Here is a 56,709-nt window from a genome sequence, read left to right as displayed (position 1 = left end):
ACGAAGGCCCGCACTCGTTCGGCGTCATTATTCGCAAGAACGCAACATGATAGTGCGAGATACTATCTCGGTACGCATCCGCGGCTTGCGTCGACGGCGGATTGAGGCTTCAACAGACTTTGGATCACTGGAGAACTGACGCGCTAGATATGACTAAGCCTGAGCCATGTGTCGGACCTCCACCCCCCTGAAAATTACTGACATATTCGCCTGAACTATTTGGTTGTGTACCCGAAATTCGTAATACGCGCCGTCACCCTTAGCGGTAAAGGACACCACAACATGGTGACGATCCTCCAAATTGGGAAGCAGCCTGTGGATAGTCGCGATATGTCGGCCTCCCTCGGCAACCTCTAGGACCAGATCGATCGCCTCAACCGCCCCACCGTCGAAGAAGAAGTGCGCTTCGTAATTTCCTTCGACCAGAGTGTTGTACGGCCCCCAAACGAGATGGCCTATTTCTTCGAGATCTAATCTTACCTCATACGGTGACAGCCGTTCCTGACGTGCCGAAACAAGAAAGTCCGCGGGCGGATAAGGGCGAACAGCGCCATCATCGAGAACCCAGTGAGGCTGGACGATGCGTTCTACGACGAGCTCGATCTCGTAACAGCCCGATCCGGTTTCGCGCGGCGTGGGGCGATAGTTAAAGCCGGCATCGTTCTCGACCAAATGCCGTATCCGATAGCTGTTCTCGTCGAGCGCCGACTCCATCTCTCCGAGTAACGAGCGCGGCGTGTAGAAACGCTTGTGATCCGGGTTCCATCGTGACGGCATCTGACGCTTGCGCTCGAAGAGATGCTGATGCGGTACAACGATGATCAGAAATCCGCCATTCTTTAGCAAGCGGAACCAGTCCTTCAGTACCGCGCGATAGTCGGGGATATGTTCATAGCAATGGCTGCTGTAGATTGCGTCAAGGCTCTGGTCCGCAAACGGAAAACGCTGGCCGTCATAACCCGGATATCCAATATCAACGCCCACTGCCTGTGGCACGATTGGCACGGTCTGGTGATCGTAGCCGACATAGCCCACCTCCATTACCGCAGGCCCGGAGAGGTACCGGTCGATAAATCCATCGGCGATCTTGGTTGCGTAGCTTTTCCCGGATTCGATGCCGACCTGGCGGGTAGGTTCTGGCGGAGACCATCGATGCTCCCTCGTCAGGTCGAGCTCTACCCCCAAGATGGTGAACTCGCATTTTCCGCGACAGAACAGCCGTACTTCCAGTCCCTCGACACTGTCGCCAAGGTCGACCTCTTGCTCGATCGAGCGCTGCCCGTCGATGCGGACCATGGCGTTGACCAAGCGCGTCGCGCCGAGATCAGCTGTGATCTCCATCATCACATTCCCGGAACCGCCGGCCGCAAGCAAGATGCGCGCGTGGAGTTTGCCGGAGGGCATTGGCAGATATGGGCCATGCAACGCCGCGCCTCTGCGCGCGCTGACGTGAATCATGCTGTGTTGCCTACGTCCCACGGTTGTACGCAAAGCAGAACCCAGGCCGTCGAAACGCCACTTCATACAGGTCGATCCCACACCTTGATTCGCTTGCAACGGACGCGATGATAAAAGCGTAGCAGCAATCTGCGGCTACGCTGTTACGATGCCAGCAGTTTAGAACGTCCGCAATTGGGCGTTACCGGACATTCGTATGCCATCGGTGCCGAACGTCCGGGTTTGGTGGGAAGCGGACGGCCACGCTATGACGTGGAAGAGTCTGCTGGAGGCATAACGAGCGGCATGCGTTTGATTTTCATCTACGGCCCTGTTGCGAGCGGCAAGCTGACGATCGGCCGACTGGTGGCCGAGCAGATCCGGGCACCGCTTTTCCACAATCATCTCATTGTAGATGCGGTCGCGGCGGTGTTCCCGTTCGGTTCACCGGAGTTTGTGCGCCTGCGAGAGCAATTCTGGTTAGAGACGATCTCCGCCGCAGCGTCTTCCGGGCAATCGCTAATCTTTACGTTCGCGCCCGAACCGAGTGTTTCCACGGACTTCCCCGATAGCGTTCTGCGCTTGGTCGCACGAGCAGGAGGACAGGTGACGTTCATAGCTCTTGATCTGGACGAGATCGAGCAGGAGCGGCGGCTTGTGAACCCCTCGCGCGAGCAGTTCGGCAAGCTGCGCTCGTTGGAAATCCTTCGTGAGCTTAGACCTTCGATGACCGCCTGCATGAGACAGATGCCGGAGGCCGCGCTGCGGATCGATACAGGAACTCTTACACCGATCGAAGCTGCCAGTGCGATTGTTCAGCGTATCGCCACAGTTAGCTGAACGTCCGCTATTGGGCGAAGCGTTCAATTACGACGCCGAGCAAATAGCACGCGCTGTGCGGGATTAATCGATTGTTCATCCCAATCAACCTGCCGCTTGGAGGTGGGGAGTTGGCGACGGTCATTGTCATAGAAGAGCGTTCCATGCAGCCCGACCGCTACGCGCTTTAGTATGGGCCGCCCCATAGGCGTGACAGCACACGTGATGCCTCGTCATCGCCTAAGCGAAGCCAGCTGCCGCCAAGTGTTCGAAGAGAAAGTGTCCGGCGTCAGGCTCGATTGCCCCGAGTTAAACCGCCCATTGACCAGATCCGGCTAGGTGACGTCGTAGTGGCCACGCGGTTTGATCGGCTTGCGCGATAGGTAGCTCTGATTGCTTCCTTGTTGGCGCCGTAACAACCGCACTTAGGTGGCCAATGCACGCGCCGTGATCAACGTCCGGTCAGGCAGCCCGTCCGCGTCGCAGCCCGTCAAATCGGTTACAATGTCCTCGACGTCATGTGAGTGCGTCCCTCGCCCGCTATGAGATTTTCCAGCCCCGGGGACGCCGCGGATGTTTCAGTTATACAGCAGCTTTCGGCGTCTCATTGCCCTTGTTCAAGAGTGCGGTTAGCCATTGTCCAGCGCGAACGGGGGACGCTGGTGCGAAGCAACTTGGGATTCGTGCGGGCGGCGTTGACGGCGGGCGTGCTGACGACCGCTGCCATGGGCACTTGTCAGGTTCCGAAAGACGCGTCTTCTGGACCTGCGCCGGGCATTGACCGCAGCGCATCCGAGGTTGTCGTCATCGGTCGGCGCGGTACCGTTCAGACCAGCCTCCAGTCACTAGCGACTTTGGATGAGGCTGCGATCGCCGCAAGCGGCGCAACCTCGATCTCCGAACTGCTGCGTCCGCTGCGCGCCGTGACGCAGTCGGGAGACGGGCAGGAACCGATCTTCCTGCTCAATGCGCAGCGTGTGTCGGGCTATCAGGACATCGGCAACCTGCCGCCCGAGGCGATCGAGCGCGTCGATGTCCTGCCCGAGCCGGTGGCGCTGCAATATGGCTACCCACCGACGCGGCGCGTCGTGAACTTCATCACCAAGCGCCGTTTCCGGCAGCTTGCGTTGAAGGCCGCCGGGGGGACCACGACGCGCGGCGGTGGCGCCACCGAAAACGCGCATCTGGACTTGACCCGGCTCGCGAACGATCGCCGTCTGACGCTGTCGTTCGATGCGCGCCGCACCGACAATCTGTTGCAGTCGCGGCGTAACATCCGGCCGGACCCCGACGTCCTGTTCGACGCACGCGGCAACGTCACCGGGCTTACGGGCGGCGAGATCGATCCTAGCCTGTCCGCGCTGTCCGGTCAGGTCGTGACGATCGCGCCCGTGCCGGTCGGCCTGCCCGATCTGGCCGGGTTCGCCGCTGCGCCGAACCAGCCGCGGCTGTTCGACCTGACGCCGTTCCGGTCGCTGGTGCCGGCGAACGACACGATCCACGGCGAGGCGGTGCTGGCCGACCGGATCGGCCCCAAGCTGTCGGGCTCGGTGACGGTGACCGCCGACCACAGCCGCGACGTCACCTTGTTCGGACCGGCCGGCGCCACGCTGTTCGTGCCGGCGGACAATCCCTTCTCGCCGTTTGGCAGCGACGTGCTGCTCCAGCGTTACCTGGTCGAGGGGGCCCGGCTCCGCCAGCGGGTCGAGACGACGACGTTGCACGCGAGCGGGGTGGTGCGTGGCGCGGTGCGCGGGTGGCAGTGGGATTTGACCGGGACGGTCGATACGCAGCGCCGGGCCGGCGTCATCTTCAAGGGGATCGACGTTGCGGCCGCGAACGCGGCGATCGCGGCGGGTGCCGATCCGTTCCAGCCGTTCGCGCCGGCACTGGTCGCCGATCGGCTGATCGACCGGACGGTGCAGACGACGCAGGGGGCGGGGGCCAAGCTGGTCGCGACCGGTCGTCCGCTGCGCGTGCCCGCCGGGCGGGTGACGGTGACCGGGACGGTCGAGACCGAACAGACGCGGACCGAGGGCGAGACGCGCGGCGCCGATCCTTATGCGGTGGCGTTCGGGCGCGGCCGGATCGAGGGGGCGGTGGCGGTCGACGTGCCGCTGGCGTCGCGGCGCGAGGCGTTCCTGCCATGGGCGGGGGAGCTGTCCGCCAACGCGTCGGGGACGGTGCGCCGGGTCGGACGGTTCGGGACACTGGCGGACGCGACGCTGGGGCTCAACTGGTCGCCGGTCCCGCCGGTTCAGGTCCTGGTCCAGCTGAAGCGGTCGGGCACCGCGCCGACGCTCGACCAGCTTGCGACGCCGCAGTCGAGCGCGCCGCAGGTGTCGCTGTTCGATTTCGCGAACGGCCGGTCGACGCTGGTCACACTGCTGGTCGGCGGCAATCCGGATCTGGTCGCCGAGCGTCGCCGCGTGCAGTCGATCGGCGCGACGATTAAGCCGTTCGCAGGTCGCGAGCTGCGGATCGGCGCGACGTACGAGGCGACCCGCATCGCGAACGGCGTCCAGACGGTCTACGCACTGACGCCCGATACCGAGGCGGGGCTACCCGACCTGTTCGTGCGCGATGCCAATGGTGCGCTGTCGTCGGTGGCGTTTCGGCCGACGAACATCTTTCGCGAGCGGCAGCGGACGCTGAACATGACGTTGAGCGCTACCGGTCAGATCGGTCGCGCCAGGCCACCGGCGACGCCCGGCGGTCCGCCACCCAACCGGCCCAGCTTCTACGGTGGGCTGGGGCCGACGATCCGGTTTTCCGACCGCGTACAGCTGAGGCCGGGGGCCGGTACGCTGGACCTGCTGGCCGGCGATACGCTGTCGGGGCTCATCACGCCGCAGTTGGCGGGCTACGGATATGGCGGGATCAACTATCTGGGCAACGGGGGCACGTTCGATTTCTACTGCACGGGCCGGGCGCGAGTCCGCGGGGCGGTGCCTGCGTCGACGCTGCGCTTCGCGCCGCTGTGCAAGGCGAACGCCGGCTTCACGCTGAGCGTCCACCATTTCCTGCCGAAGCAGGACTGGACGCGGAGTCTCGGCTTGAAACTGGAGATCACGAACGTGACCGATGCGCGTCAGCGGGTTCGCGACACCAGCGGGGCAGTGCCGTATCGCTACCAGCCTGACCTGCTTGATCCGCGCGGCCGTGTCGTGACGGTGTCACTGCGCAAGCTGTTCTAAGGTCGCAAGGGCCAGTCATTATCGACGCGCATTTGACCGATAGGAACTTTCCTACAGCAGTTGTTATCGTCTAATCGTCGGTGAATAAGGCAACCGAAACTGATTCAGCACCCTGATAGACCGCCGTTTTGCAACGGCTGCCACTGCAGTACTTTATCACCTTGTTAACAGCGCAGTACGAGCGAGCGTTCGCAACGCCTCCGGTCGCGACGGGGCAGGATCCTGCTGCGCGGTCCACGTATCGATGGCCGCGATCTCTTCATCCGGCATGCGGACGCCGATCAGCTTCATCGGACCGCCAGTCGAAGGTCGACCCCGGCCGCGCTTTTTTGAGTTATCTGTAATTGACGTAGTCATGATTATTGGATAACGCAAAATGCAGAACGGCGCGAGGCTGGCGCCTTGCGCCGCTCCTGACTCAAACCAGGTTGCCGATTTTTATAACGCGGTGTGGCAGCCGCGGTGACGTCCTCACCGGCCGCCGCGCGCGGCGGGACACGCAGCGTCTGAAGTACCGATGGGTTGCCGAGGCGAAACCGCCGCGCATGCCGACCGTCGAGTATGTTCGCCTGCGCCTGGCGCTAGGGTTCGAAGCCACGTGACCGCGCTCGCCCGCCTGCAGGCGATGCCGGACTGGCCGGCACGTATGACGGCCGAGGTCGCCGCCATGTACATGGGCGTGTCGGTATCCACGTTCCGCACGCGCTACGGCAACCGCGGCGTGAAGGACGGCTGCAACGTCCTGTGGGCATGACGCCAGCTCGACGCCATCGTTGACGCGCAGTTCGGTCTCGGCCCACCCTAGCACGTACACGCGAGCGAAGCCGGGCCGAGAGACAGTTCATGGGACGATGTGTAGTGGACCGCCGTAACGTAAAATAGATCGGCCCCTATCTGTATTTCCGTCGTAAGGTCGACGGCAAGGATCACCACATGCGGCTGCCCGCGATCGACGCCCCCAACTTCGAACAGGAATACCAGCGCCTATCGACACCCACTAGCAGCGCGCCGACCCGTGCGACGCCGGCACCGGGCAGCATCGGAGCTCTGGTCGTGGCGTATCGCAGCGGGTCCGAGTTCGGCGAGGTCCCCAGCGCCACGACCCGCGCGAACTACCGCCGCTATCTGGACCTTATCGAGGCCGACCATGGCGCTCGATCGGTGACGGGCGTTCGGCCAGCTCATATTTACCGCATGCGAGACAAGTTCGCCGAGACACCGGGCAAGGCGAACAACTGGCTAACGGTGTTCCGCGTGCTGATGGCCTACGCAGCGAAGCACGACTGGCGCGGTGATAATCCTGCGAGCGGCATAAAGGCGCTGAGAATCGGTGAGTACGAACCGTGGCCCGCCGACTTGCTTCGCGTCTGTCTGGAGGTTGCCACGCCGATCACGCGGATGCTGCTTGTTGCCGGCCTGTGTTCCGGGCAGCGCAACTCCGATGTGATCCGCATGCAGTACGGCTGGATCGAGGACGGCGTGATGTCGCTCACGCAGGCGAAGACGAACGTTCACGTCTCGGTGCCGATGCACCCGTTCTGGACCGCGGAGCTCGCCGCACAGCCGCGCAAGGCGGTGACGCTGCTCTACGATCGGTTCGGGAAACCGTTCGGCACGACTGGCGCGGTTCAGAGCAGGATCCGCGACCTGATGGAGATGAAGCCGGTCAAGGAAGTGCTGGCCGATCTGACCGCGCGCGAGATGATCGGGGAGGGGGACACGTTTGTGTTCCACGGCCTGCGCAAGAACGCGTGCTGCTACCTGCTGGAGACCGGCAAGAACGACAGTGAAGTCGGCGCGATGCTCGGCATGTCTGCCGCGATGGTGCGCCACTACGGCAAGCGCGCGCTAGCGCTCATGATTGCCAAGACGACGGCCGCCGAACTGGTCGGGGGTAAATTGATTATGCTGCCGGGGGTAAATCTGGTCCAATTCGGACCAGTCGCTTTATAAGAACCAACGTTTTCAACGTGGTGACCCCAACGGGAATCGAACCCGTGTTTTCGCCGTGAAAGGGCGACGTCCTAGACCGCTAGACGATGGGGCCGTGCAGCGCGGACTGCCGATTAGGGGCAAGTGGGGGAGCGGTCAAGCCGGTATCGGTTCAGTCGGCCCATGCGGCGTCTTCGAGATGCAGTTCGGCGGACATGCGACCGTTCCAGTCGTCGATCTTCGCGCGGCCGGCGATCCAGAGGCGGCGGTCCGGGCCGGCTCCGAGAAGTGCCTGGCCGAGCGGCGTGGCGGCGTGGCGGAATGCGACGGTCTTAACCGACCGGCCGTCGGCACCAGCGACCACGGCGCGGACATGACCGTTGCCGACGGTGTCGGCGCGGATGACGCGAACGGGGCCTGCGGCGATGCGCGGGGCGGGCCATCCCATGCCGTACGGACCGGCCTCGTCCAGCGAGGTGACGAGATCGGGTGTGAGGCCGCCGGGGGCGATGACGGCGTCGAACAGGATGGCGCGATCCTGTCTGGATCGTTCCACGACCGCAGCCAGCCGCTCGTGCAGGAACTCGCCCAAAGCCGGGATCCGGTCGGCGTCGATCGAGAGGCCCGCGGCCATGGCGTGGCCACCGCCTGCGATCAGGAGACCGGAGTCCTTTGCGGCCAGGACGGCGGCACCGAGATCGACGCCGGAGATCGAACGGCCAGAGCCCTTGCCGAGGCCGTCTTCGTCGATGGCGATCACGATCACCGGTCGTCCGAGCTGTTCTTTCAGGCGGCCGGCGACAATGCCAATGACGCCGGGATGCCAGGTCTTGCCGGAGACGATCGCTACAGATTGATCCGAGGCCGTCCGGAGCGCGAGTTCAGCGGCCTCGTTGACAGCGGTTTCGATCAAGCGTCTGTCGCCGTTGAGGCGGTCGAGTTCGATCGCTAGCGCTTCCGCCTCGTCCGCGTCGTCGGTGGTCAGCAATCGAACGCCGAGATCGGACTTTCCCACGCGACCGCCGGCATTGATGCGCGGGCCGAGCGCGAAGCCGAGATCGGTGCAGGTGGGCACGCGGGAGAGGCGAGAGACGTCGACGAGCGCGGACAGGCCAACGTTGCGACGTGCGCCCATGACCTTCAGCCCTTGCGTCACGAAGGCGCGGTTGAGACCCTTGAGTGCGGCGACGTCCGCCACAGTGCCGAGCGCGACCAAGTCGAGCAGGTCGATCAGTTTGGGTTCGGGGTGGCTTTCGAAAAAATTCCTTGAGCGCAGCGTTCGCAGGAGGGCGGCGGCCAGCAAGAATGCGACGCCTACCGCTGCCAGGTGGCCGAACGCCGCGCCGGCGTCCTCGTCCAGCCGGTTGGGGTTCACGACGGCGAAGGCGACCGGCAGTTCCGACGCGCATTTGTGATGATCGACCACGACGACGTCGATACCGGCGGCGTGCGCGGCGGCGAGGGGTTCGTAGGATTGGGCGCCGCAATCGACCGTGAGGATCAGCGATGCGCCGGCCTGACCTAGGCGCAGCAGAGCGGCGGTCGTCGGGCCGTATCCTTCGGTGATGCGGTCGGGAATGTAGGCCGCGGGGTTCAAGCCGAGGGCGCGGAGCAGGCGGACCATTAGCGCGGCGGACGTGGCACCATCGACGTCATAGTCGCCGAAGATTGCCACCGCTTCGCGGTTGCAGACGGCGTCAGCGAACCTTTCCGCCGCGCGGTCCATGTCACGAAAGATCGACGGGTCCGGCATGAAGCCGCGGATGGTGGGCAGCCGATGCGTTTCGACGGCGTCGCGCGGGCACCCGCGGGTGAGCAGCAATTGCGTGACGAGATCATCGGGACGGAAACCGGCATCCGGTTCGGTGCCGAACTGGCTATCGGTCCCGCGCCACCGCCACGCCTGACCCAGAATTGAACGATCGACACCGAGTACAGAAGCAGACATCCGCCCGCCTTAGCGAACGGATGCCGGTTAGGAAATGTCGTTCGCCCGGATCATGCCGTCTTGTGATGCTCGCCCTTAACCCAGCGCACGGTGCCGGAGCTGGCGCGCATGACGACGCTTTCGGTCGTCATGACCCCGCCCTTCTTGCGCTTCACGCCCGACAGCAGCGAGCCGTCGGTGACGCCGGTGGCCGCGAAGATCGCATCACCGCGGACCAGATCGGACAATTGGTAGATCCGGTCGAGATCGGTGACGCCCCACTTGGCGGCGCGCGCACGCTCGTCATCGTTGCGGAACAGCAGGCGTCCCTGGAAATGGCCACCGACGCAGGCCAGTGCGGCCGCGGCGAGCACGCCTTCGGGTGCGCCGCCGGAGCCGAGGTAGATGTCGATCGTGGTGTCCGGATCAGTAACGGCAATGACGCCCGCGACATCGCCGTCCGGGATCAGCATGATGCCGCAGCCAAGCGCACGCAGTTCGGCGATCAGCTTTTCATGGCGCGGGCGGTCGAGCACGCAGGCGATGATCTCGCTGGGTTCGACGCCCTTTGCCGCGGCGAGCGCCGTGACGTTCTGCGTCGGCGTCTTGTCGAGCGAGACGAGGTCCTGCGCGTAGCCGGGCCCGATCGCGAGCTTGTCCATGTAGACGTCGGGGGCGTTCAGCAGGCCGCCTTCCTCCGCGATCGCCAACACGGCGAGGGCGTTCGGCCCGTTCTTCGCGGTGATAGTGGTGCCTTCGAGCGGATCGAGCGCGATGTCGATCTTGGGGCCGCGGCCGGTGCCGACCTTTTCGCCGATGAAGAGCATGGGGGCTTCGTCGCGCTCGCCCTCGCCGATCACGACGGTGCCGTCGAATTCCAGTTCGTTGAAGGCGGCGCGCATCGCTTCGACAGCGGCGGCGTCGGCGGCTTTCTCGTCGCCGCGGCCGACCAGCGTGGATGCGGCAATGGCGGCGGCCTCGGTCACGCGGACCATTTCCAGGACGAGGACCCGGTCCAAGGCCTTGCTTGCTTTAACCATGCGATGTGCCATCCTCATGTCTGTTCCGTCGGGGCAGGCGATAAAGAGGGGGGTACCGGTTGTCGAGGCCAATAGCCCTTGTGGTCATGCTCGCGACAGCGGTGTCAGCCGGTGCGCAGACTTATGGCCCGCCCGCTCCGGCCAGGCCCGTCAGGACTCCGGTGCAGACGCTAAACAGTCAGTATGACGAGCATTACGGGCCTCGCCGGAATGGGCGACCCTGCGTCGCCAAGCGGGGCGAGGACATCGTGGTGTGCGCCGACGAGTCCGGCACGTCGTCGCCGTACCGCGTGCCGTTGCCGGACGATCGGTTCGCGCAGGGCGACAGGGTGAGGCATCCGTCCGAACCGGCAAGCGGCGTGTTTGCTACCCGGTTCTGCCACCGCCCCGGCTGTGCGGAACCGTCCAAGCTGCTGGAGACGATCGGCAAGGTGGTCACCGCGCTAAAGGGCGAGGACCCCAAATAACGGTCAGATATCGAGGATGTGCATGAGCATCGGTCGGCCGGTGATGCTCTGCGATCCGTCGAGGCGGTCGAGTGCGTCGGTGACGGCGCGTTCCGGGCAGACATGGGTGACCATGACGAGCAGGACGCGGCCGGCGGTGTCGGCGCCGCGTTGGACCATGCTTTCGATCGATACGCCGGCGTCGCGCATTGCGGCGGTGATTTCGGCCAGGACGCCGGGGCGGTCCGCGACGGTGAAGCGGAGATAGGCGCGGCCGCGGCGGTCGCCGGCGGGGGCGGGCGACGATTTGGCGAGCGCGGAGACGGGCATGGCGAAGGCGGGGCCGGTTTCGCCGCGGGCGACATCGATCAGGTCGGCGACGACGGCCGAGGCGGTGGGGCCTTCACCGGCGCCGCGGCCTTCGAACAGGAGGCGGCCGACGAAGTTTCCTTCGGCGACGACGGCGTTGAGCGAGCCGGCGACGTGGGCGAGCGGGTGGCCGAGCGGGACGAGGCAGGGGTGGACGCGCTGAAACAGGCCGTGGCCGTCCGCTTCGCCGAGGCCGATGAGGCGGACGCGGTAGCCGAGTGCTGCGGCTTCCGTGATGTCGGCGGCGATGACGTTGCGGATGCCGGAGACGGTGACGGCGGGGAAGTCGATGGCGGTGCCGAAGCAGAGGCTGGCGAGGATCGACAGTTTGTGGGCGGCGTCGATGCCGTCGATGTCGAAGCTGGGGTCGGTTTCGGCGAAACCGAGCGCCTGGGCGTCGGCGAGGACGTCGGCGAAATCGCGGCCTTCGGATTCCATGGTGGTCAGGATGTAGTTGCAGGTGCCGTTGAGGATTCCGTAGACGCGGGCGATTTCATTGGCCGCGGCCCCTTCGCGGAGGCCCTTGATGACGGGGATGCCGCCGGCGACGGCAGCTTCGTATTTCAGCGCGGCGCCGCTGGTTTCGGCGGTTTGGGCGAGTTCGAGACCGTGGTGGGCGATCATGGCCTTGTTGGCGGTGACGAAGGCGCAGCCGCGGGCGAGGGTGGCGCGGGCCAGGGTGAGCGCGGGGCCGTCGGCACCGCCGATCAGTTCGACGACCGCGTCGATATCGGTGCGGGACGAGAGGGTGGCAGCGTCGTCGACCCAGTCGAAGCGGGAGAGGTCGACGCCGCGGTCGCGGGTGCGGTCGCGGGCGGAGACGGCGACGATGCGGATTTCGCGACCGGCGCGGCGTTCGATGAGCGCGCGGTTCGCGTCGAGCAGTTTCACCACCCCACCACCGACGGTGCCGAGCCCGGCGAGCGCGATCCTGAACGGCGTGGTCATGCGGTCATTCCCCAAATTGGTCCGTCGCCTCCTAAAGCGATGGCCGCGGGGTGCAAGCCGGAACGGCGGGGCGGGGGGGCCGTTTCATACTCGAGCCATCAAAGGAGCGACATGATGACCGATCCGAAAAAGACGCCGGAGCAGAAGCCGGAAGACAAGGACGCCATGCTGGAAGGCGGGCAGGCCGATTATGGTTCGGCGGGGCAGCAGGCCCTTGAGGGTGTGAATGGGGTGAAGGGTGAGGAAGAGGAGCCTGAGGAGAAGTAGGGTTCCGGCTTTGGGCGCCTCGGCTTCGCTCGGCGGGTCCCTCGACTTCGCTCGGGATAAGCGGTTTTTCTAAAAGTCCGAAAAAGAGGGGCGGTCCGGCGTGATGCTGGGCCGCCCCTTTTTCGTCAGGCGTGGCGTTCCATGGCGTGCTTGATGTCACGCATCTGGTCGTGGCCTTCGCGGACGGAGTCGTAGGCTTCGCGGATCACGGTGGCGACCTGCGGAGACACGGCGGTGTCCTTCATCGCGGCTTCGAACTTCGCCTTGATGTGGTCCTCGCCGCGCTCGACCTCGTCGACGACGGCCTTGTCGTCGGAGCCGGTGACCTTGGCTTTCAGGTCGACGAACATGCGGTGCGCCTGGGCCAGGATAGTGCCGTCGTCTTCCGGGTTGCCGCCCAGACGGACGACCTCGCCCTGAAGATTGGCGGCGACCTGGCGGCGCTCGGCGGCGCGCGACGTGAAGATCGCGCCGAACCGGCTGCCGTCGATGTCCTTGGCGGCCTCGCTATAGCCATCCGCGCTGTCGAGCGTGGTGGCGATGAGGCCGTTCAGCGTGGCGATGTCGGTGCTGGTGTCAGCCATTTGGTATCCTTTTGGAAACGGGGAGGCCGAAGATCAGTCGCGCAGCGCGGGGGGCACGACGCCGCCGTTCTGGGCCAGCTTGGTCATGACCTGGCGGTGCAGCCAGATGTTCATCGCGGCGCTGTCTTCGGTGCTGCCGGTGTAGCCGAGTTCGTGGGCGAGCTCGGTGCGGTTCTGGCGGCTGCTGTCGAGGCCGAGCAGCGTCATCAGATCGACGATCGAGGTGCGCCAGTTGCTGGGCTTGCCGGCAGCGGCGGCCTTTGCGGTCAGCACGGCTTCGACATCGACCGGGGCCGCGGGCGCGGCGGCGGGGATGACCGGGGTGGCAGGGGCGGGCGAGATGCCGGCGGGGGCAGGCGCACGCGCCACGCCGGGGATCGGCGCGGGTGCGGCGGCGGGGGCGGCCGGGGAGGCCTTGGTCGCGCCGATGCCGGTGCCGAGGAGGCCCTTGTCGCCGAAGATGGCGTGCTGGATCTTGTCGAAGATGCTCATGGCAAAGGTCCCGTCTGTGGTGGAATGCGTGCCGAACGAGCGATCCGCGGGAAGGATGCGCGGGTTGACGCGGATTAATGGCGGGTCGGCGCGCATGGTGTTTGGGGGGGTGGGTGCTGTTGCTCGGGGTTTGCCGCGCCTTGCCCATTCGGGCCGGTTTCGGCGGTGTGAGACGCAGGTGCGTCAGCGCGGCTTCCGTCGGGGTGACGGACTGGGGGTGGGGTGAGGTCCGCTTCCGGTTCGGCCTCGGGCTCTGCATCCTCCACCACCGCACCCGGATCGCCGGCGCCGGCGAACTAGGCGTCGCGTTCGGCGGCGTGGGCGACGCGGGCGGGGTGGCGGAGTTCGAAGGCTTCGGCGATGTCCTGCTCGTCCGGGGTGAGCGTGCGGGCATAGTCCTCGTCGCCATAGTCGCACTGTTCCTCGCCCATGAAACCGGGCGGGGGCGGGAAGGCGGTGCGCCAGGTGCCGCCTTCCTCGCGCCAGACGAGCGGGTCGGGGGCATATTCGGGCGGCGGGGCGCGCGGTTCGTCCGGGTCGCGGTCCCCCAGCCGGGCGAGCGCGCGGGACAGCAGCTGGGTCCGGCCGGAGAGGCTGCCCATCAGTTCGGACACGGTTTCGGTGCCGAGCCCGAAGGCGCGGCCGGCCACCCCGTCGGCCGCGGCGATCGGGCAGGCGGGCGGCACGGGGACGGCGAGGATCAGCAGCCCGGCTGCCTCGGCCCGCGCCCAGTCCTCCGCGGTCCAGTGGGCGCGGTAGTCGGGGTGAAGCGGCACGCCGCGGGTGGGCGAAGTTGAGGAAGTTGCGGTGTTTGCGGGGGTTTGGTTTTGTTCGGTCGGGGGCATGGTGGTGGCCTGCTGACCTGCGGCGTCGTCCGGTTCGGCGCCAGCGTCGTCGCGGTCCCCTTGGGCGTCATCCCGGCGGAGGCCGGGAACTCCCTTCGGTAAGGGGTCAGCGCCAGCCACGGGGAGATCCCGGCTTTCGCCGGAATGACGGTTGGGGGTGGGGGCTGCTTCCGGTTCGTCGGTGGAGGGGGTTGCGATCGAGGGGACCGGCTCTTCCGGCTCCGCCCGCGCGTGATCCGCGGCCATGACGAGGTCGGGCGCGGTGTCGGCGTGAAGCCAGCGGTCGGCGTGGGCGAGGGGGGCGGCGGGCGTGTCCTGGGACGGGGCGGCGGCGAGGAAGAGCGCGGCGCGGGCGGGGCCGGCGTCGGCGGCGATGAGATCGAGATAGGCGTCGAACCCGGCGGCGACGGTGCGCGCGGCGCTGGGCATGCTTGTCGGTCCGCCGGCGGCGGTCGCGGACGCGGGGATGTCGGCGGCGGCCTGGCGGTCGAGCCGGGCGAGCATCATGAGGCCGAGCCGGTTGTCGTAGCGGTGGCGCTCGATCACGCTGCCGTCGGGGCGGGTGATGGTCTCGACCTGCCCCTCCAGCGCGCGGGTGACGAGCGTGTCGGCCAGCCGTTCGCGCGCGTGCAGGTTCGCCGCGGCCCAGCCGAGCGCGAAGGCGGCACCGGGCGCACGCCTGCGGAAGCTGTAGGCGGCGGTGGCGGTGAGCCCGACGGCGCGCGCCGCGTCCTCCACGGTGGCGCCGTCCGCGATCGCTTCGAGGAAGCGCCTCTGGCGCGCCGGGGTCCAGCCGTCGTGGCGGGCGGGGAGCGGGGTTTGGGCGTCGGGGGCGGCGTGGCCCGGCTGGGGGACTGGGACTGGGACGGGGGCGGTCATGGCTGCTTGCCCGCGGCCCGTGCCGCCTGTGCACGGCGGGCGATCAGCGCGGCATTGTGGTCGCGCACCGCGACGACGACCGGGTTCACCGGCAGCGGCGCACCGATCCGCCCGGCAGCGATATGCGCCAGCCAATCGCGGACGGCGGGATGGTCGTCATCGATGCGGGTTGGGTCTATCCAGTGCGCCGGGGGCGTGGCCTGATCCGGTCGGACGACCGGGGCGGCGGGCGGGTGCGGCAAGCGGGGCATGGACGGTCCTCCGGATGTTCCAAGGGGACCGGGGAGATATGCCTGTTCGAGGTGTGTAGGACAGGATTTTCTACGTAACTCTGCGACTGATAACGCTATCCCGATCATGTTGACGTCAAGCGTATTTTATGGATACGTTCTACTTCCGTTCCTGTAAGAGGCGACTATGCGACTAGCGAGCCGAATGAAGAGCGTTGTGAAGCTGGGTGGCTTAGTCGTGTTCGGTGTGATCGCCGGAGCAATCGGTGCCAGTTTAAGTGGTCACTTTGGTAAAATTAGCTATACGCTCTCATACGCAGACTTTATCTCTATATTACTTACATGTCTGGGCGTGATGCTTACGATTGTAACTCTGTTCGTAGGCGTCTTGGCGGTTCTGGGATGGGCTTCAATTGAGTCAAAGCTTCGTGACCATTCGTTCAGTTATATAGGATCTGAGCTTGAAGAGGGAAAACCGCTTCGGGATATGATCAGGCGAACTGTAAGGGAGGCGGTCTACGAGGGCGTAGGTCCGATTGATGTTTATGACGAGCCATACGAAGATGATCAGGCAGCATAGGTGTATTTGATGATCAACGTTGAGCATCGGAGCATACTGGACCGATACAAAAATATGGTCCCAGTCCCCGTAGGTAAGCTCGCTCAGGAGCTCGGCATACAGGTGAACTTAGCATTGCTAAGCCCAAACATTTCTGGACTTATCGAGCCTAACAGTGAAACCCCGAGCGGGTTCCATATTCGAGTAAATCGGTATGAGATTCCTGAGCGACAGCGATTCACGATTGCTCATGAAATAGCACATTTCTTACTTCATCGGGATTACATAAAGAATGGAATTGTTGATAACGTGATGTATAGGTCCGGTCTAAGTTCGAAGCGAGAAACAGAGGCAAATCGCCTAGCAGCCGAGATTGTTATGCCAAGAGCTGCTCTTGACGAAGCTCTCGAGAATCTCGGCGGCAAAAAAGATGATGCTTCTGCGATGCAGTTGGCGAAAATCTTCAGGGTCTCGTTGCCTGCTATGAAAGTTCGTCTAGGGATTGCGTAATAGATGCTGCAAGATGCTCAATATGTCGCCTTCTTATGCTCGAAACGCGCGGAGATCCGCGCCTTAAGCCGGCTCGACGCATCTATCCGGAAAGGGTTTTTTCCGATTATAGCTGTTCGACCATGGCCGAATACTAACAAATTTCAACCTATTTTACATCAACTTGATGCGGCAACCGCCGGGTTCCGGCATGGCTTTGACTTGGATCGCTACAAACGTGCGTTTGTTTCCAAGTCACCGTGTTGTGATGAGTTTGAAATTTTATTCGACCCGGCTGGTGGTTTTAAAAATTACTATGACCTCGTCGAACCGAACGATTTTCGCGTTCCAGTATTGCGTAATGTTAACGGATTGCTATCAGATCTTGATAAGCAGTTTGAGCATATTAATAAAATTAATAGAGGCGTTGTTGTAAGAGTCGAGCAAAACTTTACCTACGGGTTAGAGGAGCTTCTAGCGAGCAAGCTTTTGATAGCTGACGATACAGTCTTTGTGATCGATATTGGTTGGAGCAGGGACGTTCTTGCTCAAGAGATGTGGATTTCATCCATTATTGGTAAAATTACCGAGTGGGATGCGTCCGTCGAGATAGCCTGTACTTCAAGTAGTTTTCCAAACTCATTCTCTAGTATAAAATACAAGCACACATTTCTAAATGACGATAGACAACTGTATGCAAGGCTGGTTGCACGGCATAATATCGCAAAGGTGATTTACGGGGATTGGGGAAGTACGCGTAAACCAGAAGAGCAGGGCGGCGGAAAGCATTATGACAGGATCGATGTTGCAAGAGCAGGTGAGTGGATATCATTTCGGCAAACAGACGATGAAATCGGCTACAAGGTATTAGCGGATCGAATTATCCAAGATGACGCATGGAATAAAATCAGCCCTTGCTGGGGCAGGCAAATTATTGAATTAACGTCTCTTGATGTTCCTGGAAAAATAAAGGGAACTGAAATGGCGATTTCAGCCCGGATAAATATGCATATCACTGAGCAGGTGAATATGGGTAAGACGGTCTCGCCGCCTGATGAGCCTTATGTGGACGACTTATGATTTGATGTCGCCGAGCTTCAGCAACGGCTTCAAATACCCCCCGGTATAGCTCCGCGGTTCCTTCGCAACCTGCTCCGGGGTGCCGACGGCGACGATTTCGCCGCCCTTGTCGCCGCCTTCGGGGCCGAGGTCGATGACCCAGTCGGCGGTCTTGATGACCTCCAGATTATGTTCGATCACGACAACGCTGTTGCCCTGTTCGACGAGCGCGTGGAGGACCTCCAGCAGCTTGCGGACATCCTCGAAATGCAGGCCGGTGGTCGGTTCGTCGAGGATGTAGAGCGTGTTGCCGGTGGCGCGGCGGGCGAGTTCCTTGGCGAGTTTGACGCGTTGCGCCTCGCCCCCCGAGAGCGTGGTCGCCTGTTGCCCGACCTTGACGTAGCCGAGCCCGACCTCCGCCAGCATCGCCATCTTGTCGCGGATGGGGGGCACGGCCTTGAAGAATTCGACCGCGTCCTCGACCGTCATGTCGAGCACGTCGGCGATGCTGCGGCCGCGGAACTTCACCTCCAGCGTTTCGCGATTGTAGCGGTGGCCGTGGCAGACGTCGCACGTCACGTAGACGTCGGGGAGGAAGTGCATCTCGATCTTGAGCACGCCGTCGCCCTGGCACGCCTCGCACCGGCCGCCCTTGACGTTGAAGCTGAACCGCCCGGGCTTGTAGCCGCGCGCCTGGCTTTCGGGGAGGTTGGCGAACCAGTCGCGGATGTTGGTGAACGCGCCGGTGTAGGTGGCGGGGTTGGAGCGCGGGGTGCGGCCGATCGGCGACTGGTCGATGTCGATCACCTTGTCGAGATATTCGAGGCCGGTGATGGTTTCGTGGTGGCCGGCCAGCATGCGTGCGCCGTTCAGCGTGCGCGCGGCGGTGGCGTAGAGCGTGTCGAGCGTGAAGGTGGACTTGCCCGAGCCCGACACGCCGGTGATGCAGGTGAAGGTGCCGAGCGGGATCGAGGCGGTGACGTTCTTCAGATTGTTGGCGCGGGCGCCCTTCACCGTGACCTTCTTGCCATTGCCCTTGCGGCGCTTGGCCGGCAGCGGGACCATCCGGCGGCCGGTCAGGTAGTCGCCGGTCAGGCTGTCGGGGTTGTCGAGGATCTGCTGGAGCGTGCCCTCCGCCACGATGGCGCCGCCGTGGACGCCCGCGCCGGGACCCATGTCGATGACATAGTCGGCGGTGCGGATCGCATCCTCGTCATGTTCCACGACGATGACGGTGTTGCCGAGATCGCGGAGCCGCTTCAGCGTGACGATGAGGCGGTCGTTGTCGCGCTGGTGCAGGCCGATCGAGGGTTCGTCGAGCACGTAGAGGACGCCGGACAGGCCGGAGCCGATCTGCGAGGCCAGGCGGATGCGCTGGCTTTCGCCGCCGCTGAGCGTGCCGGACGTGCGGTCGAGGCTGATATAGTCGAGGCCGACATTGTCGAGGAAGCCGAGCCGTTCGACGATCTCCTTGAGGATCGGGGCGGAGATCTGGCGCTGCTGGTCGTTGAGCTTGTCCGGCATGGCGCGGAAGAAGGCGAGCGCGGGGCCGACCGCGCGGCGGGTGGAGAGCGAGATGTCCTCGCCCGCGATCTTGACGGCGAGTGCCTCCGGCTTCAGGCGCGCGCCGCCGCAGACTTCGCAGGGGGCGGCGGACTGGTACTTGGCCAGCTCCTCGCGCATCCACGCGCTGTCGGTGGAGAGCATGCGGCGTTCGAGGTTGCCGATGACGCCTTCGAACGCCTTCTCGACCTCGTACGACTTGCGGCCGTCGATGAAGCGGAGCGTGACGGCCTTGCCGCCGGTGCCGCGCAGCACGACGGCGCGCTGCTCCTCGCTGAGCGCGTTGAAGGGGGTGTCGAGCGAGAAGTCGTAGGCCTTCGCGAGGCTGGCCAGGACCTGCATGTAGTAAGGCGAGGGCGGGTTGGATTTCGCCCAGGGGACGACGGCGCCCTTCTTGAGCGAGAGATGTTCGTTGGGGACGACGAGCTGCGGATCGAAATAGAGCTTCTCGCCGAGGCCGTCGCAGGCGGGGCAGGCGCCCTGCGGCGCGTTGAACGAGAAGAGCCGCGGTTCGATTTCGGCAATGGTGAAGCCCGAGACGGGGCAGGCGAATTTCTCCGAGAACACGATGCGGTTGTCGGGGATGTTCTTGCCGGCGACGGACTTCTTCTTCGCCAGCGCCTCGTCCGCGGGGATGGCGTCGGCGGGGGCGGGGGCATCGACCAGATCGACATAGACGAGGCCGTCGGTGAGCTTCAGCGCGGTTTCGAAGCTCTGCGCGAGGCGGGTCGCGATGTCGGGGCCGACGACCATGCGGTCGACGACGACCTCGATGTCGTGCTTGTACTTCTTGTCGAGCGCGGGGGCGTCCTCGATCTCGTGCATCGTGCCGTCGATGCGGACGCGGGTGAAGCCGGCCTGCTGCCACTCCGCCATTTCCTTGCGGTACTCACCCTTCCGGCCGCGGACGACGGGGGCGAGCAGCAGGAAGCGCGTGCCGGCCGGGAGTGCCGCGACGCGGTCGACCATCTGGCTGACGGTCTGCGCGCTGATCGGCAGGCCGGTGGCGGGCGAATAGGGGATGCCGACGCGCGCCCAGAGCAGGCGCATATAGTCGTAGATCTCGGTCACGGTGGCGACCGTGGAGCGCGGATTGCGGCTGGTCGTCTTCTGTTCGATCGAGATGGCGGGGGAGAGCCCCTCGATATGATCGACGTCGGGCTTCTGCATCAGTTCGAGGAACTGGCGGGCATAGGCGGAGAGCGATTCGACGTAGCGGCGCTGCCCCTCGGCATAGATGGTGTCGAATGCGAGCGAGGATTTGCCGGAGCCGGACAGGCCGGTGATGACCACCAGCTTGTCGCGCGGAATCTCCACGTTCACGGATTTGAGATTGTGTTCGCGCGCGCCGCGCACGGAAATATGGGTCAGCATGAAGCGGTCTGTTCCAGATTTGTTCGTGCGCGGCAAGCCGGCTCACGCCTGTCAGGCGGGAGATGGGTGGCGGGGTGGGGTGGGGCAAGGCGGGTTGACGCTGGATGTCGCGGTGCTTGGTGTGTCGGACCTACAGCGTTAGCCCCATGTCCGAATAGGCCTTGGTTATATCAAAACTGCTGCGTCGTGCGGCGGAGGCATCGGCTTCCGCGCGAACCTTGTCACCCATCCGTGCCCGGACGATCGCGCGGCCATAGCGTGCGTTCGCCAGCCATGGCGACAGCGCAAGCGCCCGATCATAAGCGGAGATCGCGTCGGTCCAACGTCCGAGGCGGAGCAGAACCAGTCCGCGGCTGTCCCATATCGCAGCGTCGGTAGGTTCGAGGCGGAGAGCGGCGTCGCATTCTGACAGCGCTGTTTCAAGCGCAACACCGGAGACGGCCTTTTCCCAGCAAAGGTTGTTCAGCCGGTTCGCATCCTTTGCCAATTTGCGCGCTTGCATGAAGTCCGCAGCGGCCAACGCCGTTTCTCCGGCCGTGGCGTGGGATATGCCGCGTCTGGTCAACCAACCTTGTTTATCGGCGTGCGTTGCCAGCGTGCGCGTGTAGAGTGCGATGGCACCGACGTGATTTCCTGTCTCGTCAAGCATCCGGGCACGCTCGCTGTCGTCGAAATCGGACTTCGGCGACAGTCGAGCAATGGCATCAAGATCGGCCTGTCGACCGGCCCGGTCTGCCTTCGGACGGGCCCGGTAGCGTGCGGCGTGAAGCGTTGCCGTCGGCTTGAGCGCGATCGCGCGGTCGTAGACACGCAACGCGTCGATCGGACGATCGACGTTCCGGTACAGGCCAGCGATCCATATCTGCGTCGCTGGTTCAGACGGTGCGGCAGCCACGAGCGCGGCCATTTCCGCCATGACCGCATCGGTCCGGCCTTGTTCATGGGCAATCTGGACGCGCAATCCGTAAGGACCGAGAGCGGTTCGGTTCGCCTTGATCGCATCCGCTGTATCGGCGAGTGCACCGGCGTCATCGCCGAGCATGAAGCGGGCATAGGCGCGGTTCGCGAGCGCGTAGCTGTGACCGGCTTCGACCTGCAACGCCGTATCGAATGCGGTGACGGCGTCCGCAAAAGCGCCCTTTTCGAGCGCCTGGCTACCGCGCATGCGAAGCACGACCGGGTTGCCGATCAAGCACGGCGGCGGCGTCGATATCCTTGGCAGCGCTGGCGTCACGGATCATCATCTTCACCGAACCACGATTCGCAAGAGCCCATGCCGACTTGGGATCCAGCCGCACGGCTTCGTTCAGGTCGTCAAGCGCGAGCGTATATTGCTCAGCGTTCTGAAGCGTCCAGGCCCGGTCGATGAACGCCTCCGCCGTCGTGGGCGTAACGGCCAGACTGGCGTCGATCTCCTTACTCGTGCTTTGGTAACGCGCTGGCTTGCGGACGTAGATCGCATCCTCCGCCAGCTTGCGCAGTTCGGATTGTGCGGCGGCGGCTTCGGCGAAGGGGAATTCGGGGGCGACGGCACGTTCGGACTTCTCAATCGTGAAGACGTTGCCGGTGAGCGTCGACACGCGGCGATAGGCGATGCCGGCGATGGTGCGGTCGACGTCGCTCTTGACGCCGGCCTTCAGCGTTTCGAAGCCGGGCGGCAGCAGGATCGTTTCGACGACGCGGTTCGAATAGGGGTAGGGGACCGCGAACGGCGCCTGCGCATCGGGGCCCGGATCGCGGGTGAAGTCCGCTTTGTAGCCGATCCCGGTGCCGTCGGTTTCATAGCCGTAGTCGCCCCATTTCATGCGCGCCTTGCCGTCCAGCACGAAGCGTTGTTCGCCCGTCTTGGGATCGAAGCTGGCGGTGGTCGTGGTGGCGTCGATGAAGTCGTAGCGTTCCTTCCAGTAAGCGCGCAGCGCGTTGTCGCGCGCGGTGCCCGAGAGCGTCGACATGCCGAGCCGCGCACCCTGGGCCAGGTCGCCGCGAAAGATCTGTTCGATCCGGACCGGCGCGGGCAGTGTAAGCCCGCCGGTGGCGTCGATGCGGATGATGGTTTCATCGGCGGGCGCGGCGAGCGGAGGCGGCATCATCCGGACAAGCGCGGCACCGGTCGGCACCACCGGCAGGCCCCAGCCATAGGCCGGCACGGTCAGCCGATCGAGCGCGGTATCGCCGGTGCGCGTCCCATCCATGAAATAGGGCCGGCCCGCGACGGTGGCGCGGACGAGGACATGATCGAACAGCCCGATCATCGGCAGGCGTTGATCGAGCCCGTCGCCATAGACCGTGCTGACCAGGACCGGTTCGGCCGGGATATCGAGCGCCGCGAGCAGCCCAACCAGCAGCGCGGTCTTGCCCTTGCAATCGCCGTAGCGGCGTGCCCAGGTTTCGGCCGCGGTGGCCGGTACCAGCCCACCGGCGCCCATCGCCAGCGCGACGTAGCGGACCCGATCCTGCACCAGCGCCAGCGCGGCTTCGGCGCGGACGCGCGGATCGGCGGACAGCGCGGGGATGCGGGCGACCTCCGCCTGGAGCGGGCCGGTCGCGGGAAGCGTAGCGGCCGTGCGGTAGAGCGGCACCATCAGCGCGGCGAGATCGGCCCAGCCGGCATAGTCCGTCGCCTCCAGCACGCGACCGACCTGGAACCGGGCGGGTGCGCCCTTCGGCAGGACGAGCGGCTTGATATCGTCCTGTTGCAGTTCGATGCGGGAAAGCGAGCCGACGCGCGTCGGGCGGACCGCGGGGAGCGTGCCAGCGGATCGGAACCGGAGCGGCAGCGTGGCGGGCCACTGCATCGACAGATGCGCGCGGGCGATCGGCACGCCGTTCCAGAGGCCGGCGAACTGTTCGACATGGCCGCCCAGCACCGGATCGCTGGTGGTGCGCGAGGTGGCGACTTCGAGCCGGTCGCCGACCTGCAACCCTTCGGGCTGGATGTTGGCGGTGAGCACACCGTCCAGCATCGCGCTTTCCAGATTGGGTTCGCGGCGGACAACGGTGAAGGTCTGGCCCGAACCGAGCACGTCGATGACCGTGGCACCGCGGTGGATGCGGACCGCGTGGACGGTCAGCACGTCGGTGTCCGGCCGCTAGGGCAGCGAGATATTACCTGCGGCCAACCCCTGCGGCGTCTGGATCAGGATCGTCGTGGTGGCATAGACCGTCTGACGCGTCGGTTCGATCGCGACCTGTTGATCGGTCAGCAGGATGCGGAGCGGCGCATCGTCCGCGGGAGGCGTGGCGGGCAGCGGCACGGGCCTGACCCAGGCGGGGAGGGGGCCGAAGACCGGTTTGTCGGACGCGGCAATCGCCGCCACCGGGACGGTCGCCAGCAAGGCGCAAAGCAAGACGTGACGCATGAAAACCGTGATTCCCCCCCCGGATTTGCCACGATGATACAGCGATCGCGACAGGGCGCTACTCCCGCGCGGTCCGGCAAGGCCCGGTGCCTGCAACGCCCATGTTTCCCGGTCAACACATGGGCAGGCGTTTTGGAGATACATGTTCGTAAGTCGTTCATGACTGACACAAAGCCGGCAATCATGCCCGTTGAAGAAGCCAAATTTCATCCTAGAAAAGAACAGGCGTGTAATATTCCAAACTGGTAGTTAGGTGAATTACGAGCCCCCTAATGTATACTCTCCGAAATAATTGCGCTTAGGTTTACGGAAATTCATACTGAATAGGGGTTCAGTCTGAGATATACGCTGTTGCTGCGTTGCAACGACGTTCTATCAATATGACGATCTCATGAAAACCGCTTTGACAGCTTGCGCCCTGCTGGTCAGCTTGAGTGCATACCACGACCCGATGTTCGGGCCGTCAGGTGCAGGGGCAGCATAGATGACATCCAATCTTCGCCTTCTGGGCGCGACCTTTCTTGCCCGCTCGACATCGATCCGTGCGCTGACTGCTTTTGCGGTTTCGGCGATGGTCGTTCCGTCGGTCGCCGCCGCCCAGGATTTCCAGAACGTGACCGCATCCGGCCGGATCGTGACGACGGCGGGCGCCGGTGTGCCCGGCGCAACGGTGGCGTTCCAGTCCGCCGCGCAGGGTTTCACCCGCACGACGACGACCGACGGCGGCGGCAATTACCGCCTGCCGCAGCTGCCGCTGGGGACGTACACGGTGACGATCACCGCGACCGGTTTTACGACGAGCACGCAGGGCGGCGTCGTGCTGGAGCCGGATCAGGCGTCCAACCAATTCTCGCTGGCGGCCGTCGGCGAAACGGGCGCGGCGGACAATGCAGCGGGGGCGGCGGCCGGCGGCGACGCGATCGTCGTGACCGGGACGCGGACGCGGACGATCGATTTCGAACGGACGACGACCGGGACCGTGGTGAACGTCACCGAGATCGCGCGACAGGTGCCGGTGGACCGCAGCCTGACCGCCATCATCCGGCTGTCGCCCGGCACGTCGCAGGGCGACAGCGCGTTCGGCGATCTGGCGTCGTTTTCCGGGGCGTCCGTGTCGGAAAACCAGTTCTTCGTGAACGGCCTGAACGTGACCAATTTCCGCAAGGGCCTGGGTTCGACGACGGTGCCGTTCGAATTCTACGACACGGTCGATATCAAGAACGGCGGATATCCGGCCGAGTTCGGCCGCGCGACGGGTGGTTTCGTGAGCGCCACGACCAAGTCCGGTTCGAACGAGTTCCACGCGGGGGCGGTGTTGTCCTACACCCCCGATTTCCTGCGGAGCGATTCCCCCAATACGTTCCGCGACGACAATGACGGCGACATCCGTGAATCGCGCAACGCGTATTTCTATGCGTCCGGGCCGCTGATCAAGGATCGGCTGTTCTTCTACGGCTTCTACCAGGCGCGCCACACGCAGCAGGGCGACGGCAGCGTCACCGACCAGCGTTATTCCGAGCGGGTCGGCGACAGCCCGTACTGGGGCGGCAAGCTGGACGCGATCATCGCCGACGGGCACCGGCTGGAATTCACCTATTTCGATACGTCCCGCACCGAGACCATCACGAACCTGGACTATGACGTCACGACCAACCAGCGGACGTTGTTCCAGAGTTCGGACGTCGAGAAGTTCGGGGGCAAGAATTTCGTCGGCCGCTATACCGGCACGTTCACCGAATGGCTGACCCTGTCGGCGGCATACGGCAAGAACAAGGACCGCGAGGTTACGCAATCGTCAAGCGACAATCCCTACATCCTCGACCAGCGCACCGGTACGGCCCAGTCGATCGGCAATCCCACCGCGACACGCACATCGTCGTTCGATACGCGCGAATTCTACCGGGCGGATGCGGACATCTATTTCAACCTGCTCGGGTCGCACCACATCCGGGGCGGTTACGACCGCGAGAACCTGACGTCGGATACCACGTCATCCTATAACGGCGGTGTCGCCTACACCTACCTGACCGCCGCGGCGGGGAACCGCTATGCGCCGGCCGGGACCGAGTATGTCAGTGCGCGGACCTACTTCAACGGCGGGGTGTTCAAGACCAGGAACGAAGCGTTCTACATCCAGGACACTTGGTCGCTGTTCAACAACCGGCTGAACCTGTCGCTGGGTGTTCGGAACGACCGGTTCACCAACAAGAATGTGGACGGCGAAACCTATTATGAATCGGGCGACCAGTGGGGGCCGCGACTGGGCTTCACCTTCGACCCGACGGGCGATGCGCGGACCAAGATCTACGGGTCGTTCGGGCGGATCTTCCAGCCGGTCGCGACCAACACCAACATCCGGCTGGCGGGCGCCGAAACCGACTATACGCGCTATTATCAGTTGCTGGGCGTGAATGCCGACAACAGCCCGATCCTGGGGCAGGCGCTGTCGTTCACGGGCGGGAGCAGCGCGTGCCCGGGCAGCACGGACGCCAACTGCCAGCTGGTGTCGGACGGCACCGCGACGCCGACCGAAGCGACCGTTTCGAAATCGCTGAAGCCGCAGTCGATCGACGAATATATCATCGGCGGCGAGCGCCGGCTGGGCAGCCGGATCCGCGTCGGACTGTACGGGACGTATCGCAAGCTGAACGCGTCGCTGGAGGACGCTGCGATCGACCAGGGCGTGCTGGCCTATTGCAACCGCGAGGGCATTTCGGGGTGCGAGGACATCTGGACCGGGTTCCACCAATATGTGCTGATCAACCCGGGCGAGGCGGCGACGATCACGCTGTCGGACCCCATCAACGGGGAAGCCACGGCCCGCACCGTCAGCTTCACCGCGGAGGAGCTGGGATATCCTAAGGCGCGCCGGACGTACAAGGCGATCACCGCCACGTTCAACCGCGAGTTCGACGGCCTCTGGACGCTGAACGGATCCTACACCTATGCCAAGAACCGCGGGAACATCGAAGGCGGCGTGAAATCCGACAACGGCCAGTCCGACAGCGGCCTGACGACGGATTTCGATCAGCCGGGCTTCACCCAGGGCGCCTACGGGTATCTGCCGGGTGATCGCCGTCACAACATCAAGCTGTACGGTGCGTTCCAGGTGCGACCGTGGTTGCTGATCGGCGCCAATTTCGCCGCCGTGTCGCCGCGCCGGTTCGGGTGCATCGGGCTGGTCCCGGATTCGGTCGATCCGTTCGCGAACGCCTATGGCTCGGCCGGCAATTTCTGCCCGATCGTCGATGGCCAGGTGTCGGACGACAACGAGACGGTGCTGGTGCAGCGCGGCAGCGTGTTCAAGAGCGACTGGAACACATCGACCGACCTGACGCTGTCGTTCCGGCCGCAGCCCGAGAACCGGAACCTGACGTTCGAAGTGTCGGTGTTCAACGTGTTCAACCAGAAGGCCAAGATCGACTATGACGAGCAGGGCACGGATGACGGCGGCGCAGCATCCGCCACGTATCGCCTGCCGACGTCGTACCAGTCGCCGCGGTCCGCGCGGTTCGTGGCGCGGATCGGCTTCTGATCCTCACCTGGCGAAGGTCCGCGCGGGCGGGGAGCCGGGCGGCCCGGGGTGACCGGGGGAGCAGCATCGTAGGGCGTTGCACTGTCGCCCGGTTCCGTTTACGTCAACGTCATGCAACATCCGAACCCATGGGCGACCGGCTATTCCCATCCCACCGCGTGGGACCGGGAGTATCCGCCGATGACGGTGCCGGCGATGCTGGCGGGGGCGGTGGCCCGCGGCCCGCAAGCGGCCATGATCGATTTCATGGGGCGAACCTATGGCTATGCCGAGGTGCTGGACGGCGCGCGGCGGGTGGCGGCGGGGCTGCACAAGATGGGGATCGAGCGGGGGGACCGGATCGGGTTGTTCCTGCCGAACGTGCCGCATTATGTGGCGGCTTATTATGGCGCGCTGATGCTGGGTGCGGTGGTGGTCAATTTTTCGCCGCTCTATTCGGTGGAGGAGCTGGCGCATCAGGTGGAGGATAGCGGCACGCGCGTGCTGTTCACGCTGTCGGCCACCGCGCTGCTGCCGACGGCGGTGAAGGTGCTGGCGGCGAGCGGGCTGGAGCGGCTGGTGGTCGGGTCGATCGCGGGGGCTCTGCCGCGCGGCAAGTCGCTGCTGTACCGGCTGCTGAAGCGCAAGGAGGTGGCGGCGCGGCCGGACGATGCGCGGATCACGACATTTTCCGCGCTGATCGCCAATGACGGGCGGTTCCCGGAACCGGTGATCGATGCGGTCCGCGACGTGGCGCTGATCCAGTATACCGGCGGCACGACCGGCAGCCCCAAGGGCGCGATGCTGACGCACCAGAACCTGACCGCCAATGCGCGGCAGATCATCGACGTGGATCCGGAGGCGGGGGCGCCGGATCGGATCGTCGGCGCGCTGCCGCTGTTCCACATTTTTGCCAATGCGTGCGTGCTGAACCGAACGGTGGCGAACGGCGGGACGATGGTGCTGTTGCCGCGGTTCGATGCGGCCGCCGTGCTGGCCGCGGTGGAACGGACGAAGGCGACGAGCCTGCCGGGCGTGCCGACGATGTACCAGGCGCTGATGGATCATCCGAAGCTGGCGACGACGGACCTGTCGTCGTTGCGCGTGTGTATCTCGGGCGGTGCGCCGCTCGCCGGGCCGGTGAAGGCGCGGTTCGAGGCGGCGACGGGCGCGGTGCTGGTCGAAGGGTACGGCCTGACCGAGAGTGGGATCGCGGCGACCAATCCCTATGAGGGGCTGGCCAAGACCGGGACGATCGGGCAGCCGTTGCCCGCCACTACGATGCGGCTGGTCGACCGCGAGGATGCGACGCGCGATGCGCCGGCGGGCGAGCCGGGCGAAATCGTGATCCACGGGCCGCAGGTGATGGCGGGATACTGGCAGCGGCCGGAGCTGGATGCGACGACCTTTGCGGACGGCGGCTTGCGGACCGGCGATGTCGGGGTGATCGACGAAGACGGCTATGTCCGGATCGTCGACCGGTTGAAGGACATGATCTCGGTCGGCGGGTTCAAGGTGTTTCCGAGCCGGGTGGAGACGGTGCTGTACCGCCACGACGCGGTGCGCGACGCGATCGTGATCGGCGTGCCCGACGCGTATCAGGGCGAGCGGCCGAAGGCGTTCGTGACGCTGGTGGAGGGCGCCGCGGTGACGGGCGACGAGCTGATGGCGTGGCTGAACCCGCTGGTCGGCAAGCATGAGCGGTGTGTGGCGGTGGAGGTGCGCGATGCGTTGCCGCGGACGCTGGTGGGGAAGCTCAGCCGAAAGGAACTGGTGGCGGAGGAGCTGGCGAAGGCGGGGTGAGCGGCGTTTGCGTCAGAGCCAGCGGGCGCGTTTGAAGCGGAGGTAGAGTGCGGTACAGATCACCGCGATGACGGCGAGCACGACGAAATAGCCATATTCGGTCTTCAGTTCGGGCATATTTTCGAAATTCATGCCGTAGATGCCGGCGATGGCGGTGGGGACGGCCAGGATCGCGGCCCAGGCGGCGAGTTGCCGGGTGATGGCGCCGGTGCGCTGCTGTTCCATCAGGTTGCTGAATTCGAACACCGACGTCAGCACCTGAAGCAGGCCGTCGATCATGACCTGCATCCGGCGGACATGATCGAGCACGTCGCTGAAATAGGGTCGCGTGTCGGGGTCGATGCAGGGCAGGTCGAGCCGGACCAGTTTGCCCGCAACCTCCGCCATCGGGCCCAGCACGCGCTGGAACCGGGTGAGCTGGCGGCGCAGCGTGAAGATGCGGGTGATTTCGTCGCGGTCGAGGAAGGTGTCGAGCGTGCGCTGTTCCATAGCGGACACGATATCCTCGATCGTGTCCACCATCGGCAGATAGCCGTCGACGATATAGTCGAGCACCGCATGGAGGACATAGTCGACGCCGTGGATGAGCAGCGAAGGCGCGGCTTCGAGCTGCTGCCGCAGGACCTTGTGCGACCGGGCGCTGCCGTGGCGCACGCTGATGATGTGGCTGTGCCCGACGAAGATCGCGGTTTCGCCATAGTCGATCGTGTCGCCGTCGAGCGCGGCGGTGCGCGCGACGACGAACAGCTGGTCCCCGTACACGTCGACCTTGGGCAGCTGGTTGGCGTTGACGGCATCCTCGATCGCCAGCGGGTGGAGGTCGTAGTGCTGCTTGAGCGTCTGCATCTCCGCATCGGTGGGGTCGCACAGGCCGATCCAGACGAATTCGGACTTGTCGGCCGGACAGTCGACCTTTTCGTCGATCGAAACCTCGCGCACCCGCTTGCCGTTGCGATAGAGATAGGCGGCGACGACCGTCATATGAACCTCGGATCCTGATCTCGGCACGCGCCGACGGGGGAGCGGCCGAGGCGTTTCGCATTCCGGGGCGGTTTGCGCAACGTCGGGGATCGGGGGCGGGGGCGTTAGGATATTGTCCATAGTCCACCACGATGGGACGGTCCGAAATTCGGGCGTCCCTCATGTCCGCCAACGCCCGGACTTTACTATTCTTGCATTTCGCGGTTGACGCTTGACGGCCGACTATATTCGCGAGAGCTTCTCGAGGATGTTTCTTTCGGTGCTCTTCCTTCTGGCGCAAGCCGCTACTTCGTCGCCGGCTTCACCGGAAGACGTCGTGGTTGTCGGACGCCGTGCCGAACAGGATCTGACGGCGTGCCTCGCGCGTGATTGCCCGCCGGCCGAAGACGTGGAGGCATCGCTCAACGCATCTGTCGAGCAGTTCGGTGACGGCCGCTACGTCGATGCGCAGCGCACCCTGCAAAGCGCGATCCGACGCAACAAGGATCATGCGGCCGAGTTGCCGGGACCGGTCTCCAGCCTCTACGCGACACTGGCAACCGTCGCGGAGCATGAAGGCCTCAGCAAGCTCTGGCGGCACTCGGCGCGAAACAACGTCCTTGTCCTACGCCGCCACCTGGGGAGAAGCAATTTAGCGACGCTGGGCCAGGAACTCAGCTTTGCTGATAACATGGTCGGGTTGGGCTTGCCGGTGGCGGCGGACAAGGCCTACCTCGACATACAGCGACGCGCCGTGGAGAGCAGCTACGCCGACGTCGCAGCCGGCGCGGCGTTCCGGCGCGCGTGGCTGGCACTGTTGCAGGGTCGTTCAGGCAACGCGGTGCGTTTCGCAGACGAGGCAGTGAGGCTGGCCGGTGCGGACAACCAGATGATATCGGAACTCCGCGACATCCTGAAGGCGCGGATCGCCATTCGGGACGGCGACGCGGATGCTGTGGACATTCTGGCGGCACGGCTGCGTCGCTCCCCGACCAAATCGCCGCAGCTTCTTTTTGCACCGAAGTTCGAAGACATCGTCCTGGCTTCATACGGGATGCTGACCAGGTTTCAGCCCGACGGGAGCGTCCGGTTCATCGATGTCGGCTACTGGATTCGCCCAGACGGTCGGCCGGGGGACGTCGAAATCCTGCGGAACGAAGGCATCGGTCGGCTGGGTTCGGAGTTTGTCGAACAAGTGGGGAAGCGGCGCTATGCTCCGCTCGCGGTTAAACCAGGCAATCCGGGCATCTACCGGATCGACCGATTTACGGTTCGCGCCGCATACGGCATCGCAACCGGCAGCCGCATTCCACAACGTACCGGCAAGCCGACAGTCCATGTCGTCGACTTGACCGAAACCGATGCGATGAGCGCCAAGGCCCGACAGCAGCTGCAGGAAAGCGCGGCGGAAGAAGGAAGCTGAGCACCGCGCCGAACGCAGGACGGTCTAGCGAGCCCGACGGCCAATGGCCGCTTGCCACTAAAGCCGGACGTACGGCACCGATGACATGCGAATGTCCGCTAACGCCCACTTGCGGACAGCCGGACGCCCCACGATCCGTCCAATTCGAAGGCGCGCGGGTCCAAGGCCAATGGTGACCTGTCTCGGTTAAGTCGCATGGCGGCGATACATTTCGTGGCGATGAGGCACGCTTGCCTCCGGGGGAATGATTATGATCCGCACGCTCGCCGCTGGTTTCTTCATGGCGTTCGCGCTGCCGGCTGCGGCGCAGACCCCGGCGATGCTGGGCGCGCCGCTGCCGTGCGCGGGCCACTATGCCACCATCCGCTACAGCGAGATCAAGCCGGGGATGATGTCGGTTTTCCAGCAGGCCGTGCGTGATCACAACGCGTTCTGGGCCGCGCACAGGGTGCCGACCTGGGTCAAGGCGGTGCAGGTGATCGAATGGGACCCGGCCACCGGCCAGCCGCGCTATTCGGACAAGGCCATGCTGACGATCACCAGCTACGCCGATCCAGAAGCGCAGTCACGTGCACCTCACGATGCATCATACGAAAAGTTCGTCGGTAAATATCAGCAAAGCTCGACGGTTCGCAGCACGGAGCGCGTCTGCCTGCCCGATCTGTCGCGTCCCTAGTCTCTATCGGCTGAACGTCCGCTAACCACCACGATCGGACATTCCGGCCGATCGATCGGCGAATGTTCGCAATCGCCCGATTTCTGAGGCGCGCAACAGCCTTCACAGTGCTCAACATCGGACGTTGGCTTCCGGCGTAGCTCGGCGGCTTTCAGACAAGTAGTCGTTTTCGATCGAGGCGATACTGATCGTATTTTCCACAACGGAATTGATGGTCCATATTTAGGAATTCTTATTCATAAATATGTCATAAACGGTTTCTATATTTCATAAATCATCTTCAGTCTTACTGAAGTATATTGCTGTGCAATAGTTTTACAGAATTCAAAGCCAGAGGGGAAAGTCAATGATGGTAAAAGTTGATATTGCCGGCATGTACTATGGCCGTCTGGTTACCCTTCCGGATTATGATGCTTCTGCAGACCCTCTGGGAGGTCCAACAGTTCGAGACGCTATGATCGCGGCCCGGCTGGCCGACAAATCTGATCGGGCCGATGGAGATCCAGTTCCACAATTAAACTTCGTTGAAGACGACCGTCACCCCCACGAATTTCTACGCTCTATAACGGTCGATCACAAAGTCGACGTTGAATCTCGTCAAACAAGATCTGAGACGAGAGGTAAGAGATTTTATCCGGCGGGTGAATATACCTTCCGCAGCGATCCCATCGCCCTAGGCACCCGTACGGACGGAACTCCAGGTATTATTCCGGTGGATCAGGATGGTAAACCGACCGGTAAGAAGTTTATCCAAACTTGGCAATATTACGTTTACGATAGTGCTGGTGTCGATACCTCACGCCGAGCGGGTGGGAATGAGACACGAAAAATCGTGCCATTCTCCAAGCGCGATGCGAGCAACACTCTCGTTGACGGCGGCCAGATCGTTTGGCGTCTAGTGACTATCTTCCTCGACGCGACACGCCGCCCCGCAATCAAAACTGCCGTCGAAGATGGCGCAAAGCTGAACAAATCTATCTAATCCGCCCTGTCAGCACCGCGTCACGGTCGTGGTTCACTTGTAACTACACGAGGAGCATAAGCCCAAGTAAAACCGCCTGTCCCATTCCCGCGCGTCAACTTGTCGCCGGAGGTGAGCCACCTCGTGATAGAAATTAACTTCCGGTTGCGTCGCGCTTCATCGCTTAAAGGCGGCCATTCCGCTTCCCACCAAAGCCGGACGTTGAGGGGCAATCAGTCGGGCGTCGGAAAACGCCCGTAAGCCGTCGATGTCTTCATCAAGCCTCTATCTTGAGAGCGATCGTTCCCGCATGTCTTTGGCGATCAGACTGGAGAACGAACGATGCGCTTTATTCTTGGATTCGTCCTGCTGCTCGGCGTCGCGTCCACTCCCGTCTTCGGGCAGACGCCTGTCGTCTCCGCCAACGCGACGAACAATGAGATGACCGCGATCTTCGATGCGGACCAAGCCGCGCGGAAGGTGGCCAAGATCGACTGGCGTGTGGTCGGCGAAGCGGATCGAAGCCGGCGTGTCCGCACGCAGGCCATGCTGGACGCGGGACAGTTGCGTAGTGCCGATGACTATTATCATGCGGCTTTTGTGTTTCAGCATGGCGATTTGCCGGATGACTATCTGAAGGCTCACGCGCTCGCGATCGTCGCGGCGGCGCGCGGAAAGTCGGAGGCGGCGTGGATCGCGGCCGCAACGCTCGATCGCTATCTCCAGCATATCGGGCAGCCGCAGATCTACGGGACGCAGTTTCTTCGCCACGGCGACGGCGATTGGACGCAGGAACCCTATCGTCGCGATCTGCTGTCCGACCCGCTTCGCGAAGCGACGGGCGTTCCGCCGATCGCCAAACAGGGGGAGCGGTTGAAGGAGATGGCAGCAAGCGTTTCGAAAGATCGGTAACGTGGTTCCGATTTCGACCGCCACGACGCGACATGCGCCATGGGCGGAGTGGATGCCCGAAAGTGGCCGGTCCGGAAACGCCCCATGGCGGGCCGTTATGACTACGGCGGCGCTGCTTATTTCAGATAGAAGCCGGCTATCTTTGTGCCGTTGACGAAATAGGTCGTGATGAGTTCATGCTCGCCGGTTCGGCCCGACTGGGGGCCGTACGGGCATATACGTTTGACTTCGACGAAGCGGATTTGTGACTGGATGGGGTCACGCTGAGTTGTTTCGCGGATGCTGGTTCTGCGGCAACCATATCTGTCCAGTACGCCCAGGATCGAGACCGTCTCCTTGTCGAGTGGTCCCCCGACGTCACCCATCCCGAGCTGGGCGTCGACCGTCAGCATGGCAAGCGCGGCGGGCCAATCCTGCTTCGTACTGGCTTCCAGCAGCCGTTCGACAATTGCGGTCGGCGTTTCCGGGTTCGACACGGGCACGATGGGGGCGGCGGCCGCAAGTAATGCGATAATGAGGTGCATGATCCGCTACCCTGGCGTCAAAGCACCACCTTAGCGGCAAAGCGGACGGTCGCAAATCCATGGCACGGTTACGTGGCCAGTTTCACGCGGGAGACTTTCCCGTCGCTGGACCGGTAGCTCAGTCGAGGCCGGCGGGTGGGCGGGCGCCGGGGCCGCCGGGGAAGCCCGGTCCGCCGGGGCCACCGGGGCCACCGGGGCCGCGGTCGGGATCGAGGCGGCGCAGTTCGTCCATCGTCAGTTCGGCGTCGTGGTTGGTGTCCGCCGCGTCGAACCGTTTGCGCTGATGGGCGATGAATTCGTCCAGCGAGAGGCCGGTGTCGTAATTGACGTTTGCGGCGACGATCGTCATCGCGCTGAGCGGTTCGATCACCATACCCATTGCGCGGCCCCGCGGATCGCGGTCCAGCACGGGGAGAATGGCCTCGGACACGGGGCCGTCGGAGCCGGCGATCGGCTGGTTTTCGGAGGAGGCCACCGACCCCAGCCCGCGTTGCCAGGCGAGGAATTCGGGGAGGCTGATCGACTGGTTGCGATCGGTGTCGAGCCGTTCGAACCGCGCGCGGATGAGCGTTTCGCGGCGGGCGTCGACCACCATATTCAGTTCGGCGAGCGTGACGAGGCCGTTGCGGTCGCGGTCCGCGGTCTGAAACATCTGCGCGGCCAGCTTGTCGATCTGTTCGCGCTTGATCGGCTTCATGGGGCGCGGGGCGCTCGGCCGACCGGCACCGGGGGGGCCGCCACCGCCGGGCGGTCCGCCGCCCTGGCCGCCGCCGCCGCCCGGAGGGCCGGATTGCGCCAGCGCCGACGTGGCGGACAGGCAGACCACCAGCCCAAACAGGATCGCGCGCATGAATGACCTTTCGAACAGGGGGCGTCTCGATATCGGATCGGCCCTTGGGGCGGCGGTGTTTCTGCGACATTTCCGGGTTGTCGAAAGCGACGGTTCGCCGTGCCCGCGGAATATCTGGCAAAGCCGCGGTCGTGCGTTACTGTCCGGTGGGATGCAGCAGTTGAAGACCTTTGCCAGGGCTGCGGCTTTCTGGTCGCTCTGGGTGGTCTGCGTCCTGATGATCCTGCCGACGCTGTTGAGCGTTCCGGGGGAGGCGACGCCGGCGCAGCTCAATCTGTATGTCGCGGTGCTGTTTTCGGTGATCTGTTATCCGGTTGTGCTTCCGGTCCTGACGCTGATCGAGCGGTTCGCGGTGCGGCGGGGCGCGCAGGCGGCGCTGGTGGCGGTGCGGGTCGCGTTGTGGGGCAGTTTCCTGGGCGTTCTGACCGTGCTGGCGATGCTCGGCATGGCGTTTCATGCGCATGATGTGGAGCAGGCGCGGCCGGTGGTGATCCGGAACGACGGTGTTGCCAGCGCCTTGTCCGGGGCGGTCATGCGGCGGGATACGACGGCGCTGGACCGCCTGATCGCTGGGGGTGCGGGCGTCGATCACCTGATCCAGCCTTATAACCAGACGCCCGCGATGCTGGCGGCGAACCACGGATACTGGTCGGTGACGCTGTTCCTGCTCGAGCGCGGGGCCAGCCCGGACCGGCCGGACGATCTGGACAATTCGATCCGATCGCTGGCGGACTCGCGGTTGCCGACCCCGCGGTCCGGCGCGGATGTCGTGGCGCTTGCGCGGGTCCGGGCGCGGCTGCGTGTCGCGGGGCCGCCGGGCAAGGGGGCTACACCGCCACCGGCGCGCTGATGCCGGGCATCGGGGCGTAATCGTACACCTCGAAATCATCGATGCGGTAGTCGAAGATCGTGGCGGGCTTGCGGAGGAGGCGGAGTTTGGGGGTGCCGGTGGGCACGCGGCTGAGCTGTTCCGTGACGAGATGTTCGTGGTTGAGGTAGACGTGCGCGTCGCCGGCGGACCAGACGAGGTCGCCGGGTTCCAGGTCGCATTGCTGGGCGAGCATGCGGAGGAGGAGGGCGGCGGAGAAGGCGTTGAAGGCGTAGCCGAGCCCGAGGTCGCAGCTGCGTTGCCAGAGCATGCCGGACAAGCGGCCGGCGGCGACGTGATACTGGTACGTCATGTGGCAGGGGGGGAGCGCCATGCCGTCCAGCTCCGCGACGTTCCAGCCGGTGAAGATGTGGCGGCGGCTACCGGGGTTGTGGCGCAGGCTTTCGACGAGCAGCGCGATCTGGTTGATGCCGGTCTGTGCGCGGACGAAGCGGCCGTCGGGCTGTGGCTCGTACACCGGCCAGTCGACCCATTGCTTGCCGTAGACCGGGCCGAGATCGCCATAGTCCGCGGCGAACGCGTCGTCGGCGAGGATCATCGCCTCGAATGTGGCGCGGTCGACGTTGGCGCCGGTGTCGCGATTGTAGCGGGCGAGCGGCCAGTCGGTCCAGATGTGGACATTCTGTTCGACCAGCGGGCGGATGTTGGTGGAGCCGCTGAGGAACCACAGAAGCTCGCGGGCGGCGACCTTCCAGGCGACGCGCTTCGTGGTGAGCAGGGGGACGGCGTCGCCCGCCAGATCGAAGCGGAGCTGCGCGCCGAACAGCGAGCGCGTGCCGACGCCGGTGCGGTCGCGGCGCTCGTCGCCCGTGGTCCAGGTGCGGTGGAGGAGGTCGAGATATTGTTGTTCGGGGTGGGGCATGGTGGGGGGTCCTTCTTCCCCCCTCCCTTTCAAGGGAGGGGCTGGGGGTGGGTGCTGCCGCTCCCCGATTGCTGCGTTGTGTGTGGGGTGCTGTAGCATCCACCCCCAACCCCAGTTGCCTGGTTCGTCAGGTAAAACATGCCCCCGGCATGTTTTAGGGACTGCCGGGGGCAGTCCCGACCTGACGAACCAGGCAACTCTTGAAAGGGAGGGGGCTCATGACGCCTTCCGTGCATCTGCGATGGCCTGTTTCAGCGTGTCGTAGCCGACGGCGCCGGAGAGGATGCGGTTGCCGACGACGAAGGTGGGCGTGCCGGTGAGGCCGATGGTGCGGGCGAGCGCGAGGTTGTCGGCGATCTCCTTTGCGACGACGGGATCGGCGCGGTCGCGGGCGACGGCGGCGGGATCGAGCCGGGCGGCGGCGATGACCTGTGCGGACTTGGCGTCGCTGGGCGATCCGGCGGCGAACAGCCCGCGGTGGATGGCGGCGTGGCGGCCCTGGCGCGCGGCGGCGAGCGCGAGCGTGGCGGCCTGTTCGCTGCCCGCGCCGAGGATCGGGATTTCGCGGTAGACGATCTTGAGCTTGGGGTCCTCGGCGATCAGCCGGTCGATGTCGCGCACGCTGGCGCGGCAGAAACCGCAGGCATAGTCGGTGAATTCGACCAGCACGACGTCGCCGTTCGCGGCCCCGGCCCAGGCACCGCTGAACGGGGTCTGGAGCGCGGCGCGGTTGCTGGTCAGGACCGCGTCGGTGTCGCGCTGCTGAAGCTTGGCGACGGCCTCCGGGATGATTTCGGGATGTTCGAGGATGTAGGCGCGGACGGCCTCGCCGAAGGCGGCGGTGCCGGGGGCGGGGCTGTTGGCGCCGCCGGCAGGCGGGGCGGCGGCGAGCGCCACGGCCATGCCGGCGATGGCGAGGCTGCCGATACCGATCGTCATCTGGGTTTTCCTGTCTTCGAGCCAGCGGGCGGGGGTGGGGGTGCCGACGGTGGCGGACGGTGATGGGGCGGCGGTGGCGTGCGTTGTGGGTGCGGCGGCGGTGGCGTGCGCGGTCGAATGGGTGGTCGTCGGGTGGGACGTGCTCGCTGTGGCGGACGAGTTGGCTGACGACGTTCCGTGCGCGGCCGTTGCGGTGGCGTGCGGGGACGCGGGGGCGGTGGGGGGCGGTGTCGGGCCTGTTGATGCGGGTGCTGATGCGGCTGCGGACGGTGCGGTGGTGCCCGGTGCTGCCGGTGGCGGCAGGGGGGCGGCGGTGCCGTCTGCTGCGAAGAGCGGCAGGGGCGTGGGGGGCGGTGCGGACTTGAGCGCGGCCGGTCGTGCGGCGGCTGCTGCGGCTACGGCGGCGGAGATGCTGCTGGGTGATGCGGCGGGCGCGGAGATCGGGGGGAGGTCGGCGGGGCGGGCCATGGGGTCGGGTTTCGCGGTGTTGCCTTTGGTCCGGGCGTCGCTGGTGAGCATGGCGAGGCGGGCGGCGCTGGTGGTCCAGGCGTCGCGGAGCGCGGGGCCGCCGGTGTCCGCGGCGCGGCGGGCGCGGACGCGGGCGAGGCCGGCGGCGCGGCGTGCGGCGGATCCGCCCTTTTTCGCGAGTGCGGCGGCGCGGCGGTCGATTTCAAGCGCGCGGATGTCGTCGCGCGCATCGGCCAGGCGGAGGGGGACGTCGAGCGCGTAGACCCCGCGGCGGACGGCCTGCGCGCCACGCGCGAGCGTCTGGCCGATCGTGCGCAGGACGGGGGCGATGCGGTCGGGCGTCGGATCGGTCGGGTCGGTCACGGGGGTGGGGGCGTCCTGATCTGTGTGGGGTGGGCGTAGCGTGGGTTGGGGTGTGAGGGAAGCTTTTGGGGGGGTGGTGTGGGTTGGGCTTTCGCGAAACTTACTGGTGTCCTGTTGAGGGCGTTCGGTCAGGCCACTCCCCCCTCTCCCAACCCTCTCCCCGGAGGGGAGAGGGCATTTCTGGGGTGCTTCGGGTTGAAGGGGCTGTCCAGCCTAAGCCCCCCACCCCGGCCCTCCCCCCGGTGGGGGGAGGGGGTTTGGTTCGCCTTCTTGGTAAGGTAGCACCTAGGCCCCGGCCTGCGCCGGGGAACGCGTCTCGCCCCCTACCGTCGCCGTTCGGCTTCGCCGCGGCTGGCCATGGCGATGTCCTGGGCGCGGATGTAGTCGGGGGTGCCGGGGGGGATGCCTTTGAGGGCGGCGTCGGCATTTTGCATGGCGAGGCGGGTCTGGCCCTGGAGGCTGTAGCGTTCGGCGCTGGCGAGCATGGCGCGCGCGGTATCGCCTTCGCCGGCGTAGATGATGCCGAGCTGGTACCAGGCGAACGGGTTCTGATCGTCGCGCTGGACCGCGACGCGCAGGACGCGCTTGGCCTCGGCGAGGTTGGCGGGATCCTCGGTCGCGATCAGCGCGTGGCCGAGCGTGGCGGCGATCAGCGGCTGATCGGGGCGTTCGGCGACGGCTTCGCGCAAGGGGGCGATAGCCTCCTTCGGGCGGCCGGATTCGAGCAGGATCTGGCCCTTTTGCTCGAGATAATAGGGGTCGTGGGGAGCTGATGCGACGAGCTTGTCGATCTCCATCACGGCGCGGTCGGGGTAGGCGCCACGGTGCCAGGCATAGGCGCGGGCGTAGCGGGCCTGCGCGGTCTGGTTGGTCTCCGGATACTTCGCCATCGTGACGGGCGGGTCCTGCGTGAAGCCGAAGAGCTTGCCCTTGATGCGCTGGAACCGCGCCTCCAGCACCGGATCGGTGGGGACGTTGAAGTAGGGCGAGGTGGTGATGTCGTTCTGGAGCGTGGCCTGGCGTTCGGCGGACATGGGGTGGGTCTGCTGGAACGGGTCGGTCTTCTGGTAGCTCGACGAGTAGCGATATTCCTCCTGCCGCAGCTTGCCGAAGAAGCTGAGCATGCCCTTGCCGGACAGGTGCGCGGTGCGCAGGAAGCCGGAGCCGGCGGCGTCCGCGCTCGATTCCTGTGCGCGGCTGAACGAGAGGTAGCGGCCCATCGCGGCCTGTTGCCCGGCGGCCATCGCGGCCATGCCGGCGGAGCCCGCGCCGGCCGCCATCGCGGCGACGCCGACGATGAGCGAGAGGATGCTGATGCCGCCCGCGGCCTTCGCCATTTCGCCGCCGCGGATGATGTGGCCGCCGGCGATGTGCCCGACCTCGTGCGCGATGACGCCCTGAACCTCCGCCGCATTGTCGGCGGCCATGATGAGGCCGCTGTGGATGTAGACGATCTGGCCGCCGGCGACGAACGCGTTGATCGAGGGATCGCCGAGCAGGACGACCTGAAGCGCCCCTTTGCGGAGACCCGCGGCGACGCCGATCGGCTGGGCGATGTCGTTGAGGAACGCCTCGGTCTCGGCATCGCGCAGGATGGACTGGGCGGCGACGGGTTGCGTCGCGAGCGTGGCCGCGATGAGTGTCGCGAGGAGGAGGCGGAGGAGGCGGGTCATCGCCGTGATGTGTGACGGGGCGCGGGTGAATGGGGGGTGAGCATATGCGCGGTTTTAGCGGATGCTGGGGTGGGGGTGAAGGGGCTTGGGATTTTGCTGTGACGCGGGTCTGTCCAGCTTAAGCCCCCCACCCCGACCCTCCCCCCGGTGGGGGGAGGGGGTTTCTGTTTCGCTTGGCGGGGCAGGCTCCCTCCCCCTATCGGGGGGAGGGTTGGGGAGGGGGGTGTGGCTTGGGCGAGCGTCGCCACGAGCGTTGCTCCTCTCTCCCAACCCTCTCCCCGGAGGGGAGAGGGCTTTTGCTCAGCTCGGCTTATGCGCCGAAGGTGCGTTGCCACCAGCCGCGGCGGGGGCTGCCTTCCTGGTTTTCGGGAGAGGCGGGTTCCGGGGCGTCCGCTTCGCCGGGCTCGGCGGTGGGGGCCGGTTCCGTCGTCGTGGCAACAGGCGCGGTTACCGCTGCCGCGGCTGCGGGCTTGCGGGTGCGGGGGGCGCGGGTCGGGGCGGGTGCCTCGGCTGCGGGGGCGGGGGCCTCCGTGGCTTCGACGTCCGACTTCTTCCGGCGCGGGCGGCGGGGCTTGGCGGCCGGGGCCTCCGCGTCGGCTTCGATCGGGGTCGGGTCGATCGCGGCCGGGATCACGTCCTCGATCGCGGCTGCGATCGGTTCGGCGATGGGCTCGACAACCTCTTCGACCGCGGCGTCCGCCTTCTTGCGGCGCGGGCGGCGCGGCTTCGGCGTGACCTCGGCCGGGGCTTCCTCCGTTGCTTCGACCAACGGTGCGGCCGGCTCCAGTGCCACGGGTTCCGACACGACCGGTTCCGGGGCGACGGCGATCATCGCGGCGGGCGGGGCGACCGGGGCGGCGACGGGGGTGCCGTCGTCGCGGCGGGCGCGGGGGCGGCGGCGCGTGCGGGGACGGTCTTCCTCGACCACGTCCTCGACCGGGTCCGGTGCCACTTCGACCGGGGCGGTCACGACCGGCACGTCGTCGAATGCGACCTGTTCGGCGGTCGCGTCGGCGAGCTGCGTGCTGGCGGCGCTGGCTTCGTAGCCGGCCTCCGCGTCCACGGGTGCCGCGTCGTCGGACGTCGGCTGGTCGACGGTCTCGCTGCCGTCTTCCTGACGGTTGCGGCGACCACCGCGGCGTCCGCGACGACCGCGACGGCGGCGGCCTTCGCCGTCTTCGTCGGACGCCGGTTCGCCGTGGGTGGCGACGTCGAGATCGGCGTTGGCGCGCGTGGCGATCGCATCTTCACGGTCCGCCTCGGGCAGTTCGTCGACCGCGACGAGCACGTCCTCGTCGGTGGTCTGACCGTCATGGACGGTCTGGTCACCGGTGTCCGTGTCGACGGCATCGCCATCCTCGCGGCGACCGCCACGACGGCGACGACGGCGCTTGCGGCCGCCTTCGCCGCCACGCTCTTCGCGGCCCTCACGGCCACCTTCGCGACCTTCGCGGCGCGGACGGTCCTCGCGGGCTTCGACCTCCTCGATCTCAGGGGTCTCCTCCTCGATGTCCTCTTCTTCCTCGCCATAATCCTCTTCGTCCTCGGCCTCCATCGGCGGCAGGACGGGGATGCGCGGCGGGTGCGCGGGCGGCGGGCCGTGGCTTTCGACTGCCATGCGCGCACCTTCGAGCTGCCCGTCGGGGCAGATTTCGATCAGCACGCCGTAGCGATCCTCGATCTCGGCGAGTTCGTGGCGCTTGCGGTTGAGGACGTAGAACGCCGCTTCCTGGCTGGCGCGCAGCACGAGCTGCGACCCGCGACCACGCGCGGCCTCGTCCTCCAGCATGCGGAGTGCGGACAGGCCGGCCGACGATGCGGTGCGGACCAGACCGGTGCCGTCGCAATGCGGGCAGGTGCGGGTGGACGCTTCGAGCACGCCGGTGCGGATCCGCTGGCGGCTCATTTCGAACAGGCCGAAGCTGCTGATCCGGCCGACCTGGATGCGGGCGCGATCGTTCTTCAGCGCCTCCTTCATCGCGCGTTCGACCTTCTTGTTGTTGCCGTTCGATTCCATGTCGATGAAATCGATGACGACGAGGCCGGCCATGTCGCGCAGGCGGAGCTGGCGGGCGATCTCGTTCGCGGCTTCGAGGTTGGTCGAGAGTGCGGTCTGTTCGATATTATGTTCGCGGGTCGACCGGCCGGAGTTGATGTCGATCGACACCAGGGCCTCGGTCGGGTTGATGACCAGATAGCCGCCCGATTTCAGCTGAACGACCGGATTGTACATCGCCGACAGCTGTTCCTCGACCCCGCCGCGCTGGAACAGCGGCACGACGTCGACGTAGAGCTTCACCTTCTTCGCAGCAGCCGGCGAGAGGAGCTTCATATACTGGCGGGCCTGGCGGTAGCCTTCCTCGCCCTCCACGATCACCTCTTCGATGTCGCGGTTGTAGATGTCGCGGATCGCGCGCTTGATGAGGTCGCTGTCGCCGTAGACGAGCGCGGGGGCGGCGGACTTGAGCGTGTTCTCGCGGATCTCGTCCCACAGGCGGGCGAGATAGTCGAAGTCGCGCTTGATCTCGGTCCGGCTGCGCTGGAGACCGGCGGTGCGGACGATGCAGCCCATGGTGGACGGCAGCGCCAGATCGGCCATGATCGACTTCAGCCGCTTGCGGTCGGCGCCGTTCGAGATCTTCCGGCTGATGCCGCCGCCGTGCGACGTGTTGGGCATGAGCACGCAATAGCGGCCGGCGAGCGACAGATAGGTGGTGAGCGCGGCGCCCTTGTTGCCGCGTTCTTCCTTCACGACCTGGACGAGCAGCACCTGGCGGCGGCGGATGACGTCCTGGATCTTGTAGCGGTGGCGCAGGTTCGTGCGCTTCTCACGCAGATTGTCGACGGCCTGGTCGTCGCCGCCGGCACCGCCTTCGAGCGGGGCGGCGGCGCTGGGCTCGCCGTCCTCGTCGTCGTGATCGCTATCGGTTTCGGCGCGCTCGGGGGCGTCGTCGCCGTCCTCGTCGTCCATGTCGTCGTCATGGTCGGGACCGCGCAGGCGCTCCTCCTCGGCGGCATGCTCGGCCTCTTCGGCAAGCAGCGCGTCGCGGTCTTCCTTCGGGATCTGATAGTAATCCGGATGGATTTCGGAGAAGGCGAGGAAGCCGTGGCGGTTGCCGCCGTAATCGATGAACGCGGCCTGGAGCGACGGTTCGACCCGCGTCACCTTGGCAAGGTAGATATTACCCTTGAGCTGCTTGCGTTCCGCGGATTCGAAGTCGAATTCCTCGATCCGGTGTCCGTTGACCACCGCCACGCGGGTTTCTTCCCGGTGGCGCGCGTCGATCAGCATGCGCATTGTCATTATGAGGTCTCCTGGCGCGCAGGGCCGGCGGGGTCACCCGCGGTCGCGCGAAATCATGGGGGCAGGCCGTCGGCACGGACAGGTCCGGCGCCGGCATCTGCGGTTGGGTCTGGAATGTGTTCGCGCCGCAGCCACCGTCCCGGACCGACGCACAGCGCCCGTTCGGGCGGCTGTCGGACAACGGGGAAGGATGGATCATGCGAAGCGTCAACCTGGTCGGACGAGGCCGCACCGACATGGGCGCCCCGTAAAAGCCCGGACGGAGCCTGTTCGCGGTGCGCGAGCGCGGTCCATCCGGATTACACCTGTGCTAGCATCGCGCGACCCGTCGCACAAGCGATGCGGCACGCCGCGGCTTTGTGGCGACACGATGGCGAAGGATGTATTAACTATGCCGGTTCACCATCGGGATAGGTGGCGGCGCTAAGCCGGGGGGTATGAGCGGACCAAGACCCTTTTGCTATAAGCGATTCGCCCGGTCGATGCCGGCGAAAGGTACGGGGATTCGCGGAATGAGCCTGTTCGCTGCCTTGATGGCCGCCACGATGATGGTGCCGGGGCCGGCCGCGGCGACCGCCACGATCAGCGCGGTCGACGTCGGCTACGACAGCCTGACGGTGATGTTCGACGATGCGGTTGAGGGCGCGCGGATGTTCCTGCTCGACGGGCCGGAGCGGATCGCGCTCGACATCGACGGGGTGCGGGCAGCGCCCCTGCCGCCGATTTCGACCGGCGGGTTCGTAAGCGGCGCGCGCACCGGGCAGCGCGGCGAGAATACCGCGCGGATGGTATTCGACCTGGCGACGCCGACGGTCGTGACCAATGCCGCGATGGCGGCGGACGGCCGGTCGCTGACGCTGTCGGTGGCGCCGGCCGATGCGCGGAGCTTTGCCGACGCGGTGCGGGCGCGGGCGCGGACGCTGTTTTCGGCGGTCGGGTTCCGGCGGTCGACGGCGCTGCCGGTGCAAGGCGTGCAGGCGCAGGGTGCGGAGATCGAGGACGGGGCGATCGTCGTGCCGCTGGAGCCCGCCAGACCGTACGTCCCGGATGCGGTGCCGCCGGTGCGCGGCGGGCGGGGCAGCAACCGGCCGCTGGTGGTGATCGATGCCGGGCATGGCGGGCATGATCCGGGTGCGACCAGCGTGTTCGAAGGGCGCAAGGAGAAGGACGCTTCGCTGGCGATTGCGCGGGCGGTTCGCGATGCACTGATCGCCACGGGGCGCGTGCGGGTGGCGATGACCCGCGACGACGACCGGTTCCTGGTGTTGCAGGAACGGCGAGAGATCGCCCGTCGGTTGAAGGCGGACCTGTTCATATCGATCCATGCGGACAGCGCGCCGGCGGACCTGGCGCGCGGGGCGAGCATCTATACCCTGTCCGAGGTGGCGTCGGATCAGGTCGCGGCACGGCTGGCGGCGCGCGAGAACCGGTCCGATATCCTGAACGGGGTCAATCTGGGCAATGCGGCGCCGGACGTCTCGTCGATCCTGGTCGACCTGGCGCAGCGGGAGTCGATGAACATGTCGTCGAGCTTTGCCGGGTTGATGCAGCGCGAGATGGCGCCGGCGGTGCCGTTCCGGTCGAGCTACCACCGGTTCGCAGCGTTCGCGGTGCTGAAGGCGCCGGACGTGCCGTCCGTACTGCTCGAGACGGGGTATATGAGCAATATCGAGGATTCGAAGTTCCTGTTCAGCCGCGAGGGTCGGACGGCGATCGCCGATGGGGTGACGCGCGCGGTGACGGCGTATTTCGCGCGGCGGATGGCGTCGCGGTAAGGAACCTCCTGGCGGCGCGGGACCTTGTCGCATCGGCAGGTCGATCAGGCAGGGCGCCGCGGAGACGCGCGTCAGGCGGTAGCGGGCGGGCGGACATGGGCGAGCATGTGGGCGACAAAGTCCACCTTGCCGAGCGCGACGCCCTGCGCGCGGAGGATCGCGTAGGCGGTCATGAGGTGGAAGTAGAATTGCGGCAGCGCCCAGTCGCGTGCGTATTGCGTGGCCGTCAGGTCCAGCGTCATGCCGTTCGGCAGCGCGTGGGCGATCGGGGTTGAGAGGTCGATCGTGACGCCGTCCGCGGCGGCGGCCTCGATCACCGCCAGCGTTTCGGCGATCCGGGCCTGCGCGTCGGCCAGCGTGCCGGGGCGGTCGCCGGCATTGCGCCCTTCGTCGAGCAGGATCTGGAGCGCGGGCGGGAAATCCTGTTGCAGCAGGCGGAAGACGCCTTCCTGCGCCTGGCGGCAGGCGAAGCGGATCTGGGTCGCCAGCGGGAACATGTCGGGCGCGAGCCGTGCGGTCAGCAATGCCTTCTCGCCGTCGTCCGGCCGCTGCGCCGCGGCCTTATCGAGCCACTTCGAGAGCGAGCCCAGCATCTGCACGTAGGTGGGGACGAGGAGATCCGACAGGGTCATGGCGCTGTTTTCCGTGGTGGGTCCGGGGCCTGACTCAACCCGGTCAGGGAACGAGCGTCAAGCGGACTGTTGGTCGGGCGGCGCCTCTCAGGTCTCAGGGCGTGCCGCGGACATGGTCGATGAACGCCCTGAGCGGCGGCGGGACAAGGCGACGGCTCGAATGGTAGAGAAAGGGGCCGGGGAAGGGCTGCCACCAGTCCTCGAGCAACGGGACCAGCGCGCCGCTTTCCAGATGCGGGCGCAACCAGTCCTCGAACAGCGTGACGACGCCGACGCCGGCGATCGCCGCGGCGACGCCCAGGTCGATGGCGCCGCCGACGCCGACGGTGAGGCGGGCCTGCGGCTCGACGCGGATCACCTCGCCGTCGCGTTCAAACTCCCACGGTGTGGTCAGCCGGCCACTGGCGAAGCGACCGAGGATGCAGGGGTGGTCAAGCAGGTCGCGCGGGTGCGCGGGACGGCCATGGCGTGCGACATGATCGGGCGAGGCGGCGGTCGCGAAACGCTGGACGCGCGGGCCGATCGGCAGCGCGATCATGTCCTGTTCCAGCCGCTCGTCATAGCGGATGCCGGCGTCGGAGCCCGAGGCGAGCACGTCGACGAAACCGTCCTCCGGGACGATTTCGACCGTGATGCCGGGATGCGCGGCGAGGAAGCCCGGCAGGATCGCCGGCAGAACCAGTCGCGCGGCGCTGACCGGCACGTTCAGCCGAAGCGTGCCGGTCAGCCCGTCGCGCAGGTCGTCCACCGCGCCGAGCGCCGCCGCGACCTCGCCCAGCGCGGGCGCGAGCCGTTCGAGGAGGCGGGCGCCGGCCTCGGTCGGGGTGACGCTGCGCGTGGTGCGGTGGAGCAGGCGGACGCCGAGCGAGGCCTCCAGCCTGCGCACGGTCTCGCTCAACGTCGAGGCGCCGACGCCCGCCGTGCGCGACGCCTCGCGGAAGCCACCGGCGCGGGCCACGGCCAGGAAGGCGTTGAGGTCCGCAAGATCGGGTTTCATTGTTCGCCTTTCCGCACGGCCCGTGCGGATCATGCCGGATTATCGCGGCGGTCGCCACGGCCTAGCTGGGGGGCAAGGAGACAGGACCATGGATATGATCGATCAGGCCGGCAGTTTTGTGATGGGCGACCGCGCGGTGAAGCGCATGGGGTATGGCGCGATGCAGCTTGCCGGGCCGCACGTGTTCGGGCCGCCGAAGGACCGGGACGCGGCGATCGCGGTGCTGCGTGCGGCGGTGGCGGCGGGGGTGACGCATATCGACACCAGCGACTATTACGGGCCGCATATCGTGAACCAGCTGATTCGCGAGGCGCTGGCGCCTTATCCGCAGGACCTGGTGATCGTCACCAAGGTGGGCGCGGTGCGCGGGGATGATGCGTCGTGGAACCTTGCGGCGTCGGCCGACGACCTGCGCCGTGCGGTGGAGAGCAATCTGCGCAACCTGGGGCTCGATACGCTGGAGGTGGTCAACTTCCGTTCGATGCTGGGTGGCGGCAGCGGCGGGCCGGCGGAGGGATCGATCGCGGCACCGTTCGCGGCGCTGGCGGCGATGCGGGAGGAAGGGCTGATCCGCCATCTGGGCGTCAGCAACGTGACGGCGGCGCAGGTTGAGGAGGCGCGGGGGATCGCGCCGGTCGTCTGCGTGCAGAACCAGTATAATCTCGCGCACCGCGAGGACGACGCGCTGATCGACGCGCTGGCCGCGGACGGGATCGCCTATGTGCCGTTCTTCCCGCTGGGTGGGTTCAGCCCGCTCCAGTCGTCACAGCTGGACGCGGTGGCGCACGGCCTGGACGCCACGCCGATGCAGGTGGCGCTGGCCTGGCTGTTGCAGCGGTCGGCCAACATTCTGCTGATCCCCGGAACGTCGTCGGTCGCCCATCTGGCAGAGAACCTGGCGGCGGCATCGTTGGTCCTGCCGGCGGCGGCGGTGGCGGCGCTGGACGGGATGTCCGGCTGAGCGGTGCCTCAGCAGCGGAACCCGGTGAACAGGCGGCGGTGCGACGCGATGATCTGCGCGATCGCCGCCGGCTGCGGTGTCGGGTCGTCGACATACTGTTCGTAGGTGCCGCCGAGCACGATGCCGTCCGACCGGGGGAACATGTAGCCGGCGCGGCCGGAGTAGGCGTACTGGATTTCGGGTTGCGGCAGCAGGATCGCGAGCTGGCCGCGGACCGGGTAGAGCGTCGTGTCGCCGAACAATGCGGCGGCGCCCAGCCCGGTGCAGTTGAACACGAGGGTTTCCGGCAGTGCGGCGACGGCCGCCGGCGTGTCGAAGCGCCGGACGAGAATTCGCCCGCCGCCGATCTGGATGTCCTTGGCCAGTTCACGCAGGAAGCGGCCGGTCTCCACATACATCGTGTCGTAGCGCAGCAGTTGTTCGCCGCCGAACGGCCAGGCTTTCGGTTCGAGCGTCTGGTAGGCGGGCATGTGCGGGCGTTGCCGGCTCCCGCCGTCGACATAGGTCGGGACCCAGCGGATGCCGTAGTCGTCGCCGACCATGATCTGGAAACGGCGCCAGCTATAGTCCTCGGCACGCTCGGCCTGGGCGAGCCATGCGGGGGTCACCGCCGCGCGGTCGAAATAGCTGACGGCGTGGATCTGGCCGCCGGAGACGTTCGAGGTCGTGTCGGGCGGCAGCGCGGCGGCGTAGACCGTGACGGGGAAGCCCGCCTCCTGCACCAACCGCGCCGTCGTGAGCCCGACGATCCCCGCGCCGATCACCGCCACCGCCCCGCTATGTCCGGGCAGGCCGAGTTCGACCGCGAGCTTGGACGTGCCCCAGCTCAGCGTGATGCCGGCGCCGCCGTGGCCGTAATTATGGACCAGCGCCTTGTCGCCCAGCGCGCCGCGTTCGACGCGGAACCCGGCGGGGCGGAAGGGGCGCAGGCCGGCTGCGGTCCGGATGACACGATCGGCCGCGACGTTGACCGGCGGCAGGCAGCGGGGCGGTGCGGACGCGGTTCCGACGCGACCCGTGGTGCAGGCGGGAAGCAGGAGTGCGCCGGCAGCGCCGAGCAGGTGGCGGCGATCGAGAACTGTCATCGCCTCGAGCGTAGCGGATCGGTGGATGGTGTCGAGTGGTGGTGTTCGGTGCCGGTCAATGGCTATGCGTACGATGAGCGTTGTTCAGCGCGGTTGCCAATCCGGGCGGGCCGCGTCACCCTGCCGTGATGCAGATAAGCCGAACGGACCTAGCGGACTTCAGCTACTTCCTGGCCATCGCGCGGCATCGCAGCTTTCGGCGGGCGGGGCTGGAACTGGGCGTCAGTGCGTCGGCGCTCAGCCATTCGCTGAAGGGGCTGGAGGGGCGGCTCGGCGTGCGGTTGTTGAACCGCACCAACCGGAGCGTCACGCTGACGGCGGCGGGCGAGGAACTGCTTGCCGGCATCGGGTCCCCGTTCGAGGCGATCGGTGCGGCGGTCGAGGGGCTGAACCGCTACCGCGCGGAGCCGATGGGCAGGATCCGCCTGAACGTGCTGGAACATGCGAGCGCGTTGCTCCTCGGTCCGGTCATGCCGGTGTTCGTCGAGCGCTATCCCGACATCGCGGTCGACGTGACGGTCACCAATCACCTTGTGGATGTGACCGCGCAGGGGGCGGATGCCGGCATCCGATATGGCGGAACCGTGCCCGAGGACATGATCGCGCAGGCGCTGTCCGGCGATATCCGCTGGGTCGTGGTCGGCGCGCCGGGCTACCTCGATCGCTTCGGCACGCCCGATCATCCGCAGGCCTTGCTCGACCATCGTTGCCTGCGGATCAGGCTGGGTGACGACAGCCTCTATCGCTGGGAGTTCGAGCGGGAGGGCGAGGCGCTGGCGATTGACGTGCCGGGTGCGATCACGCTGGACGACACCCCGTTCGCGCTCGATCTGGCGGTCGGCGGGGCCGGCCTCGCCTATCTACCGGAGCCGTGCGTTACGTCGCGCGTGGAGCAGGGGGCGTTGCGCGTCGTGCTGCCCGACTGGGCACCGATGGGGGCGGGGTTCCACATCTATTATTCCAGCCGCCGGCAACTGCCGACCGGGCTGCGCCTGCTGATCGACCTCGTTCGCGAGTTGCGGCCGCTCGAGCTCTGACCTGCGACGATGAGAAGGGCTCATCGTTGCATCAAGCCGGCGGGCGCTTTCCGGGACTCGCAATCGCGCCATATGGAAGCTGTGCCACGGGGTACATGCCCGGAAGGATGGCGCGATGAAGCTGTCTGCATTGTCTCTGCCGCTGCTGCTGGTCGCCGCGGCGTCCGTAGCCGATGCGCAGGGCGCGCGGCATCCAGGTACCGGATCAGGCGAAGGAGCCGCGAAGATGGACGTCACACGCAAAGCCGACATGAAGACGATCGCCGGACCGGCGGACTGGTTCACCGGCATGGTCACGATCAGCGGCCAGTTCCAGCGCGACGCGCCGTCGCGCGTTGGCGGCGCGATCGTCCATTTCGAGCCCGGCGCGCGCACCGCGTGGCACACGCACCCGCTGGGCCAGACGCTGATCGTCACGGAGGGCGTCGGCTGGACGCAGGTCGAGGGCGGTCAGGTCGTCGAGTTCCGGGCCGGCGACCAGCTGTGGTGCCCGGCGGACCGGAAGCACTGGCACGGGGCAACGCCCACCACGGCGATGACCCATATCGCTATCCAGGAATCGCAGGACGGTTCGCCCGTGACCTGGCTGGAGCATGTCACCGACGCGCAATATCTGCACGGTCCCGCCAAGCGCTGAGCGCCGCATTTCTCCATCGACACCACGAGGTTATCGCCATGTCCGACGCCCATCGTTTCACCGGCAAGGTCGCGTTCGTGACCGGCGCGGGCAGCGGGATCGGCCGCGCGACCGCGGTTGCGTTCGCCGCGGAGGGGGCGCGGGTCGCGATCCTCGACCGGAGCGAGGCGGCGTTGGGCGACACCGCCGACGCGGTCCGGCAGGCGGGTGGCGAAGTGCTGGTCATCGCCTGCGACGTGGCGCAGCCGGAGCAGGTCGAGGCGGCGGTCGGGCGCGTGGTGGAGACGTTCGGACAGCTGGACATCGCGTTCAACAATGCCGGCGTCGAAAACAAGGCGGCGCCGGTCGCGGAGATCGCGCTCGACGAGTGGGACCGCATTCTCGACATCAACCTGCGCGGGACGTTCATGTGCATGAAGCACGAACTGGCGCAGATGGTGCGGCAGGGCGGCGGGGTGATCGTCAACACATCGTCCGGGGCCGGGGTCCGCGGCGTGGCGGGCGGCGCGGCCTATGCGGCGTCCAAGCACGCCATCATCGGCCTGACCAAGTCTGCGGCGCTCGACTATGCCAGGCAGAATATCCGCGTGAATGCGGTCCTGCCGGGCAATATCGAGACCCCGATGATGGACCGCTTCACCGGCGGCGACATCCAGAAGGCGATCGATCTGGAACCGGTGGGGCGGCTCGGCAAGCCGGAGGAGATTGCCGATGCCGTCCTGTGGATGAGTGCGGACCTGGGGGCGTTCGTGACCGGGGCGGCGATCTCGGTCGATGGCGGCTGGTCGCTCTGACGCGGGGCCGCGGGGCCGCGGGGGTCACGGTTCGGGCGCGACGGTCGCGCGTGTTCAGCAGGTCGGCTTGCCGGCGGGTGGTAGGTAGCGCAGCACGTCGACCAGTGTGAAGCGACCGGACTCGACGGCATTGCTGCGCAGCATCGGGCCGTGGCCGGCGCCGAAGACCGCGACGGTGCGATCGCCCGGCGCACCGCCGACATGGAGCAGGTTGGCGTAGATCCGCAGGTTGCGAGCGTACCATGCGCCGACCCAGGCCGCGCCGGGATTGCGCGCCGTGTCGCCGAACGTGGCGAGCGCGAAATAGGGCATCGTCGGCCGCGTCGTGCCGGCTGTATCGTTGTAACTGCGCACCCAGTCGGCGATCGAATGGCAACGCTGGAACGCGCCCTTGGCGTCCGCTTCGTTCGCGATATCGTGCGCCGGGTTGGCGAGGTGGGGCATGCCGACGATCATCAGCGCAGGCCTTTGTTCGGCGGCCCCCGCCGTCGGTGCGCCGACCGCGAGTGCCGCCATGAGTAGAAGCGTCGTCATTGCCGTCCCTCCCCGTTCGGTGCCGCCGCGCCGACGACCGGGTTCCTTGCCGTATCACTACACCAACACGGTAGGGCAGGTTCGGCGGGATCGCAACAGGGTCCGTTCCGCCGTTCGCCGGACGGACGGATTGCGTCCGGTCGCGTCCTGCGACAGTCTGGATGGAGCAGCAGGGGTGACGGCATGGGCAGATGGTGGGCGGCGCTTGCGGCGTTGGTCGGGGCGGTCTCGCTGGCGGTGATCGGTACGACGCCGCCGGCCCCGCGGGCGGCGGATGCGCCGCGAGGCGCGTTCTCAGCCGGGCGCGCGATGGCGGACGTGCGTGCGATCGGGCGTGCGCCGCATCCGACCGGGAGTGTCGAGAATGCGCGAGTGCGCGGCCATCTGATCCAGCGGCTGGGCAGTATGGGCCTGACGGTGCGGGCGAGCGGCACGGCGATGAGCCAGGCGGCGGCGGAACGGATCGCGACGCGGACCGGGGCGGCGATCGTGCGACCGCAGGTGGTGAACGTGGTGGCGACGCTGGCGGGGCGCGACCGGACGCGGCCGGCGGTGTTGCTGATGGCGCATTATGACAGCGTGTTCGGATCGCCCGGTGCGGCGGACGACGCGGCCGGCGTGGCGACCGCGCTGGAGACGGTGCGCGCGGTGGTGGCGGACGGGCAGCCGGCGCGCGACCTGATCGTGCTGCTGACCGATGGCGAGGAGGCCGGGCTGGAGGGGGCGAACGCGTTCTTCGCGGGCGATCCGCTGGCCGGTCGGGTCGGCGTGATCGTCAACATGGAGGCGCGCGGCGGCGGCGGGCGGGCGTCGATGTTCGAGACGGGCAACGACAATGGCGCGATGATGCGGCTGTTCCAGGACGCGGTGCCGCGGCCGGTGGGCACGTCGCTCAGCGTCTATATCTACCGGCATCTGCCCAATTCGACCGATTTCACGCCGGCAAAGCGCGCGGGTTATGCCGGATTTAACTTCGCGTTCATCGGGCGGGCAGGGCTGTATCATTCGCCGCTCGCGACGCCCGCGCGGCTCGACCAGGGCGCGGTGCAGGACATGGGCGGGCAGGTGCTTGCGCTGACCCGCGCGCTGCTGGCGGTGGCGGTGTTGCCGGGGAAGGCGCCGGACCGGAGCTTCTTCGATGCGTTCGGATGGGTGCTGGTGGCGTATCCGGCGGAGTTCGGCTGGGTGTTGTTCGGGGCGACCGCGCTGCTGTTTGGGGCGGCGGCGTGGCGCGAGCGGGGCGGACCGGACGTGCTGCGCGGCGCGGGGGCGACGCTAGCGCTGATCCTGCTGTCGGGCGGGCTGCTGTACCTGGTCAACCTGGTGTCGGGCGCGGACGGGCCGGTGAACTATTATGATCGGCTGGCGGCGATCCCGCGGTTGCAGGTGCAGGCCGGGTTGCTGTGCGCCGCGGCGCTGATCGCGGTGTGGGCGGGGCTGGCGGCCGAGAGGCGGTCGATCGCCGGGCTGGCGGCGGGGGCGGCGTTGCCGATGCTGCTGATCGGCGGGGTCGCGCAATGGGTGGCACCGACCGTGTCAGGGGTGATCCTGTGCCCGCTGCTGCTGGCCGCGATCGCCGCGGTGGCGCGTGCGTTTGGCGGGGCGCGGGCGGGCGCGATCGTGGGGATCGCGGCAGCGGCGATCGGCGTCGGGTTCCTGTTCGCGCTCGGCTTCTTCCTGATGCAGGCGGTCGGGCCGGATATGCCGTTCGTGGCGGCGGTGCCGCTGGCGCTGGTCGCGGCGTTGCTGTGGCCGCTGATGCCGGCGGTGGTGGAGCGGCGGCCGGCGTTGCGGGTCGCCGGGGTGCTGGTGTTGCTGGCGGTGGGGATCGCGTTGTGGGTCAGGCTGGATCCGGTCGCGGAGAGTGTCGCGACGTTCAGTCTGGCGCGCTGATCGGGCGTGTTTGGACCGGTTGAGGGTCCGGTGTCTGGCATTTGGTGCGCCGGTTTCTACATGCGGCGGACCCATTACCGAACGGAGCCTGCCCCATGCGCGCCATTGCCTACCGCCAGCCCGGCGCGATCGATCGTCCGGATGCGCTGATCGACATCGACCTTCCGCAGCCCGTGGCGACGGGCCGTGACCTGCTGATCGCGGTGGAGGCGGTGTCGGTGAACCCGGTCGATGCCAAGGTCCGGGGCGGCGCGGCCCCGTTCGACGGGCGGTCTGAGCGGATCCTGGGCTGGGATGCGGCCGGCGTGGTCGCGGCGGTCGGGCCGGACGTCACGGCGTTCAAGGTCGGCGATGCGGTATGGTATGCGGGGTCGCTGGTCCGCGACGGGAGCAATGCGGAATATCAGCTGGTCGACGAGCGGATCGTCGGCCGCCGTCCGCGGAGACTGACGGCGGCGGAGGCGGCGGCGCTGCCGCTGACCGCGATCACCGCGTGGGAAGTGTTGTTCGACCGGTTGCGAGTGAGCGACGGCGTGGCCGGTGGCGGGGCGGGAACCATCCTGATCATCGGCGGCGCGGGCGGGGTCGGATCGATCGCGATCCAGATCGCGCGGGCGCGGACCGACCTGACCGTGATCGCGACCGCGTCGCGCCCCGAAACGCGGCAGTGGGTGCAGGATCTGGGGGCGCATCACGTGATCGACCATGCCCGGCCGCTCGCTCCGCAGATCGCCGCGCTCGGCATCGACGCGCCGGCGTTCGTGTTTTCGACGACCCATACGGATCGTCACCTGTCGGACATCGCCGAACTGATCGCGCCGCAGGGGCGTTTCGCGCTGATCGACGATCCCGCCGGCCTCGACATCGTGGCGTTCAAGCGCAAGTCGGTGTCGGTCCATTGGGAGCTGATGTTCACCCGTTCGCTGTTCGAAACCGCGGACATGGCCGAGCAGGGCCGCGTGCTCGATACGGTCGCGGAGCTGGTCGATGCCGGCGCGATCCGCACCACGCTGACCGAGACGATGACGCCGATCGATGCGGCCAGCCTGATCGCGGCGCATCGGCAGATCGAAAGCGCCACGACGCGCGGCAAGATCGTGCTGGCGGGCTGGGGCGCGGACGCCGCCTGATCATCGCGATCGGATCGGGAGGAGCAGGTCCGGCAGTGCGGAAAGGTCCTGAAGCACGGCGTCCGGCTGCCAATCGGGGTTCGGCGGTTCGCCCTCCCGATCGATCCAGACGGAGCGGATGCCGCGTTCGTGGCAGACCTTCAGGGATGGCATGGAGCCCGATCGTGCGCGCCGGTCATGCCGCGGCGCGCGGGTTGCGGCAAGCCGGGGGAGCGGACCAAAGGGCCGGTGGCCTGATCCGCCGGATGGTGGCAGGATCGTCGGCATTATCGGGGGGACAAGCAATGACCGGGTCGATGGCCGTTCTGGCGACGGCGGCCGCATTTGTCGGCACGCATTTCGTGATGTCGCATCCGCTGCGGCGCCCGCTGGTCGACGCGCTGGGGGAGAAGGGGTTTCAGGGCGTGTATTCGCTCGTGGCGTTCGCGACGTTCGGGGCGATGGTGTGGGCGTACCGGGCGGCGGAAATTACCGCGCCGCTGTGGGCGGTCGGCGATGGGTTGTGGGCGGTGTCGAGCGCGCTGATGCTGATCGCGTCGGTCCTGCTGCTGGGCTCACTCGTCCGCAATCCGGCGCTGGCGGGGGCAGCGGTCGACGCGGGCACGGCGGAGGCGCGCGGGGTGTTCGGCGTGACGCGGCATCCGATGATGTGGGCGTTCGCGATCTGGGGCGTCTCGCACATCCTGATCTACCCGGTGGCGAAGAACATCGTGCTGTCGGGTGCGATGATCGTGCTGGCGCTGGTCGGTGCGGCGTTGCAGGATCGCAAGAAGGCGGCGCTCGATCCGCAAGGCTGGCCCGCGTGGGAAGCGCGGACGAGCTACCTGCCGTTTGCGGCGATCCTGGCGGGGCGGGCGCGGTTCGGCGGGTTCGGGATGCATGCGCTGGGCGGTGGTCTGGTGACGTGGCTCGCCGCCACCTGGGCGCATATTCCGCTGGCGGGGTGGCCCGCGGGGATCTGGCGCTGGATTGGTTGAAGGCCAGCGGCGTCGCGCGGGCGTCGATCGGTTGGACCGACGCCCGGCAGACTCGTCGTTAGTCGTTCGACAGCTTGTCCTGGGTGCGGGTGTCGAAGTCGCCGGCGTCGTGACGTTCATGGAGCTGGCTCGATGGCTCGCCCATCACACGGTTGACCATGCGGCCGCGCTGCACGGCGGGGCGGGCGGCGAGCTGATCGGTCCAGCGTTGGAGGTGGCGATAGTCCTGCACCTGGAGGAATTCGGCCGCGCTGTAGAGTTCGCCCTGTGCCAGCTGGCCGTACCAGGGCCAGATCGCCATGTCGGCGATCGTATAGTCCG

The 56,709-nt window shown here is 66.4% G+C and carries 51 protein-coding genes and 1 tRNA gene (2 of these 52 only partly in view); 25 read left to right on the top strand and 27 right to left on the bottom strand.

The features are described 5' to 3' along the window. Positions 1–50 carry the 3' portion of a hypothetical protein gene (locus IEX50_RS14485; RefSeq protein WP_157177037.1) on the top strand. The gene continues 916 nt to the left of window position 1, outside the view, so only the last 50 of its 966 coding nucleotides appear in the window; its start codon lies off the left edge, out of view; the stop codon is at positions 48–50. 103 nt (positions 51–153) lie between these two features. On the opposite strand, the gene IEX50_RS14480 is transcribed toward IEX50_RS14485, so the two are convergent. Continuing rightward, positions 154–1,458 carry a methyltransferase domain-containing protein gene (locus IEX50_RS14480; protein WP_157177038.1) on the bottom strand — a complete coding sequence of 435 codons (1,305 nt, stop codon included), beginning with the start codon at positions 1,456–1,458 and terminating at the stop codon, positions 154–156. Positions 1,459–1,743: 285 nt separating this feature from the next. Between IEX50_RS14480 and IEX50_RS14475 the strand changes: the two genes are divergently transcribed. Both IEX50_RS14475 and IEX50_RS14470 read left to right on the top strand, forming a co-directional pair. Further along, the gene (locus tag IEX50_RS14475; RefSeq protein WP_157177039.1) at positions 1,744–2,277 is read left to right on the top strand and encodes a shikimate kinase; all 534 of its coding nucleotides are present in this window, start codon (positions 1,744–1,746) and stop codon (positions 2,275–2,277) included. Between the two features lie 833 nt (positions 2,278–3,110). Continuing rightward, positions 3,111–5,453 (top strand): TonB-dependent receptor, encoded by a 2,343-nt coding sequence (locus tag IEX50_RS14470; RefSeq protein ID WP_157177040.1) that lies wholly within the window; start codon positions 3,111–3,113, stop codon positions 5,451–5,453. Positions 5,454–5,609: 156 nt separating this feature from the next. Here the strand turns inward: IEX50_RS14470 and IEX50_RS17540 are convergent, their stop codons facing one another. Continuing rightward, on the bottom strand, positions 5,610–5,744 hold the full coding sequence (locus IEX50_RS17540) for a ribbon-helix-helix domain-containing protein (protein WP_221237646.1): 135 nt from the start codon (positions 5,742–5,744) through the stop codon (positions 5,610–5,612). A 307-nt stretch (positions 5,745–6,051) separates the two neighbouring features. Between IEX50_RS17540 and IEX50_RS14465 the strand changes: the two genes are divergently transcribed. Next, complete coding sequence (locus tag IEX50_RS14465; protein WP_157177041.1) at positions 6,052–6,207, top strand: hypothetical protein; 156 nt, start codon at positions 6,052–6,054, stop codon at positions 6,205–6,207. Between the two features lie 179 nt (positions 6,208–6,386). Then, complete coding sequence (locus IEX50_RS14460) at positions 6,387–7,406, top strand: tyrosine-type recombinase/integrase (RefSeq protein WP_229674069.1); 1,020 nt, start codon at positions 6,387–6,389, stop codon at positions 7,404–7,406. Positions 7,407–7,424: 18 nt separating this feature from the next. Here IEX50_RS14460 and IEX50_RS14455 read toward each other — a convergent pair. The 3 genes from IEX50_RS14455 to glpX form a co-directional block, all read right to left on the bottom strand. Continuing rightward, positions 7,425–7,500, bottom strand: a tRNA-Glu gene (locus IEX50_RS14455). Between the two features lie 57 nt (positions 7,501–7,557). After that, entirely contained in the window at positions 7,558–9,333 is a 1,776-nt protein-coding gene (recJ, locus tag IEX50_RS14450; protein WP_157177042.1) for a single-stranded-DNA-specific exonuclease RecJ, read from the bottom strand. Positions 9,334–9,383: 50 nt separating this feature from the next. Continuing rightward, complete coding sequence (gene glpX, locus IEX50_RS14445) at positions 9,384–10,352, bottom strand: class II fructose-bisphosphatase (protein WP_157177043.1); 969 nt, start codon at positions 10,350–10,352, stop codon at positions 9,384–9,386. 251 nt (positions 10,353–10,603) lie between these two features. Between glpX and IEX50_RS14440 the strand changes: the two genes are divergently transcribed. Beyond that, positions 10,604–10,819 carry a hypothetical protein gene (locus IEX50_RS14440; protein WP_157177044.1) on the top strand — a complete coding sequence of 72 codons (216 nt, stop codon included), beginning with the start codon at positions 10,604–10,606 and terminating at the stop codon, positions 10,817–10,819. Between the two features lie 3 nt (positions 10,820–10,822). Here IEX50_RS14440 and IEX50_RS14435 read toward each other — a convergent pair whose 3' ends face one another. After that, positions 10,823–12,115, bottom strand: a complete 1,293-nt coding sequence (locus IEX50_RS14435; RefSeq protein ID WP_157177045.1) for a homoserine dehydrogenase — start codon at positions 12,113–12,115, stop codon at positions 10,823–10,825. A 114-nt stretch (positions 12,116–12,229) separates the two neighbouring features. Here IEX50_RS14435 and IEX50_RS14430 point away from each other — a divergent pair, with 114 nt between their 5' ends. Next, positions 12,230–12,382, top strand: a complete 153-nt coding sequence (locus tag IEX50_RS14430; protein ID WP_157177046.1) for a hypothetical protein — start codon at positions 12,230–12,232, stop codon at positions 12,380–12,382. Between the two features lie 125 nt (positions 12,383–12,507). Here IEX50_RS14430 and IEX50_RS14425 read toward each other — a convergent pair whose 3' ends face one another. From IEX50_RS14425 to IEX50_RS14410, 4 genes are all read right to left on the bottom strand, one after another. Beyond that, complete coding sequence (locus IEX50_RS14425; RefSeq protein ID WP_157177047.1) at positions 12,508–12,966, bottom strand: PA2169 family four-helix-bundle protein; 459 nt, start codon at positions 12,964–12,966, stop codon at positions 12,508–12,510. A gap of 33 nt (positions 12,967–12,999) precedes the next feature. Beyond that, positions 13,000–13,458, bottom strand: coding sequence for a DUF3597 domain-containing protein (locus IEX50_RS14420; RefSeq protein ID WP_157177048.1), 459 nt, complete (start codon positions 13,456–13,458; stop codon positions 13,000–13,002). Positions 13,459–13,754: 296 nt separating this feature from the next. Beyond that, positions 13,755–15,182 carry a hypothetical protein gene (locus IEX50_RS14415; RefSeq protein ID WP_157177049.1) on the bottom strand — a complete coding sequence of 476 codons (1,428 nt, stop codon included), beginning with the start codon at positions 15,180–15,182 and terminating at the stop codon, positions 13,755–13,757. Continuing rightward, entirely contained in the window at positions 15,179–15,433 is a 255-nt protein-coding gene (locus IEX50_RS14410) for a hypothetical protein (RefSeq protein WP_157177050.1), read from the bottom strand. Before IEX50_RS14410 ends, IEX50_RS14415 begins: the two co-directional genes overlap by 4 nt. A gap of 184 nt (positions 15,434–15,617) precedes the next feature. Between IEX50_RS14410 and IEX50_RS14405 the strand changes: the two genes are divergently transcribed. The 3 genes from IEX50_RS14405 to IEX50_RS14395 are packed head-to-tail and all read left to right on the top strand — an operon-like array spanning position 15,618 to position 17,540. Continuing rightward, positions 15,618–15,992 carry a hypothetical protein gene (locus IEX50_RS14405; protein WP_157177051.1) on the top strand — a complete coding sequence of 125 codons (375 nt, stop codon included), beginning with the start codon at positions 15,618–15,620 and terminating at the stop codon, positions 15,990–15,992. A 9-nt stretch (positions 15,993–16,001) separates the two neighbouring features. Further along, positions 16,002–16,481 (top strand): ImmA/IrrE family metallo-endopeptidase, encoded by a 480-nt coding sequence (locus IEX50_RS14400; protein WP_157177052.1) that lies wholly within the window; start codon positions 16,002–16,004, stop codon positions 16,479–16,481. Positions 16,482–16,484: 3 nt separating this feature from the next. Then, positions 16,485–17,540 carry a beta family protein gene (locus IEX50_RS14395; protein WP_157177053.1) on the top strand — a complete coding sequence of 352 codons (1,056 nt, stop codon included), beginning with the start codon at positions 16,485–16,487 and terminating at the stop codon, positions 17,538–17,540. Here IEX50_RS14395 and uvrA read toward each other — a convergent pair. The 4 genes from uvrA to IEX50_RS14375 all read right to left on the bottom strand — a co-directional run bounded on the left by uvrA (position 17,535) and on the right by IEX50_RS14375 (position 23,815). Further along, positions 17,535–20,456: an excinuclease ABC subunit UvrA gene (uvrA, locus tag IEX50_RS14390; RefSeq protein ID WP_157177054.1), complete on the bottom strand. Its 2,922-nt coding sequence runs from the start codon at positions 20,454–20,456 to the stop codon at positions 17,535–17,537. The two genes, IEX50_RS14395 and uvrA, sit on opposite strands and share 6 nt — an antisense overlap. 130 nt (positions 20,457–20,586) lie before the next feature. Next, a complete protein-coding gene (locus IEX50_RS14385; RefSeq protein WP_157177055.1) occupies positions 20,587–21,648 on the bottom strand; it encodes a tetratricopeptide repeat protein in 1,062 nt (353 codons plus the stop codon). Further along, positions 21,611–23,530: a DUF3857 domain-containing protein gene (locus tag IEX50_RS14380; protein WP_157177056.1), complete on the bottom strand. Its 1,920-nt coding sequence runs from the start codon at positions 23,528–23,530 to the stop codon at positions 21,611–21,613. The genes IEX50_RS14385 and IEX50_RS14380 overlap by 38 nt, the downstream gene beginning before the upstream one ends. Positions 23,531–23,545: 15 nt before the next feature. Beyond that, entirely contained in the window at positions 23,546–23,815 is a 270-nt protein-coding gene (locus IEX50_RS14375) for a hypothetical protein (RefSeq protein ID WP_157177057.1), read from the bottom strand. A 484-nt stretch (positions 23,816–24,299) separates the two neighbouring features. Between IEX50_RS14375 and IEX50_RS14370 the strand changes: the two genes are divergently transcribed. Together IEX50_RS14370 and IEX50_RS14365 are read left to right on the top strand one after the other, a co-directional pair. Next, positions 24,300–27,350, top strand: a complete 3,051-nt coding sequence (locus IEX50_RS14370) for a TonB-dependent receptor (RefSeq protein ID WP_157177058.1) — start codon at positions 24,300–24,302, stop codon at positions 27,348–27,350. A gap of 111 nt (positions 27,351–27,461) precedes the next feature. Then, positions 27,462–29,132: a long-chain-fatty-acid--CoA ligase gene (locus tag IEX50_RS14365; protein ID WP_157177059.1), complete on the top strand. Its 1,671-nt coding sequence runs from the start codon at positions 27,462–27,464 to the stop codon at positions 29,130–29,132. A gap of 12 nt (positions 29,133–29,144) precedes the next feature. On the opposite strand, the gene IEX50_RS14360 is transcribed toward IEX50_RS14365, so the two are convergent. Further along, on the bottom strand, positions 29,145–30,113 hold the full coding sequence (locus IEX50_RS14360; RefSeq protein WP_157177060.1) for a magnesium and cobalt transport protein CorA: 969 nt from the start codon (positions 30,111–30,113) through the stop codon (positions 29,145–29,147). Between the two features lie 211 nt (positions 30,114–30,324). On the opposite strand from IEX50_RS14360, the gene IEX50_RS14355 reads away from it, so the two are divergent. The 4 genes from IEX50_RS14355 (at position 30,325) to IEX50_RS14340 (ending at position 34,064) form a co-directional block, all read left to right on the top strand. Then, positions 30,325–31,515, top strand: a complete 1,191-nt coding sequence (locus IEX50_RS14355) for a hypothetical protein (protein ID WP_157177061.1) — start codon at positions 30,325–30,327, stop codon at positions 31,513–31,515. A 250-nt stretch (positions 31,516–31,765) separates the two neighbouring features. After that, on the top strand, positions 31,766–32,191 hold the full coding sequence (locus tag IEX50_RS14350) for a hypothetical protein (protein WP_157177062.1): 426 nt from the start codon (positions 31,766–31,768) through the stop codon (positions 32,189–32,191). A gap of 349 nt (positions 32,192–32,540) precedes the next feature. Then, positions 32,541–33,173: a hypothetical protein gene (locus IEX50_RS14345; protein WP_188699497.1), complete on the top strand. Its 633-nt coding sequence runs from the start codon at positions 32,541–32,543 to the stop codon at positions 33,171–33,173. Positions 33,174–33,494: 321 nt separating this feature from the next. Further along, the gene (locus IEX50_RS14340) at positions 33,495–34,064 is read left to right on the top strand and encodes a hypothetical protein (RefSeq protein ID WP_184075311.1); all 570 of its coding nucleotides are present in this window, start codon (positions 33,495–33,497) and stop codon (positions 34,062–34,064) included. A 116-nt stretch (positions 34,065–34,180) separates the two neighbouring features. On the opposite strand, the gene IEX50_RS14335 is transcribed toward IEX50_RS14340, so the two are convergent. Both IEX50_RS14335 and IEX50_RS14330 read right to left on the bottom strand, forming a co-directional pair. Further along, positions 34,181–34,588 (bottom strand): hypothetical protein, encoded by a 408-nt coding sequence (locus tag IEX50_RS14335; protein WP_157177064.1) that lies wholly within the window; start codon positions 34,586–34,588, stop codon positions 34,181–34,183. A gap of 118 nt (positions 34,589–34,706) precedes the next feature. Further along, positions 34,707–35,438, bottom strand: coding sequence for a CREC-EF hand family protein (locus tag IEX50_RS14330; RefSeq protein ID WP_157177065.1), 732 nt, complete (start codon positions 35,436–35,438; stop codon positions 34,707–34,709). Between the two features lie 160 nt (positions 35,439–35,598). Here IEX50_RS14330 and IEX50_RS14325 point away from each other — a divergent pair, with 160 nt between their 5' ends. Then, positions 35,599–36,288 (top strand): ankyrin repeat domain-containing protein, encoded by a 690-nt coding sequence (locus IEX50_RS14325; protein WP_157177066.1) that lies wholly within the window; start codon positions 35,599–35,601, stop codon positions 36,286–36,288. On the opposite strand, the gene thyA is transcribed toward IEX50_RS14325, so the two are convergent. The 4 genes from thyA to IEX50_RS14305 all read right to left on the bottom strand — a co-directional run bounded on the left by thyA (position 36,266) and on the right by IEX50_RS14305 (position 43,936). Beyond that, on the bottom strand, positions 36,266–37,189 hold the full coding sequence (gene thyA, locus IEX50_RS14320) for a thymidylate synthase (protein ID WP_157177067.1): 924 nt from the start codon (positions 37,187–37,189) through the stop codon (positions 36,266–36,268). The genes IEX50_RS14325 and thyA overlap by 23 nt on opposite strands. 216 nt (positions 37,190–37,405) lie before the next feature. Next, a complete protein-coding gene (locus IEX50_RS17535; RefSeq protein WP_229674067.1) occupies positions 37,406–38,959 on the bottom strand; it encodes a DsbA family protein in 1,554 nt (517 codons plus the stop codon). 323 nt (positions 38,960–39,282) lie between these two features. Beyond that, on the bottom strand, positions 39,283–40,632 hold the full coding sequence (locus tag IEX50_RS14310) for a M48 family metalloprotease (protein ID WP_157177068.1): 1,350 nt from the start codon (positions 40,630–40,632) through the stop codon (positions 39,283–39,285). A 310-nt stretch (positions 40,633–40,942) separates the two neighbouring features. Beyond that, positions 40,943–43,936: an Rne/Rng family ribonuclease gene (locus tag IEX50_RS14305; protein ID WP_184075309.1), complete on the bottom strand. Its 2,994-nt coding sequence runs from the start codon at positions 43,934–43,936 to the stop codon at positions 40,943–40,945. A 512-nt stretch (positions 43,937–44,448) separates the two neighbouring features. On the opposite strand from IEX50_RS14305, the gene IEX50_RS14300 reads away from it, so the two are divergent. Then, complete coding sequence (locus tag IEX50_RS14300) at positions 44,449–45,711, top strand: N-acetylmuramoyl-L-alanine amidase (RefSeq protein WP_229674064.1); 1,263 nt, start codon at positions 44,449–44,451, stop codon at positions 45,709–45,711. Between the two features lie 71 nt (positions 45,712–45,782). Here IEX50_RS14300 and IEX50_RS14295 read toward each other — a convergent pair whose 3' ends face one another. Both IEX50_RS14295 and IEX50_RS14290 read right to left on the bottom strand, forming a co-directional pair. After that, entirely contained in the window at positions 45,783–46,343 is a 561-nt protein-coding gene (locus tag IEX50_RS14295; RefSeq protein WP_157177070.1) for a DUF1993 domain-containing protein, read from the bottom strand. A 94-nt stretch (positions 46,344–46,437) separates the two neighbouring features. Next, on the bottom strand, positions 46,438–47,340 hold the full coding sequence (locus IEX50_RS14290) for a LysR family transcriptional regulator (protein ID WP_157177071.1): 903 nt from the start codon (positions 47,338–47,340) through the stop codon (positions 46,438–46,440). Between the two features lie 88 nt (positions 47,341–47,428). On the opposite strand from IEX50_RS14290, the gene IEX50_RS14285 reads away from it, so the two are divergent. Continuing rightward, positions 47,429–48,301: an oxidoreductase gene (locus IEX50_RS14285; protein ID WP_157177072.1), complete on the top strand. Its 873-nt coding sequence runs from the start codon at positions 47,429–47,431 to the stop codon at positions 48,299–48,301. Positions 48,302–48,309: 8 nt separating this feature from the next. On the opposite strand, the gene IEX50_RS14280 is transcribed toward IEX50_RS14285, so the two are convergent. Next, entirely contained in the window at positions 48,310–49,386 is a 1,077-nt protein-coding gene (locus tag IEX50_RS14280) for an FAD-dependent oxidoreductase (RefSeq protein ID WP_157177073.1), read from the bottom strand. Positions 49,387–49,514: 128 nt separating this feature from the next. On the opposite strand from IEX50_RS14280, the gene IEX50_RS14275 reads away from it, so the two are divergent. The 3 genes from IEX50_RS14275 to IEX50_RS14265 all read left to right on the top strand — a co-directional run bounded on the left by IEX50_RS14275 (position 49,515) and on the right by IEX50_RS14265 (position 51,854). Then, complete coding sequence (locus tag IEX50_RS14275; RefSeq protein WP_157177074.1) at positions 49,515–50,423, top strand: LysR family transcriptional regulator; 909 nt, start codon at positions 49,515–49,517, stop codon at positions 50,421–50,423. A 115-nt stretch (positions 50,424–50,538) separates the two neighbouring features. Beyond that, the gene (locus IEX50_RS14270) at positions 50,539–51,060 is read left to right on the top strand and encodes a (R)-mandelonitrile lyase (RefSeq protein ID WP_157177075.1); all 522 of its coding nucleotides are present in this window, start codon (positions 50,539–50,541) and stop codon (positions 51,058–51,060) included. Between the two features lie 38 nt (positions 51,061–51,098). Then, on the top strand, positions 51,099–51,854 hold the full coding sequence (locus tag IEX50_RS14265; RefSeq protein WP_157177076.1) for an SDR family NAD(P)-dependent oxidoreductase: 756 nt from the start codon (positions 51,099–51,101) through the stop codon (positions 51,852–51,854). Positions 51,855–51,908: 54 nt separating this feature from the next. Here the strand turns inward: IEX50_RS14265 and IEX50_RS14260 are convergent, their stop codons facing one another. Further along, a complete protein-coding gene (locus IEX50_RS14260) occupies positions 51,909–52,388 on the bottom strand; it encodes a DUF5694 domain-containing protein (protein ID WP_157177077.1) in 480 nt (159 codons plus the stop codon). Between the two features lie 183 nt (positions 52,389–52,571). Between IEX50_RS14260 and IEX50_RS17685 the strand changes: the two genes are divergently transcribed. Beyond that, positions 52,572–54,281: a M28 family peptidase gene (locus IEX50_RS17685; protein ID WP_157177078.1), complete on the top strand. Its 1,710-nt coding sequence runs from the start codon at positions 52,572–52,574 to the stop codon at positions 54,279–54,281. A 95-nt stretch (positions 54,282–54,376) separates the two neighbouring features. Beyond that, complete coding sequence (locus tag IEX50_RS14250) at positions 54,377–55,411, top strand: zinc-binding alcohol dehydrogenase family protein (protein WP_157177079.1); 1,035 nt, start codon at positions 54,377–54,379, stop codon at positions 55,409–55,411. Here IEX50_RS14250 and IEX50_RS14245 read toward each other — a convergent pair whose 3' ends face one another. Next, complete coding sequence (locus IEX50_RS14245; RefSeq protein ID WP_157177080.1) at positions 55,412–55,564, bottom strand: hypothetical protein; 153 nt, start codon at positions 55,562–55,564, stop codon at positions 55,412–55,414. It abuts the gene before it with no gap. A gap of 131 nt (positions 55,565–55,695) precedes the next feature. Between IEX50_RS14245 and IEX50_RS14240 the strand changes: the two genes are divergently transcribed. Continuing rightward, positions 55,696–56,388, top strand: a complete 693-nt coding sequence (locus IEX50_RS14240; protein WP_157177081.1) for an NnrU family protein — start codon at positions 55,696–55,698, stop codon at positions 56,386–56,388. A 58-nt stretch (positions 56,389–56,446) separates the two neighbouring features. Here IEX50_RS14240 and yghU read toward each other — a convergent pair whose 3' ends face one another. Then, positions 56,447–56,709, bottom strand: partial view of a glutathione-dependent disulfide-bond oxidoreductase gene (gene yghU, locus IEX50_RS14235; RefSeq protein WP_157177082.1) — the final stretch only. Its footprint extends 604 nt past the window's final position; only the last 263 of its 867 coding nucleotides appear in the window; the start codon falls outside the window, past its right edge; the stop codon is at positions 56,447–56,449.

Source organism: Sphingomonas prati, from assembly GCF_014643515.1.
GTDB classification, from domain to species: Bacteria; Pseudomonadota; Alphaproteobacteria; order Sphingomonadales; family Sphingomonadaceae; genus Sphingomonas_R; species Sphingomonas_R prati.
This window is presented reverse-complemented; position numbering and strand designations above follow the sequence as displayed.

Bases quoted from the DNA above. Each gene is read 5' to 3' on its own strand.
- IEX50_RS14460 (WP_229674069.1), top strand. From the start codon at position 6,387: ATGCGGCTGCCCGCGATCGACGCCCCCAACTTCGAACAGGAATACCAG.
- IEX50_RS14280 (WP_157177073.1), bottom strand. From the start codon at position 49,386: ATGACAGTTCTCGATCGCCGCCACCTGCTCGGCGCTGCCGGCGCACTC.
- IEX50_RS14270 (WP_157177075.1), top strand. From the start codon at position 50,539: ATGAAGCTGTCTGCATTGTCTCTGCCGCTGCTGCTGGTCGCCGCGGCG.
- IEX50_RS14340 (WP_184075311.1), top strand. From the start codon at position 33,495: ATGCGCTTTATTCTTGGATTCGTCCTGCTGCTCGGCGTCGCGTCCACT.
- IEX50_RS14350 (WP_157177062.1), top strand. From the start codon at position 31,766: ATGATCCGCACGCTCGCCGCTGGTTTCTTCATGGCGTTCGCGCTGCCG.
- IEX50_RS14375 (WP_157177057.1), bottom strand. From the start codon at position 23,815: ATGCGTCACGTCTTGCTTTGCGCCTTGCTGGCGACCGTCCCGGTGGCG.
- IEX50_RS14265 (WP_157177076.1), top strand. From the start codon at position 51,099: ATGTCCGACGCCCATCGTTTCACCGGCAAGGTCGCGTTCGTGACCGGC.
- IEX50_RS14295 (WP_157177070.1), bottom strand. From the start codon at position 46,343: ATGACCCTGTCGGATCTCCTCGTCCCCACCTACGTGCAGATGCTGGGC.
- IEX50_RS17685 (WP_157177078.1), top strand. From the start codon at position 52,572: ATGGGCAGATGGTGGGCGGCGCTTGCGGCGTTGGTCGGGGCGGTCTCG.
- IEX50_RS14275 (WP_157177074.1), top strand. From the start codon at position 49,515: ATGCAGATAAGCCGAACGGACCTAGCGGACTTCAGCTACTTCCTGGCC.
- IEX50_RS14330 (WP_157177065.1), bottom strand. From the start codon at position 35,438: ATGCGCGCGATCCTGTTTGGGCTGGTGGTCTGCCTGTCCGCCACGTCG.
- IEX50_RS14405 (WP_157177051.1), top strand. From the start codon at position 15,618: ATGAAGAGCGTTGTGAAGCTGGGTGGCTTAGTCGTGTTCGGTGTGATC.
- IEX50_RS14345 (WP_188699497.1), top strand. From the start codon at position 32,541: ATGGTAAAAGTTGATATTGCCGGCATGTACTATGGCCGTCTGGTTACC.
- glpX (WP_157177043.1), bottom strand. From the start codon at position 10,352: ATGGTTAAAGCAAGCAAGGCCTTGGACCGGGTCCTCGTCCTGGAAATG.
- thyA (WP_157177067.1), bottom strand. From the start codon at position 37,189: ATGCCCCACCCCGAACAACAATATCTCGACCTCCTCCACCGCACCTGG.
- IEX50_RS14365 (WP_157177059.1), top strand. From the start codon at position 27,462: ATGCAACATCCGAACCCATGGGCGACCGGCTATTCCCATCCCACCGCG.
- IEX50_RS14360 (WP_157177060.1), bottom strand. From the start codon at position 30,113: ATGACGGTCGTCGCCGCCTATCTCTATCGCAACGGCAAGCGGGTGCGC.
- IEX50_RS14400 (WP_157177052.1), top strand. From the start codon at position 16,002: ATGATCAACGTTGAGCATCGGAGCATACTGGACCGATACAAAAATATG.
- IEX50_RS14285 (WP_157177072.1), top strand. From the start codon at position 47,429: ATGGATATGATCGATCAGGCCGGCAGTTTTGTGATGGGCGACCGCGCG.
- IEX50_RS14480 (WP_157177038.1), bottom strand. From the start codon at position 1,458: ATGATTCACGTCAGCGCGCGCAGAGGCGCGGCGTTGCATGGCCCATAT.
- IEX50_RS14415 (WP_157177049.1), bottom strand. From the start codon at position 15,182: ATGACCGCCCCCGTCCCAGTCCCAGTCCCCCAGCCGGGCCACGCCGCC.
- IEX50_RS14300 (WP_229674064.1), top strand. From the start codon at position 44,449: ATGAGCCTGTTCGCTGCCTTGATGGCCGCCACGATGATGGTGCCGGGG.
- IEX50_RS14245 (WP_157177080.1), bottom strand. From the start codon at position 55,564: ATGCCATCCCTGAAGGTCTGCCACGAACGCGGCATCCGCTCCGTCTGG.
- IEX50_RS14260 (WP_157177077.1), bottom strand. From the start codon at position 52,388: ATGACGACGCTTCTACTCATGGCGGCACTCGCGGTCGGCGCACCGACG.
- IEX50_RS14335 (WP_157177064.1), bottom strand. From the start codon at position 34,588: ATGCACCTCATTATCGCATTACTTGCGGCCGCCGCCCCCATCGTGCCC.
- recJ (WP_157177042.1), bottom strand. From the start codon at position 9,333: ATGTCTGCTTCTGTACTCGGTGTCGATCGTTCAATTCTGGGTCAGGCG.
- IEX50_RS14430 (WP_157177046.1), top strand. From the start codon at position 12,230: ATGACCGATCCGAAAAAGACGCCGGAGCAGAAGCCGGAAGACAAGGAC.
- IEX50_RS14240 (WP_157177081.1), top strand. From the start codon at position 55,696: ATGACCGGGTCGATGGCCGTTCTGGCGACGGCGGCCGCATTTGTCGGC.
- IEX50_RS14305 (WP_184075309.1), bottom strand. From the start codon at position 43,936: ATGACAATGCGCATGCTGATCGACGCGCGCCACCGGGAAGAAACCCGC.
- IEX50_RS14370 (WP_157177058.1), top strand. From the start codon at position 24,300: ATGACATCCAATCTTCGCCTTCTGGGCGCGACCTTTCTTGCCCGCTCG.
- IEX50_RS14475 (WP_157177039.1), top strand. From the start codon at position 1,744: ATGCGTTTGATTTTCATCTACGGCCCTGTTGCGAGCGGCAAGCTGACG.
- IEX50_RS14410 (WP_157177050.1), bottom strand. From the start codon at position 15,433: ATGCCCCGCTTGCCGCACCCGCCCGCCGCCCCGGTCGTCCGACCGGAT.
- IEX50_RS14425 (WP_157177047.1), bottom strand. From the start codon at position 12,966: ATGGCTGACACCAGCACCGACATCGCCACGCTGAACGGCCTCATCGCC.
- IEX50_RS17540 (WP_221237646.1), bottom strand. From the start codon at position 5,744: ATGAAGCTGATCGGCGTCCGCATGCCGGATGAAGAGATCGCGGCCATC.
- IEX50_RS14420 (WP_157177048.1), bottom strand. From the start codon at position 13,458: ATGAGCATCTTCGACAAGATCCAGCACGCCATCTTCGGCGACAAGGGC.
- IEX50_RS14310 (WP_157177068.1), bottom strand. From the start codon at position 40,632: ATGACCCGCCTCCTCCGCCTCCTCCTCGCGACACTCATCGCGGCCACG.
- IEX50_RS14290 (WP_157177071.1), bottom strand. From the start codon at position 47,340: ATGAAACCCGATCTTGCGGACCTCAACGCCTTCCTGGCCGTGGCCCGC.
- IEX50_RS14395 (WP_157177053.1), top strand. From the start codon at position 16,485: ATGCTGCAAGATGCTCAATATGTCGCCTTCTTATGCTCGAAACGCGCG.
- uvrA (WP_157177054.1), bottom strand. From the start codon at position 20,456: ATGCTGACCCATATTTCCGTGCGCGGCGCGCGCGAACACAATCTCAAA.
- IEX50_RS14435 (WP_157177045.1), bottom strand. From the start codon at position 12,115: ATGACCACGCCGTTCAGGATCGCGCTCGCCGGGCTCGGCACCGTCGGT.
- IEX50_RS14250 (WP_157177079.1), top strand. From the start codon at position 54,377: ATGCGCGCCATTGCCTACCGCCAGCCCGGCGCGATCGATCGTCCGGAT.